At 52.3% G+C, this 42,174-nt stretch carries 34 protein-coding genes; 11 read left to right on the top strand and 23 right to left on the bottom strand.

Annotated elements, in window-relative coordinates:
• Positions 1 to 220 precede the first annotated feature (220 nt).
• Positions 221 to 718 (top strand): N-acetyltransferase, encoded by a 498-nt coding sequence (gene yhhY, locus VJY99_RS16630; RefSeq protein WP_324120445.1) that lies wholly within the window; start codon positions 221 to 223, stop codon positions 716 to 718.
• Between the two features lie 131 nt (positions 719 to 849).
• On the opposite strand, the gene ggt is transcribed toward yhhY, so the two are convergent.
• A complete protein-coding gene (gene ggt, locus VJY99_RS16625; RefSeq protein ID WP_414641606.1) occupies positions 850 to 2,616 on the bottom strand; it encodes a gamma-glutamyltransferase in 1,767 nt (588 codons plus the stop codon).
• Between the two features lie 252 nt (positions 2,617 to 2,868).
• Here ggt and VJY99_RS16620 point away from each other — a divergent pair, with 252 nt between their 5' ends.
• Positions 2,869 to 3,315, top strand: a complete 447-nt coding sequence (locus VJY99_RS16620; protein ID WP_324120442.1) for a DUF2756 family protein — start codon at positions 2,869 to 2,871, stop codon at positions 3,313 to 3,315.
• 91 nt (positions 3,316 to 3,406) lie between these two features.
• Here VJY99_RS16620 and ugpQ read toward each other — a convergent pair whose 3' ends face one another.
• The 10 genes from ugpQ to livK form a co-directional block, all read right to left on the bottom strand.
• On the bottom strand, positions 3,407 to 4,147 hold the full coding sequence (ugpQ, locus tag VJY99_RS16615) for a glycerophosphodiester phosphodiesterase (protein ID WP_324120440.1): 741 nt from the start codon (positions 4,145 to 4,147) through the stop codon (positions 3,407 to 3,409).
• A complete protein-coding gene (locus VJY99_RS16610) occupies positions 4,144 to 5,229 on the bottom strand; it encodes a sn-glycerol-3-phosphate import ATP-binding protein UgpC (protein ID WP_324120438.1) in 1,086 nt (361 codons plus the stop codon). The genes ugpQ and VJY99_RS16610 overlap by 4 nt, the downstream gene beginning before the upstream one ends.
• 3 nt (positions 5,230 to 5,232) lie before the next feature.
• Positions 5,233 to 6,078, bottom strand: coding sequence for a sn-glycerol-3-phosphate ABC transporter permease UgpE (gene ugpE / locus VJY99_RS16605; protein ID WP_324120436.1), 846 nt, complete (start codon positions 6,076 to 6,078; stop codon positions 5,233 to 5,235).
• Complete coding sequence (gene ugpA, locus VJY99_RS16600) at positions 6,075 to 6,962, bottom strand: sn-glycerol-3-phosphate ABC transporter permease UgpA (RefSeq protein WP_324120434.1); 888 nt, start codon at positions 6,960 to 6,962, stop codon at positions 6,075 to 6,077. The genes ugpE and ugpA overlap by 4 nt, the downstream gene beginning before the upstream one ends.
• 60 nt (positions 6,963 to 7,022) lie before the next feature.
• Entirely contained in the window at positions 7,023 to 8,342 is a 1,320-nt protein-coding gene (gene ugpB / locus VJY99_RS16595) for a sn-glycerol-3-phosphate ABC transporter substrate-binding protein UgpB (RefSeq protein WP_324120432.1), read from the bottom strand.
• A gap of 323 nt (positions 8,343 to 8,665) precedes the next feature.
• The gene (gene livF / locus VJY99_RS16590) at positions 8,666 to 9,379 is read right to left on the bottom strand and encodes a high-affinity branched-chain amino acid ABC transporter ATP-binding protein LivF (RefSeq protein WP_324120430.1); all 714 of its coding nucleotides are present in this window, start codon (positions 9,377 to 9,379) and stop codon (positions 8,666 to 8,668) included.
• Between the two features lie 17 nt (positions 9,380 to 9,396).
• The gene (gene livG / locus VJY99_RS16585) at positions 9,397 to 10,164 is read right to left on the bottom strand and encodes a high-affinity branched-chain amino acid ABC transporter ATP-binding protein LivG (protein ID WP_324120428.1); all 768 of its coding nucleotides are present in this window, start codon (positions 10,162 to 10,164) and stop codon (positions 9,397 to 9,399) included.
• A complete protein-coding gene (locus VJY99_RS16580) occupies positions 10,161 to 11,447 on the bottom strand; it encodes a high-affinity branched-chain amino acid ABC transporter permease LivM (RefSeq protein WP_324120426.1) in 1,287 nt (428 codons plus the stop codon). Before VJY99_RS16580 ends, livG begins: the two co-directional genes overlap by 4 nt.
• Entirely contained in the window at positions 11,444 to 12,370 is a 927-nt protein-coding gene (gene livH / locus VJY99_RS16575) for a high-affinity branched-chain amino acid ABC transporter permease LivH (RefSeq protein WP_324120424.1), read from the bottom strand. The genes VJY99_RS16580 and livH overlap by 4 nt, the downstream gene beginning before the upstream one ends.
• A gap of 196 nt (positions 12,371 to 12,566) precedes the next feature.
• Positions 12,567 to 13,676, bottom strand: coding sequence for a high-affinity branched-chain amino acid ABC transporter substrate-binding protein LivK (gene livK / locus VJY99_RS16570; RefSeq protein ID WP_324120422.1), 1,110 nt, complete (start codon positions 13,674 to 13,676; stop codon positions 12,567 to 12,569).
• A 419-nt stretch (positions 13,677 to 14,095) separates the two neighbouring features.
• On the opposite strand from livK, the gene panM reads away from it, so the two are divergent.
• Positions 14,096 to 14,497, top strand: coding sequence for an aspartate 1-decarboxylase autocleavage activator PanM (gene panM, locus VJY99_RS16565; RefSeq protein ID WP_324120420.1), 402 nt, complete (start codon positions 14,096 to 14,098; stop codon positions 14,495 to 14,497).
• A 217-nt stretch (positions 14,498 to 14,714) separates the two neighbouring features.
• On the opposite strand, the gene VJY99_RS16560 is transcribed toward panM, so the two are convergent.
• The 5 genes from VJY99_RS16560 to ftsY all read right to left on the bottom strand — a co-directional run bounded on the left by VJY99_RS16560 (position 14,715) and on the right by ftsY (position 20,602).
• Positions 14,715 to 15,818 carry a branched-chain amino acid ABC transporter substrate-binding protein gene (locus VJY99_RS16560; RefSeq protein ID WP_324120419.1) on the bottom strand — a complete coding sequence of 368 codons (1,104 nt, stop codon included), beginning with the start codon at positions 15,816 to 15,818 and terminating at the stop codon, positions 14,715 to 14,717.
• Positions 15,819 to 16,056: 238 nt separating this feature from the next.
• Positions 16,057 to 16,911, bottom strand: coding sequence for an RNA polymerase sigma factor RpoH (gene rpoH / locus VJY99_RS16555; RefSeq protein ID WP_324120417.1), 855 nt, complete (start codon positions 16,909 to 16,911; stop codon positions 16,057 to 16,059).
• 259 nt (positions 16,912 to 17,170) lie between these two features.
• Entirely contained in the window at positions 17,171 to 18,241 is a 1,071-nt protein-coding gene (gene ftsX / locus VJY99_RS16550; protein ID WP_414641604.1) for a permease-like cell division protein FtsX, read from the bottom strand.
• The gene (gene ftsE, locus VJY99_RS16545) at positions 18,219 to 18,887 is read right to left on the bottom strand and encodes a cell division ATP-binding protein FtsE (RefSeq protein ID WP_324120413.1); all 669 of its coding nucleotides are present in this window, start codon (positions 18,885 to 18,887) and stop codon (positions 18,219 to 18,221) included. Before ftsE ends, ftsX begins: the two co-directional genes overlap by 23 nt.
• 2 nt (positions 18,888 to 18,889) lie before the next feature.
• Positions 18,890 to 20,602, bottom strand: coding sequence for a signal recognition particle-docking protein FtsY (ftsY, locus tag VJY99_RS16540; RefSeq protein WP_324120411.1), 1,713 nt, complete (start codon positions 20,600 to 20,602; stop codon positions 18,890 to 18,892).
• Positions 20,603 to 20,753: 151 nt separating this feature from the next.
• On the opposite strand from ftsY, the gene rsmD reads away from it, so the two are divergent.
• Complete coding sequence (gene rsmD / locus VJY99_RS16535) at positions 20,754 to 21,347, top strand: 16S rRNA (guanine(966)-N(2))-methyltransferase (protein ID WP_324120409.1); 594 nt, start codon at positions 20,754 to 20,756, stop codon at positions 21,345 to 21,347.
• Positions 21,341 to 21,610 (top strand): DUF1145 family protein, encoded by a 270-nt coding sequence (locus tag VJY99_RS16530; RefSeq protein ID WP_324120407.1) that lies wholly within the window; start codon positions 21,341 to 21,343, stop codon positions 21,608 to 21,610. The genes rsmD and VJY99_RS16530 overlap by 7 nt, the downstream gene beginning before the upstream one ends.
• Before the next feature lie 74 nt (positions 21,611 to 21,684).
• On the opposite strand, the gene VJY99_RS16525 is transcribed toward VJY99_RS16530, so the two are convergent.
• The gene (locus VJY99_RS16525) at positions 21,685 to 22,047 is read right to left on the bottom strand and encodes a DUF2500 domain-containing protein (RefSeq protein WP_324120405.1); all 363 of its coding nucleotides are present in this window, start codon (positions 22,045 to 22,047) and stop codon (positions 21,685 to 21,687) included.
• Between the two features lie 264 nt (positions 22,048 to 22,311).
• On the opposite strand from VJY99_RS16525, the gene VJY99_RS16520 reads away from it, so the two are divergent.
• Positions 22,312 to 22,938 carry a lysoplasmalogenase gene (locus tag VJY99_RS16520; RefSeq protein ID WP_324120403.1) on the top strand — a complete coding sequence of 209 codons (627 nt, stop codon included), beginning with the start codon at positions 22,312 to 22,314 and terminating at the stop codon, positions 22,936 to 22,938.
• 76 nt (positions 22,939 to 23,014) lie between these two features.
• Positions 23,015 to 25,213, top strand: coding sequence for a Zn(II)/Cd(II)/Pb(II) translocating P-type ATPase ZntA (gene zntA, locus VJY99_RS16515; RefSeq protein WP_324120401.1), 2,199 nt, complete (start codon positions 23,015 to 23,017; stop codon positions 25,211 to 25,213).
• Between the two features lie 47 nt (positions 25,214 to 25,260).
• Here zntA and VJY99_RS16510 read toward each other — a convergent pair whose 3' ends face one another.
• The 4 genes from VJY99_RS16510 to tusA form a co-directional block, all read right to left on the bottom strand.
• A complete protein-coding gene (locus VJY99_RS16510; protein ID WP_324120398.1) occupies positions 25,261 to 26,547 on the bottom strand; it encodes a TRAP transporter large permease in 1,287 nt (428 codons plus the stop codon).
• 14 nt (positions 26,548 to 26,561) lie between these two features.
• Positions 26,562 to 27,071: a TRAP transporter small permease gene (locus VJY99_RS16505; RefSeq protein WP_324120396.1), complete on the bottom strand. Its 510-nt coding sequence runs from the start codon at positions 27,069 to 27,071 to the stop codon at positions 26,562 to 26,564.
• Positions 27,072 to 27,101: 30 nt separating this feature from the next.
• Positions 27,102 to 28,085 carry a TRAP transporter substrate-binding protein gene (locus VJY99_RS16500; protein WP_324120394.1) on the bottom strand — a complete coding sequence of 328 codons (984 nt, stop codon included), beginning with the start codon at positions 28,083 to 28,085 and terminating at the stop codon, positions 27,102 to 27,104.
• Between the two features lie 200 nt (positions 28,086 to 28,285).
• On the bottom strand, positions 28,286 to 28,531 hold the full coding sequence (tusA, locus tag VJY99_RS16495; RefSeq protein ID WP_324120392.1) for a sulfurtransferase TusA: 246 nt from the start codon (positions 28,529 to 28,531) through the stop codon (positions 28,286 to 28,288).
• A 203-nt stretch (positions 28,532 to 28,734) separates the two neighbouring features.
• Between tusA and VJY99_RS16490 the strand changes: the two genes are divergently transcribed.
• Positions 28,735 to 29,400, top strand: a complete 666-nt coding sequence (locus VJY99_RS16490; RefSeq protein WP_324120390.1) for a 7-cyano-7-deazaguanine/7-aminomethyl-7-deazaguanine transporter — start codon at positions 28,735 to 28,737, stop codon at positions 29,398 to 29,400.
• Between the two features lie 72 nt (positions 29,401 to 29,472).
• Positions 29,473 to 30,030, top strand: a complete 558-nt coding sequence (locus tag VJY99_RS16485; protein ID WP_324120388.1) for a DcrB family lipoprotein — start codon at positions 29,473 to 29,475, stop codon at positions 30,028 to 30,030.
• On the opposite strand, the gene VJY99_RS16480 is transcribed toward VJY99_RS16485, so the two are convergent.
• A complete protein-coding gene (locus VJY99_RS16480; RefSeq protein ID WP_324120386.1) occupies positions 30,031 to 31,254 on the bottom strand; it encodes an MFS transporter in 1,224 nt (407 codons plus the stop codon).
• A 142-nt stretch (positions 31,255 to 31,396) separates the two neighbouring features.
• Between VJY99_RS16480 and VJY99_RS16475 the strand changes: the two genes are divergently transcribed.
• Both VJY99_RS16475 and VJY99_RS16470 read left to right on the top strand, forming a co-directional pair.
• Positions 31,397 to 32,446 (top strand): AI-2E family transporter, encoded by a 1,050-nt coding sequence (locus VJY99_RS16475; protein WP_324120384.1) that lies wholly within the window; start codon positions 31,397 to 31,399, stop codon positions 32,444 to 32,446.
• Between the two features lie 66 nt (positions 32,447 to 32,512).
• Positions 32,513 to 33,895 (top strand): M24 family metallopeptidase, encoded by a 1,383-nt coding sequence (locus tag VJY99_RS16470; protein WP_324120382.1) that lies wholly within the window; start codon positions 32,513 to 32,515, stop codon positions 33,893 to 33,895.
• Positions 33,896 to 34,041: 146 nt separating this feature from the next.
• Here the strand turns inward: VJY99_RS16470 and VJY99_RS16465 are convergent, their stop codons facing one another.
• Entirely contained in the window at positions 34,042 to 42,066 is an 8,025-nt protein-coding gene (locus VJY99_RS16465) for an autotransporter outer membrane beta-barrel domain-containing protein (protein WP_324120381.1), read from the bottom strand.
• Between the last annotated feature and the right edge of the window lie 108 nt (positions 42,067 to 42,174).

Here is a 42,174-nt window from a genome sequence, read left to right as displayed (position 1 = left end):
AAAAAAAAGCCAGCGCAAGGCTGGCTAAGTAATACTGGAAGCAATGTGAGCAATGTCGTGCTTTCAGGTTATCTCCGTAAGAGTCTCCCCTGAACGCATGGCAATAATAATCATTATCATTCGCACTTGTCTACTATTTTTTAGAAAAAGTTAGCAGTTGACCAAAATAAAAAAATCAATAATGTTGAAAGGGTTACCTAACTATTTGAGGAGAAAAGGAATGAGCGAGATAGTGATACGCCACGCTGAATTAAGAGATCTGGATGCTTTACGGCAGATGAATGCCCAGCCAGAGGTTTATCACAACACGCTACAAGCTCCTCATCCTTCTCTAGAAATGTGGGAAGAACGAATGAAGCGCTCATCCCCAGGCCGTCGCCAACTTGTTGCCTGTATTGACGATGTGGTTACCGGGCATTTAGTTCTGGATATTGAGCAAAATCCACGCCGCAGCCATGTTGCGACTTTCGGGTTAAGTGTCTGCGGGCAACAGCGCAATCGCGGCGTCGCCAGCGCCTTGCTAAAAGCGATGACCGACCTGTGTGATAACTGGCTACGCATAGACCGCACCGAGTTGACCGTGTTCGTCGATAACGAATCAGCTGTCGCGGTGTATCGCAAATTCGGTTTTGAAATTGAAGGCACCGGCAAGAATTACGCTCTGCGCGAGGGTAAGTATGTGGATGCGTATTTTATGGCGCGGATTAAGCCAGAATAAATCGTCCTCACCCCGGCCCTCTCCCCCCAGGAGAGGGCGAAAATCTGTACTGAACCCCAGATTCTGGATTTTGTATCCAAAATCTGGAGGTTTACATCGAGTCCCCACCCCTCCAGGGAGAGGGGAAAAACTTAATACCCGGCGGTTAGATCATCCACAGAACGAGGATCAGATGCGCCATATAACATGCCATCTGTTCCTACCATTATGCTCTGCGTGCTGCCCATCACTTCTTTCACTTCGACTTTCTGCCCTTTATCTTTCAGTAGGTTGAGCGTATCCGGGCTAAAGCCTTTCTCGACTCTCAACGCATCAGGCAACCATTGATGATGGAAACGTGGTGCGTTAGTGGCTTCGGCAACGTTCATCCCATAATCGATAGTGTTCATCACCATTTGCAGCACCGTGGTGATGATACGGCTACCGCCAGGACTCCCGGTCACCAGCCAGGTTTTCCCATCTTTAACCACGATGGTTGGCGACATCGACGACAGCGGGCGTTTATGCGGCCCGACGGCGTTCGCATCGCCACCCACCAGCCCGTAGACATTCGGCACACCAGGTTTCGCCGAGAAGTCATCCATTTGGTTGTTCATCAGGATGCCGGTATTTCCCGCCACAATGCCACTGCCAAACACGGTATTCAGGGTGTATGTCACCGCCACGGCATTGCCGTCTTTATCCACCACCGAGAAATGCGTGGTCTGGTTACTTTCATACGGCGCAAGTGTCCCGGGTTTAATTTCACTCGACGGGCGAGCTTTGTTGATATCTATCTGTTCAGCCAGCGATTTTGCGTAGGCTTTGCTGGTCAGCGCCTGCCACGGCACTTTGACAAAGTCAGGGTCACCGAGATATTCCGAACGATCGGCATAGGCATATTTTTCAGCTTCTGCCGTTAACTGCATCGCATTGGCACTGCCAAAACCATATTTGGCGAGGTCGAAGTTCTCCAGGATATTGAGGATTTCCACAATGTGGATGCCGCCAGAAGACGGTGGTGGCATGGAGAATATCTGGTAGCCACGGTAATCACCGCTAATTGGCGTACGCTCAACCGCCTTGTAATTGGCCAGGTCAACCTTGCTAATCAGGCCGCCATTGTTTGCCATTTCCTCGGCAATCTGGTCAGCAATGGCCCCTTTATAGAATGCATCCGGGCCATTTTCGGCAATCATTTCGAGGCTTTTGGCGAGGTTGGTCTGCAGCAGTTTGTCGCCCTTTTGCAGGGGTGCACCGTCAGCTTTCCAGAAAATAGCTTTGCTGTTTGGGTGATTAGGAAGAACTTCTGCGCCGTAAATCTTCAGGTCTTCAGCCAGCGCATCGTTCACGGTAAAACCTTCCTGCGCAAGCTTAATAGCCGGTTGGATAACTTTGTTGAGCGGCAGTGTGCCGTATTTTTCCAGCGCCATGGAGAAGCCTGCCACGGTGCCTGGCGTGCCTGAAGCTAGATGAGATGTAAGGGATTTTTTACTGTCAGCATTGCCCTGCGCATCAAGGAACATATCGCGCGAGGCTTTTTCTGGTGCCATTTCGCGGAAATCAATAGCGGTAGTTTTCCCGTCTTTGGTGCGCAGCATCATGAAGCCGCCCCCGCCGATATTCCCCGCCTGTGGATGGGTGACGGCAAGTGCAAAACCAACCGCAACGGCAGCATCGACCGCATTTCCGCCCTGTTTCAGAATATCGACACCGACTTGCGTCGCCAGCGAATCTTGCGAGGCGACCATCCCGTTTTGCGCCTGTACCGGATGATGGATATCCGCTTCAACACCGTAGGATACAGGCGCTGCAACCGGTGGTGGTGCGGCACTAACAGAAAGGCACAGTCCTATCATTAGCGCGGGAATGGTTATCCAACGCAGAATTTCCAGACGAATTGTTTTCCACTGCTTCATCGTTGTTTTCTCCATGAATTTATAAACCCCTATGGATTTCATGGTGCAGGAAGGTGGCAAGCGAACAAATCCCGATGAGCTTAGTGGACTAAGTGATTCGGGTGAGTGAACGTAGCCAACGCATCTGCAACGTGAAAGACGACGGGTTTTAGAGTCAATAGCCCATAAAGCCTGGTCCATAATTCCTAAATAATCTTCGTAACTATGGAAAACGAGTAAACTTAATAAGTCCCCCTAATGGAGGAAGTGACGATGAAAAAAATATTACTCCTGGCGGCTTTGCTGCCATTTACCTGTTTGGCACAACCGATTAATACTCTGAATAATCCAAATCAACCGGATTACCAGATTCCAAGTCAGCAACGAATGAAGCAGCAAATGCAAACCCAGCAGATACAACAAAAAGGCATGTTGAATCAGCAGTTACAAACACAAACGCGTGTGCAACAGCAGCATCTGGAATCGCAGATAAATAACAATTCACAGCAGGATGTTTTTAAGGTGAAAAAAAATTATCCAAATGATCTGGATGTTGGCACACAGCAAGTTCTGCCGAATAACAATGGTGGAATGTTAAGCAGCACAAGCAGCAGCCAGGAGCACATGCTGCAACCGAAAACCAATGGCAGCATGCTTAATTCAAACGGTCAATCGGCTCCCCTACAGCCCAATATTCCGCTGAAAACGATTGGGCCGTAAGGAAAATGGGGGATGACGCTAACGCTTATCCACCCTGCAACACCAATACCGTCGGTCGGACAAGCTTGCGCCATCCCACATTGACCTTCGTTTAGTAGGTAAAGTCCGCGCCAATTTGGTCAATACGGTCGGTGCAGAGGGTGTCCACTCCCCAGCGCAGCAGCGTTGCTGCTCGTTGGGGAATATTCACCGTATAAACCAGAATATGTAATCCCGCCGCTTTGAGTTCTAGCACGCGCGTTTCATCCAGCAATTTATGATTCAAGTGAATGGAAACACAGCCCAGGCGGGTCGTCAGTTCACGCCAGTCATCACGCCATTCATCGAGCAATAACCCACGCGGTAATTCAGGAACGGCAAGCTGTGCAGCTGCCAGCGCTTCGATAGAAAACGACGATAGTAACGGTGCCGTTTGCCCCTGCCACAACTCTGCTGCCGCCAGCGCGATCACTTTTCCGGTTTGTGCATCGGTGCCAGTGGTCGGTTTGATTTCAATGTTTGCCATCATTGCGTGTTGCTGACAACGCGCCGCGACTTGCGAAAGCAGCGGTAACGGTTCGCCTTTAAATTCACCGCTAAACCAGCTTCCGGCATCGATTTTCAGCAGTTTATCCCAGGGTAAATCTCCCGCTACCCCCCAGCCGTTACTGGTGCGTTCCAGGGTGTCGTCGTGCAGCAGGAAAATTTGCCCATCTTGTGAAAGCTTGGCATCAAACTCAATCATGGTGTGGCCGTAACGCGCACCGACATCAATCGCCGCCAGTGTATTTTCCGGTGCCAGTTTGCCACCGCCACGATGTGCAGCGATTTTTGGGTAGGGCCAGTGACTCATAAACGTTGTCCATTTTCTTTATCAAAGCGGTCATTGTTAAAGTAATGCAGATGATTTTCAGGCAGATGTAGCCAAAGCGTGCTGCCGGGTTGTGGGCGTTCCTGATGGTTCAGACGCACCACCATTTTTTGCTCACCCCAACGCCCGTGCACCAGATTATCTGCACCGAGCATCTCCAGCGTTTCCACCTGAAAGGGCACGCCGCCTGCGGAGTGTGAGCTTAGCGCAATATGTTCCGGGCGGATACCCAGCGTCACGGCTCGCCCCTGAAGCCTGCTCTGCACGCCCCCCAACGGCAGCGCCATACCACCTGGCAGTTCAAAACGCGAGCCATCGGCGCTGATATTCCCTTCTAGCAGGTTCATGGCAGGCGAGCCGATAAAACTGGCCACAAAGCGGCTTGCCGGGCGTTCGTAAACCTCCACTGGCGTCCCGATTTGTTCGGCGACACCTTTATTCATCACCATCACACGCTGCGCCAGCGTCATCGCTTCAACCTGATCGTGGGTGACGTATAAGCTGGTCGTTTTCAGGCGGCGATGTAATTGCTGCAATTCCAGACGCATTTGCACGCGCAGTTTGGCATCAAGATTCGATAGCGGCTCATCGAACAAGAAAACCGCCGGGTCACGCACGATGGCGCGCCCCATTGCTACGCGCTGACGTTGGCCACCGGAAAGTTCACGCGGGCGACGTTTGAGCAAGCCATCGAGTTCAAGAATACGTGCCGCTTCCACCACTTTCTGCTGAATGTGCGCTTTGCCCATGCCGCGGATTTTCAGGCCCCACGCCATATTTTCTTCCACGCTCATATGCGGATAAAGCGCGTAGTTCTGGAACACCATCGCGATGCCGCGCTCTTTCGGTTCCATTTCAGTGACACGCTGACGGTCAATCCAGATATCGCCACTGGTGACGCGCTCAAGCCCGGCAACCATCCGCAGCAACGTAGATTTTCCACAGCCCGACGGGCCAACCATTACGATAAATTCGCCGTCTGCCACATCTAGCGTCAGGGGTTCAATCACCTGGGTTTTATTGTCCCAACTCTTGCTTACTGCCTGTAGTTTTAGTCCTGCCATGGATTACTTCTCACTATCAACAAGGCCACGCACAAAGGCACGCTGCATGGCTAAAACGATAATTACCGGGGGGATCAGGGTCAGCAGCATGGCCGCCATAACTTGATTCCACTGGGTCGTGCCTTCCCCGGAAGACATCATGCCTTTGATGCCTGCCACAGCGGTGCCGAGGTTGACGTCGCTGATAATCAGCAACGGCCACAGATACTGGTTCCAACCGTAGATAAAGGTGATGACGAACAGCGCCGCCAGATTGGTTTTTGAAAGCGGCAGCACAATGTCGCGGAAAAAACGCATTGGCGATGCGCCATCGATACGCGCGGCTTCCATCAGTTCATCGGGCAGCGTCATAAAGAACTGGCGGAACAAGAAGGTCGCGGTTGCCGACGCCATTAATGGCAGCGTCAGGCCGGTGTAGCTATCGAGCATTTTAAGATTGGCAATAACGTCAACCGTCGGGAAAATTCGTACCTCAACCGGTAACATTAGGGTGATAAAAATCATCCAGAAGAACAGGTTACGGAATGGAAAACGGAACCAAACAATCGCAAAGGCTGACAGCATTGAAACCGTGATTTTGCCGAGGGTAATGACCATGGCCATCACAAAGCTATTGAGCAACATCAGGCCAAATGGCGCACTGTTCGCCCCCACGCCATGCAGCCAAATGTAAGTCATGTTTTCCAGCAAATGCGTGCCTGGGATAAGCGTCATGGGCGTCTGAAAGACGGCCTCGTTATCCAGCGTCGCCGCGACAAACGCGACATACAGCGGGAACAAAATCACGATGATGCCCAGAATGAGCAGGGTGTGGCTGAAGATTGTCAGCCCACGGCGATTCTCAATCATTGGTAGCGCACCTTACGTTCCACAAAACGGAACTGAATGACCGTCAGGATGATGACCAGGAACATCAACACCACGGATTGCGCCGCTGACGCCGAGAGATCGAGTCCGGCAAAACCTTCGCGATAAATTTTGTAGATTAGCGTAGTGGTCGCCTGTACCGGGCCACCGCCTGTTGCGGCGTCGATAACCGGAAAAGTATCGAAAAACGCGTACACCAGATTAACCACCAGCAGGAAGAAGCTCACCGGCGCAATGAGCGGTAGCGACAGCTTGAAGAAACGACGCACGGGACCTGCCCCGTCAATGGAAGCGGCTTCAATTAACGAGCGCGGAATGGACTGAAGGGCGGCGAAGAAAAACAGGAAGTTATAGCTGATTTGCTTCCAGACTGAGGCAAACACCACAAGGAACATTGCCTGACCACTGTTTTGCGCATGGTTCCAGTGATATCCAAACTGTTCCAGCACGTGGGTTATCAGCCCACGACCTGGGTTAAACAGGAAAATCCACAGCACGGCGGCAATCGCCGGTGCCACCGCATAAGGCAGCAGCATTAATGTTTGATAAATACGGCTGCCGCGCACCACATAATCCGTGAGGGCGGCGAAAAAGAGCGACACCAGCAAGCCGCTACCTGCCACTAATCCACTGAAAATTAAGGTGGTGTAGAAAGAGTCGAGATAGTAGCTGTCGTGGAACAGCTGTTTGAAATTCTCCAGGCCAACAAACGTGCTCGAAAGACCAAACGGATCGACATTTTGCAGTGAATACCACAGCGCTTCGCCCGCAGGCCAAATGAAAAAGATAAGGGTAATAATCAGTTGCGGCAGCACTAGCGCATACGGTAGCCAGCCAGAACGGAATACCGGACGAGAAGATGACATAAGCGATTCTGTTCCTGAACAATGTCGGATAAGCGAAGCGCCATCCGACATCAACAAAACTTAAGACTTGGTTGACTGCTCAAAGCGGCGCAACAACTGATTACCACGCTCAACCGCTGAATCCAGGGCCTGCTGTGGCGTCTTTTTACCCGTCCAGACCGATTCCAGTTCTTCATCCACAATGGTACGAATCTGCGGCATGTTGCCCAGTCGCAAACCTTTGGTGAATGGCAACGGTGGCTTGTTCAACATCTGGCGCGTCGCAATGTCAGCACCTGGGTTTTTCTCATAGAAACCTTGCTCACGCGTCAGGTCGTAAGCCGCTTTGGTGATGGGCAGGTAACCGGTTTTTTGGTGCCATTCAGCAGCAATTTCTGGTTGGGTGAGGAACTGCATAAATTCAGCAACGCCTTTGTAAGTCGTGGCGTCTTTGCCCTGCATCACCCACAAACTTGCCCCACCAATGATGGCGTTTTGCGGCGCGTTCGGAATGGATGCATCGTAAGGCATCATGCCTACACCGTAGTTGAACTTGGCATATTGACGGATATCCGCCAGTGAGCCAGAAGAAGCGGTAGTGATCGCACACTCTCCGCTGTAGAACTTCTCGGTGGATTCGTCTTTGCGACCAAAGTAGCTGAAATCACCTTTCTTATTCAGCTCCTCGAGCATGGCGATGTGCTTCACCTGCTCAGGTTTGTTGAACTCCAGAACCGCGTCTGCGCCATCGAAGCCGTTGTTTTTCGTGGCAACCGGCAGGCCGTTCCAGGCGCTGAAGTTTTCAATCTGAATCCAGCCCTGCCAGCCGCTTGCGTAACCGCATTTCATGCCTGCCGCTTTAAGTTTGGCGGTGTACTCGGCTAAATCCTGCCAGGTTTTTGGTGGCTGGTCCGGGTTCAGTCCGGCTTTCTTAAAAGCGTCTTTGTTGTAATACAAAACCGGTGTGGAACTGTTAAACGGCTGGGAGAGCAAATGCCCCGTTTTTGAATCGGTGTAGTAACCGGAAACCGTCGGTACAAACTGGGATTCGTCGAACTTAATGCCCGCATCGTTAAAGACTTCATAGACCGGCTTGATCGCTTTCGAAGCCATCATCGTCGCCGTACCCACTTCATAAACTTGCAGGATTGCTGGGGCGTTACCCGAGCGGAAGGCAGCAATCCCTGCAGCCAGGTTTTGTTCATAGTTGCCCTTATAAACCGGGACAATCTGGTAGTCAGGGTGTGTCTGGTTAAAACGTTGTGCTAAAGAATCCACTTCTTTACCCAGTTCACCTTCCATCGAATGCCAGAAAGGAATCGAGGTGGCGGCGAAGGCGTTGCTGCTAACTACGCATCCAATCGCAAGGCAAAGTGCTGTACGTCGTAACGATGCAGTCATGTGTATATCCCTGGAGGTTGTCATTAGGTCACTGCGCGTAAATACGCGTTTTTGTTCGCATCAAAACATGACATGCGCGTATGACAGAAAAATAACCGGGAGGTGACAGGGTCGTTACGATGGGGAGAAGGAATGATGACCTGTGGCAAAATGCCATCAAAAAGGAGCCCAAAGGCTCCTTCATATTTAAGCGATATACCCAAGCGACTTCAAGATGCAGGTAGGCGGCAAACGAATCACTCCCGATGAGCTTACTCAAGTCAGTGATTGGGGTGAATGAGAGCGGCCAACAACCCTGCAACTTGAAGGGCGACGGGTATAAATTACCCGCCGAGATAGGCGCTACGTACCGCTTCGTTAGCTAACAGCGCGTCACCGGTATCTTCAAGCACGACGTGGCCGTTTTCCAGCACATAGCCTCGGTCGGCAAGCTTCAGCGCCTGGTTGGCGTTCTGCTCGACGAGGAAGATAGTCATGCCTTCGCTACGCAGTTGCTCGATGGTATCGAAAATCTGCTGAATGATGATGGGCGCAAGACCAAGCGAGGGTTCGTCGAGCAACAACAAGCGCGGTTGGCTCATTAACGCACGGCCAATCGCCAGCATCTGCTGTTCGCCACCGGACATGGTGCCAGCACGCTGAATACGGCGCTCCAGCAAGCGTGGGAACAGTTCGTAAACGCGTTGGATGCGTTCATGATACTGGTCGCGGTCAGCAAAGAAACCTCCCATCGCGAGGTTCTCTTCCACTGTCATACGCGAGAACACACGGCGGCCTTCCGGCACAATCGCTACCGCTTCACGCATGATGCGCGCGGTGTGCCAGTCGGTGATGTCTTTGCCATCAAAAGTGATTTTGCCATGGCTGGCACGCGGGTCACCGCACAACGTGCCGAGCAGCGTGGTTTTACCCGCGCCATTCGCGCCAATCAGGGTAACAATTTCGCCCTGTTTAATATGTAAACTGACTTCGTGAAGCGCCTGAATCTTGCCGTAATGGGCGCTCACCTGGTCAAATGACAACATGATATTTTCCATCTTTGCCTCGCCCATTTTTATGCTTCGCCCAAATAGGCGCGGATTACGTCAGGGTTATTACGGATTTGTTCCGGTGTGCCGTTCGCAAGCGGCGTCCCCTGGTTTACAACGTAGATCCGGTCAGAAATACCCATCACCAGTTTCATGTCATGCTCAATGAGCAGCACGGCGGTGTTGTGGTGGCTACGTATCTCCATGATCAATTCATCGAGCTCGTGCGTTTCTTTCGGGTTCAGGCCTGCAGCGGGTTCATCAAGCATCAGGATTTCTGGCAGCGTGACCATACAGCGCGCAATCTCCAGACGGCGCTGATCACCATACGCAAGGTTGCTTGCCTGGCGGTTAGCCTGCTCAAGCAGGCCAATACGGTCAAGCCAGGTGGCGGCGCGGTCCAGCGCTTCGTTTTGGGCGCGACGGAAACCAGGTGTTTTCAGCAAGCCTGAGAACACGCCGGTTTTCAGTTGCTGATGTTGAGCCACCAGCAAGTTTTCAATGACGGTCATTTCACGGAACAGACGCACGTGCTGGAAAGTACGCACCACGCCCATCCGTGCAATTTGCTGGCCTGGCAGTCCTTCAAGATGCTGGTCACGCAACATGATGGTGCCACCTGACGGCTTATAGAAACCGGTCAGACAGTTAAACACGGTGGTTTTACCGGCACCGTTTGGACCGATTAACGACACAATTTCGTGAGGATGCAGTTCCAAAGAAACATTGTTTACAGCGAGCAGGCCGCCGAAACGCATCATCAGGCCGTTTACGGATAACAATGGCTGGCTCATGCCTGCTCTCCTTTGACGTGTTCCACTTGTTCTTTCTTCAGTTTCAATTGCGGACGTGTCATTGGCAGCAAGCCTTGCGGACGCCAGATCATCATCAGCACCATCAGGCCACCGAGTACCAACATGCTGTATTCGTTCAAATCACGCATCAGCTCACGCGACACTACCAGCAGAACTGCGGCAAGGATAACGGCAAACTGCGAGCCCATCCCACCCAGCACGACAATAGCCAACACGAAGGCAGATTCGGCAAAGGTGAACGATTCTGGGCTAACAAAGCCCTGGCGTGCAGCAAACAGCGTACCGGCAAAGCCTGCAAACGCGGCGCTGATGGTAAATGCCGTCAGCTTAATGCGCGTTGGGTTCAGGCCCAGTGAACGGCAAGCGATTTCATCTTCACGCAACGCTTCCCACGCACGACCCAGCGGCATCCGCAGCAGACGGTTAATCACAAACAGCGACAACACAACCAGCAGGAGTGCGACGAGGTAGAGGAAGATAATACGGTCGCCAGTGTTATAGGCGACATTGAAGAAGTTGCTGAAGGTATCCCAACCCCCTTCACGCGCAGTACGGCTGAACTCCAGACCAAACAGCGTTGGTTTTGGAATCTGGCTGATGCCGTTCGGGCCACCGGTTATTTCGGTGTTATTGAGCAGCAGAATACGGACGATTTCACCGAAACCGAGCGTCACAATCGCCAAATAGTCACCGCGCAGGCGCAGAACCGGGAAGCCAAGCAGGAAACCGGCTGCGGCAGACACCAGACCCGCCAGGGGTAAACATGTCCAGAATCCCAGACCGTAATAGTGGTTGAGCAATGCAAAGGTATAGGCACCGATGGCGTAGAAGCCGCCGTAACCCAGCACCAGCAGGCCAGACAAACCCACGACCACGTTCAAGCCCAGACCGAGGATAATGTAGATCATCGTCAGTGTTGCGATATCTACCGTACCGCGTGAAACCACAAACGGCCAGGCGACAGCCAGCACCAACAATGCCAGCAAGAACAGTTTCTGTTTTGGTGTTGAGCCGTCTAACGCCGGCAGCACAAACTTCGGTCCAGAGACTTTTTTCATGCTTTTCTGGAATGCAGGGCGCAACAACTGGAAGACGAAGACAATCGCCGTACCAATCAAAACCCATTCCCAGCGCACAGACTCAGCGCTGTTGACCACAAGCTTGGTGCCGTCGAGGCTAAGCTGAACGCCCATAAAGACGCCAGCCAGAACGAAGAAGATAGCCGCCGACAGGAGAGCTAAAACAACATGCATCGGTTTCATACTTTTTCGACCTCCGGACGGCCCAGGATACCGGTAGGCATCACCAGCAGGACGACAATCAGCAGAGCAAAGGAAACCACATCTTTATATTCAGTGCTCAGATACGCCGAGGTCAGCGCTTCCGCCACACCTAAAATCAGGCCACCAATCATCGCACCAGGAATGCTGCCGATACCGCCAAGAACGGCGGCGGTGAAGGCTTTCATACCCGCCATAAAGCCGATGTACGGGCTGATTACGCCATAGAACTGGCCGAGCAACACGCCAGCAACAGCCGCCATTGCCGCGCCAATCACAAAGGTCAGAGAGATAACGCGGTCGGTGTTAATACCGAGCAAACTCGCCATTTTCAAATCTTCTGCACACGCACGGCAAGCACGGCCCATACGCGAGTAACGGATAAACAGCGTCAATGCCAGCATCGCAATGAACGTCACCACCCAAATAACCAACTGCATGGTGGTGATTGTCGCGGTGAAGCTCTCGCTCGCCCCGATGACCCACTGGCCGTTAAACAGGTTTGGCAGGGCGATGTCGCGCGAACCTTCCGTCAGGCTGACGTAGTTTTGTAGGAAGATGGACATACCGATGGCAGAGATAAGTGCAATCAGACGCTTAGAGTTACGCACGGGTTTATACGCAACGCGTTCGATGCTCCAGCCGTAAGCACTGGCGATGACAATGGCACCAATGAAGCCAGCACCAACCAACATCCAGCCCGCATCAATGCCCATCATCATCAGTGCTGCGATGATCATAAACGAGACATAGCTGCCAATCATGTAGACCTCGCCATGGGCGAAGTTGATCATGCCAATGATGCCGTAAACCATGGTGTAACCGATGGCTATCAGCGCGTAGGTGCTGCCCAGCGTGACGCCGTTAAACATCTGCTGTAGGAAGTAGAGAAACTGCTCGGACATACAATAACCTTATTTATTACCTCTCGGGACATGGCCGTCAGAGAGGTAGAATGACCCAGAATGACTGGTCCATACTCAATGGATTTCACGTTGCACAAAGGCGGCAAGAGAACGATTCCCGATGAGCTTAGTCAACTCAGTGATTCGGGTCAGTGAACGTAGCCAACGCATCTGCAACTTGAAAGACGACGGGTATTTATTTCGCCACAGAAGACGAACCGTCGGCATGCCACTGGAAGACACCAAATTCAAATCCCTTCAGATCGCCTTTCTCATCCCAGTTCAGCGGCCCAATCACGGTTTTCGCACCGTTTGCTTTCAAGTCTTTAATTAAATCTGCAGGTTCTTCGCTACCTGTACGCTCAAGTGCTGTCGCCAGGGACTGCACCGCAGCGTACGTGATCCACACATACGGGCCGCTTGGGTCTTTCTTCCCGGCTTTCAGCTCATCTACGATAACTTTGTTGCTTGGGTCCTGGTCATAGCGTTTTGGCATGGTGACTAACATGCCTTCACCCGCCGCACCCGCGATGTTGGACAGCGATGCGTTACCCACACCCTCTGGTCCCATAAACTGAGTTTTCAGGCCAACCGCACGAGCCTGACGCAGGATCTGACCCATTTCCGGGTAATAGCCGCCGTAGTAGACGAAGTCGACATTTTCTTTTTGCAGGCGAGCAACCAGTGTGGAGAAGTCTTTATCACCCGCGGTGATGCCGTCGAAGAAAGCAATGTTCGCGCCGCCTTTCTTCAGACCGTCTTGTACAGAACGCGCCAGACCTTCGCCGTATTGCTGTTTGTCATGAATGATAGCGATATGCTGCGGTTTCACTGTTTCAAGAATGTATTTAGACGCGGTCGGGCCCTGAGAAGAATCCAGGCCTGCGGTGCGCATAATCATTTTGTAGCCGCGGCTTGTCAGCTCTGGGTTAGTCGCACCCGGGGTAATCATCAGGATGCCTTCGTCTTCATAGATATCTGACGCTGGCTGAGTTGAAGAGGAGCAAAGGTGGCCGATAACATAACGCACACCGTCGTTCACGATTTTGTTGGCAACCGCAACGGCTTGTTTAGGATCACAAGCGTCATCGTATTCAACCGCAACAAGTTTGTCGCCTTTGATGCCGCCCTTGGCATTAATGTCTTTGATAGCCTGGCGCGCGCCATTGAACTCCATGTCGCCCCACTGCGCAACCGGCCCTGACATTGCACCAACAACCGCAACTTTAATGTCTGCTGCAGTTGCCGCGTGAGACACCGCCAATGCAACAAACCCGGCGAGTAATGTCTTCGCGTGTACCTTCATTCTATAAATCCCCATTTATCGTGATTTTGTGGTTTTATTATGGTCAAAAAGCATACTGTGCGCTTTTGAAGCTTTAACCATTTTTATGAGCGCCGTTAAGGGCTTAGCGCTAAAATTGACAATTCTTAAGGCTAAAAGCTCTATTTTTCAGGCTATTAAGCAAAGATATTATTCTGTATTTGCTTATAGTTAAACAAAAAAAAGCACCATTTTCAGCATAAAATAGCGATACAAAGAGCGGAATAAAACACTAGGTTTTAGGGTTTTATACTGACCATTTTTCAATCCACCACTTATCAAACTGGCATATGTTTGAGGGAAAAACTAATCGTCTGGTATAGAGCAGATAAAAGATAAAGCGTCTGAGGCAAATAAATTGGTTACACTCGGGGTTTTCCCGCTTTTTGGTTAGCTCGCTTATGAAACTCACCATCATTCGTCTGTTTGAGTGTAGTGCTCAGGATGAGATCGATCTGGCAAAGATCTGGCCCGAATATTCCAGCGCCTCACTGACTCTTAGTGATACCCACCGTATTTACGCGGCAAAATTTAACGACAGGTTGCTGGGCGCAGTTCGCGTCACGCTTGCTGATACTGAAGGTGCTTTAGATTCGCTGCGGGTACGAGAAATTACCCGTCGTCGTGGCGTTGGGCAGTATTTAGTGGAAGAGGTGATTCGCGATAATCCTGGCATCACCAGATGGTGGATGAACGACATCGGCGTTGAGGACCGCAGCGTTATGGCGGCGTTTATGCAGACAGTCGGTTTTACCGTTCAGGATGGTGGTTGGGGTAAGTCAGTTTTGGATGGCGGTTGTTGAATGAGTATCGGATGGCGCTGCGCTTATCCGGCCTACGAATGCGAGGTACAAAAAAATAGGGGAATGATAACTTGTTGGTTATCACTCCCCATTTTTCGAAGCATTTCGTGTTGCAGAAAGGCGGCAAGCCATGACCCCCCCGGGAGCTTACATCAGTAAGTGACCGGGGTTGAAGAGCACAACCAACGCATCTGCAACGCGAAAGGCGCCCGATAAATTACTTAGCGTCGGTCGCTGTACCGTTGGCATGCCAGGTAAATACGCCGAACTCAAAGCCTTTCAGATCGCCTTTCTCATCCCAGCTCAACGGCCCCATTACGGTTTCAACAGAGCTGCCTTTCAGATATGTAGCGATTTCAGCAGGATCTTCTGCCTTGTTCAGACCCGCAGCCAGAGATTGCACTGCCGCGTAGGTGGTCCATACGAAAGCACCACTTGGATCTTGTTTCTTCGCTTTAATAGCATCTACGATCGGTTTGTTCGCAGGGATCTGGTCGTAGTTCTTCGGTTTGGTCACTAACATGCCTTCAGCAGAATCACCGGCAATGTTAGACAGAGAAACGTTCGCGACACCTTCTGGACCCATGAACTTGGTTTTCAGGCCGGCCGCGCGCGACTGACGCAGGATCTGACCCATTTCTGGATGGTAGCCACCGTAGTACACGAAATCGATGTTCTCTTTCTTCAGACGCGCAACCAGCGTGGAGAAGTCTTTCTCACCTGCGGTGATACCGTCAAAGAACACGACGTTTGCGCCGCCTTTTTTCAGGCTATCTTGAACTGAGCGAGCCAGACCTTCGCCGTACTGTTGTTTGTCATGAATGACCGCGATGTTTTTCGGTTTTACATGCTCAAGAATATATTTTGATGCCGTTGGGCCCTGATCAGAGTCCAGACCGGTGGTACGCATTGTCAGTTTATAACCACGCGCAGTCAGCTCTGGAGCCGTTGCCGCAGGGGTAATCATCAGAATACCTTCGTCTTCGTAAATGTCAGACGCAGGCTGGGTGGAAGAAGAACACAGGTGGCCGATAACGTATTTGATGCCATCGTTAACCACTTTGTTGGCGACCGCGACCGCTTGTTTCGGGTCACACGCATCGTCGTATTTGGTGATAACCAGTTTGTCGCCTTTGATACCGCCTTTGGCATTAATATCAGCAACCGCTTGTTCTGCACCGGTAAATTCCTGATCGCCATATTGAGCAACTGGGCCAGACATCGCCCCAACTACTGCTACTTTAATGTCCTTCGCAAATGCCGCGTTGCTCATCGCAAGTGCAATACAACCAGCCAGTAACGCTTTGCCCTTCATGTTCATCCTGAAAATCCCCATTCTTGTTGTGATTGGTATTTGTTGTGATTGGTATTTGTTGTGTTTTTTAGCATGGTTAATTTTATGTAGAGAGATGACCGCGCATGCCTTCGCCGCACTCCGTGGTAAAAACATACCCGAATTTGCGGTTTTTGGAATAATAATTTTTCACAAGACGACCAGGAAAGTGACAGGCATAAAAAAACCGCCGTGAAAGGCGGTTTTTTTGGGCTTTCTTAAGAACTTACGCTTCGATGGCCATACGCAGTTTTTTCATGGCGTTCTTTTCAAGCTGGCGCACACGCTCAGCGGAAACGCCGTAGCGGTCAGCCAGTTCTTGCAGCGTGCTCTTGTTGTCTTCATCAAGCCAACGTGCACGGATAATATCCTGACTACGCTCATCCAGGCCCAGCATCGCATCGCTGAGTTTGTCGGCCGCGTGAGAATCCCAGTTATCGTCTTCGATGCCATCGGCAAAGTTAGAAGACTTATCCTGCAAGAACAGCACTGGAGCCATTGGCGCGCTGTCTGAGTCGTCGTCATTACCCATGTCAAAAGTCATGTCCTGCGCCGCCATGCGAGATTCCATCTCACGGACATCTTTGCTGGAAACACCCAGCTCGTTGGCGACCATTTCGACTTCATCCTGGTTGAACCAACCCAGACGCTGTTTCGCTTTACGCAGGTTAAAGAACAACTTACGTTGTGCTTTAGTGGTTGCCACTTTCACAATACGCCAGTTACGCAGAACGTATTCGTGAATTTCAGCTTTGATCCAGTGCACAGCAAACGACACCAGACGTACACCCACTTCAGGGTTAAAGCGGCGCACAGCCTTCATCAGGCCGATGTTACCTTCCTGAATCAAGTCAGCCTGCGGCAAGCCATAGCCCGAATAATTACGAGCGATATGAACAACAAAGCGCAGGTGAGACAGGATCAGCCTTTTCGCTGCTTCCAAATCGCCTTGGTAATGCAGCTTTTCAGCCAGCTCCTTCTCTTCCTCAGCCGTCAACATCGGCCAAGAGTTAGCGGCCCGGATATAAGATTCCAGGTTACCAACAGGGGCTAGTGCTAAATTTTGCATTTCTTTGGTCATTCAAACCCTCTCTAATAAAGACTAACGTACAGGTTGCTACATCTTGCTGCACCTGACTTTACGCCAAGCGCCAAACCCTACCACTCACAGTAACCTCAGACAGTGATGTTAACCACAAGTTCACTGTAAAGCTGTTCACATATTACACACAAAATGTGACAGAGCTATGAAATTTGGCAGGAGAAACACATACCGAGGTGGGAAGATGTCCCCTGCTGACGGGTACTTCGTAGCAGGGGACAAGTATACCAAAAAAATTTTACTCTGGGGTAAAACGACGTAAATGTTGCACGGTTGCAATCCAGGCTGCCAACCAGCCGCTCATGGATGCAACTAACAACAGCAGCAGGCATTCGTCGAAACCTAAGCCTGTGAGATCAAACTTAGTGCCAAACACTTGCGCGACTTCGGTTACCGCAGACGACAAACGTAATACCAGAATTTCGGACAGGATAAGCGACAAAAACGCGCCGCTAAACCCTAACAGCGCACCACCGTACAGGAACGGGCGCAGGATAAATCCATCGGTGGCACCAATCAGTTTCTGCACGTTGATGGTATCGCGACGAGCAAAGATGCTCAGGCGCACGCTGTTACCAATCACCAGGAATACCGCCGCAACCATCAGCACACCAATCATTGCGGCAACGCGCCCCACAAGACCTGTCAACGAGGCAAGACGGGAGAACCAGCTGTCATCCATACGGACTTCATCAACACCGTTAATCCGCGCCACACGGTCGCGCAAGGTATTCAGATGGTCGGTCGTCTGGAAGTCGAGTTTTGGGTTCACCACCGCGACGGCTGGCAGCGGGTTTTCTTCCAGCATATCCAGCGCACCACCAAAGCCTGACCAGTTACGGAACTCGCCAAGCGCTTCGTCACGCGAGAGATAGTTAACTTTATCGACGCCCTCTTCCGCCTGAATCGCGCCGACGACTTGCTGCGCTGCATTGTCATCAAGCGCTTTATCGAGATAAACCGTGATTTGCGGGGAAGGATAATACTGTGTGGCGGCCTGATTGACGTTTTTGTAAACGATGTAGCACACGCTAGGTAACGTCAGGGAGATGGCGATGACCATGACCGTCAGGAAGGTGGCTAAAGGCTTGCTGCGTAAATCCTGCAAAGCGCCCTGCCAGGCGTAGCGGAACTGCTCATTCACGCCGCCCTTCAGCGATTTGCTTTTCGATTGAGGAGTTTTGCCGCTTTTTTTCACCGAGCGGCCTAAATCCCCTAACTTATTCAGCGAGTTGATTTTATCCAGCTTGTTGCTGAAGCGCTTAATGTGATTGAGCGCGCTGCGTTTATTCACCTGCCAGGCCTCCATGCAAATGGCCGTCACTTAAGGTCAACATGCGATAGTTACGGCGGGAAATCAGCCCGATATCGTGCGTCGCCATCAGAACCGTTACACCCACGCGGTTAAACTCCTCGAACAGACGTAAAATCCCTTCAGAGAGCGCATCATCAAGGTTACCGGTCGGTTCATCTGCCAACAGTACCGCAGGCTTATTCACTACCGCTCGGGCAATACCCACGCGCTGTTGTTCACCACCGGAGAGTTGAATCGGGAGATTCTTTGCTTTATCGAGCAGGCCGACTTTATCCAGTGCCGCGCTAACACGGCGGCGAATGTCTTCACCGCTAGCACCCGCGATAAACAGCGGGATAGCGACGTTGTCATACACCGTTCTGTCCATCAACAAATGGTGATCCTGGAAGATCATACCAATCTGGCGACGGAGGAATGGCACTTCGCGGCTCTTGAGGCGGCTAATATCATGACCGCCAAAAGAGATCTTCCCGGCACTTGGCCGCTCAATACCGCAGATAAGCTTGAGCAGGGTACTTTTCCCGGCTCCTGAGTGACCGGTCAGAAAAGCCATCTCGCCAGGTTGCATATGGAAGGTCACTCCCTGCAACGCTTGTCTCCCACCGAGATAGGCCTTACTAACGTGTTCAAAGCGAATCATGGTTAATCCTCTCGGGCAAAAAGTGCCTCAATAAAATCGCCCGCATTAAACGGACGCAAGTCCTCAATACGCTCACCGACGCCAATGTAGCGAATCGGAATACCAAACTGATCGGCAATGGAGAAAATCACGCCGCCTTTGGCTGTACCATCCAGTTTGGTTAGCGTAATGCCTGTCAATCCTACGGCTTCATGGAACAATTTAGCCTGGCTAATCGCATTCTGACCAGTGCTGGCATCGAGAGTGAGCATAATTTCATGCGGTGCGTCTTCGTCGAGTTTTTTCATCACTCGGACGATTTTCTTCAGCTCTTCCATCAAGTGCGCTTTGTTCTGCAAACGCCCTGCGGTATCAGCCAATAGGACATCAACGTTGCGCGCTTTCGCCGCCTGAATCGCATCGAAAATCACGGATGCGGAATCGGCTCCAGAGTGCTGAGCGATAACCGGAATATTGTTACGCTGCCCCCAGACCTGGAGCTGCTCAACCGCGGCGGCACGGAAGGTGTCGCCCGCAGCCAGCATTACAGATTTACCTTCTTGCTGGAATTGACGCGCCAATTTGCCGATGGTCGTGGTTTTACCCACCCCGTTGACGCCCACCATTAAGATAACAAACGGGGTTTTGCCTTCAACGTTCAGCGGCTCATCGACTTTCGCGAGGATTTCGCCCATCTCTTCTTTCAGTAGGCCGTATAAAGCTTCGGCGTCACGCAAGTCTTTGCGGCTCGCACCTTCTGTCAGATTAGTGATGATTTTACGCGTGGTTTCAACACCGACATCGGCGATAAGCAACTGCTCTTCCAGCTCTTCAAACAGATCATCGTCGATTTTTTTGCCACGGAATAGACTGATAAATCCGGAACCGAGGTTTTGTTTAGTCTTTATTAAGCTGCGTTTGAGACGCGCAAAGAAACCTTCTTTGGTTGGGCGCTCTTGTTCTTGCTGAGGTTCTTCTTGCTGAGGTTCTTCTTGTTGGAATTCTTCTGCTGGAGTTTCTTCCGGTTCTTCAACAATAACCGCAGTGGCTGGGATTTCTTCAATCAGCTCTTCTTCAGCAGCGATTTCTTTGAGGCGAACATCTTCAACAACATCTTCAACAACATCTTCAACAACGTCTTCAACAATAACGTCTTCAACAACAGCATCTACTTCAATAACCGCTGCCACGACTTCTTCGGTTTCAACAACCGTTTGAGCTTCAATTTCTGCGACGACGGGTTCTTGTTCTGGCTGCCACTCTTCTGCCTGCACAATCTCAGGTGCGACATCCTCTGGAACCGGTAATTCTTCGTGCTCAATGACAACTGCCGCCGTGACTGCCGGCTCTGGGATAATTTCTGGCTCTGGCTCTGGGATAATTTCTGGCTCAGCCACCTGCACTTCGCTCTCAACGAGCTTTTCCGTAACGTCGACTATCTCTGCTGCGAAAGCTTCTGGTTCTTCGTGCTTATCAAGCACAACGGGTTCAACTTCAGTCAGAGTTTCTGGCTGAATTTCTGGTTGAACCTCTGCATGGATTTCTGGTTTAGCGTCTTCTGGCTGTGCAGTTTCTTCCGCCGCTTGCGGTTGTTCAGCCTCAGTGACCTGTTCAACAACTTCTTCTGCAACCGGTTGTTCGTCAACTACTTTTTGTTCTGATTCTGGTTCAGAAGCCTGCTCTTTCTGGCCAAAGCCTAGCCATGAAAAAAAGCCACGTTTTTTCTCTTTCGCCATTTGCGAACACACTCCTCGCTGTTAATTCATGGCACAGGCCCGATTGAGCATGCCACGGGCACAGAAAATATTAATACGTTAGTCTATCACTTTCCCCGACTTACACACACCGTTACACTAGACGGCAAGAAATTGCATCGCAGTGAGTCTCATGAAAAAACCGCAATCTACTGGCACCGGCCAGATCCGTATTATTGGTGGCCAATGGCGTGGCCGTAAACTGCCCGTCCCAGACAGCCCAGGCCTGCGTCCGACTACAGACAGGGTGCGGGAAACTCTGTTTAACTGGCTGGCTCCGTCGATGGTTGACGCCACCGTGCTGGATTGCTTTGCTGGAAGCGGTGCGCTGGGGCTTGAAGCCTTGTCACGCTACGCCACCCGCGCCACGTTGCTGGAAATGGACCGCAATGTTTCGCAACAGCTGCAAAAAAACCTCGTTACACTCAAAGCCGCCAATGGAAAAGTGGTGAACACCAATACGCTCAATTTCCTGGCACAGTCTGGCGAACCCCACACTATCGTGTTTGTTGATCCGCCCTTCCGCAAAGGGTTGCTGGACGAGACGCTCGCGCTGTTAGAAAGCAATGGCTGGCTGGCAGATGAAGCACTGATTTACGTTGAAAGCGAAGTTGAAAACGGTATGCCCGCGGTGCCAGCAAGCTGGTCGCTGCATCGTGAAAAAGTCGCAGGCCAGGTCGCTTACCGTTTATTTAGTCGTGAAATTAAAGGAACGATAACATGTTGATTAATATAGGCCGCTTGCTGATGCTGGGCGTCTGGGGATTTTTGGTATTTAATATTTTCCATCCCTTCCCGCGGCCACTGAATATCTTTGTTAACGTCGCGCTGATCTTCACCGTGTTGATGCACGGTATGCAACTGGCATTGCTGAAATCAACCCAACCGAAAGATAGCCCGCCGCTGAGCCGTGCAGAACAAATTAAGATTTTCATCTTTGGGGTATTTGAACTGCTGATTTGGCAGAAAAAACTCCGCAAGGGTAAGTAGCAGTTCTAATGGGCGTTATTGTTGCAGCCGGTTTGGACACGGACAGCACGAAGGAACCGGAGCGTACAACTCGCCTACTCTGACTCGGGGACGAAACCTTCAAAACGCGTCCCTTTATACTGCAACATCCCTTTGTCGCCCACGCTCATCGAGTGATATTGTTCTGCCGTCACCCGCATTTTCAATTCTAAGCCACCGCTTTGCGGGCGAAACCAAATCTCATAGCGCATCGTATCTTCAACCGGCGTCACCTGGCGTTGTCTGGAGCGTCTTTCATTGGTGGGTATTTCACGTTTTGTCGCAACCAACACGCTTCGTTGCATCACTGGAGCTGCATCATTTTCCGCATTCTGGCGGCGTTGCTGCACAAAGCGAAAAGACGCTGCAACGACGATGACCGCCACCACAGCAATGAAGAAAAGTGGCATTTTACTCATAGATTTATCTCGAATTGTCAGGCACTTTTAAGAATACCCTGCACGCCATGACATTGTCATCAACCGACATTGGCCACTAGACTGACAGGTAACACCGTGCTTTTTGTACGATACATTAAATTTAATGCCCTTTAGCATTCGAGTTGCAGCCAGGCGGCAAGTGAGCCAATCCCCAGGAGCTTACTTAAGTAAGTGACTGGGGTTGGTGAGTGAAGCCAACACCGCTGCAACTTGAAGGATGAAGGGCAGAAAAGGAACAATGCCATGCTTTGGTCTTTCATCGCCGTATTCTTTTCCGGATGGCTGTACGTTGATGCCTCCTATCGTGGGCCAACCTGGCAACGTTGGGTCTTTAAGCCCGTCACCCTGCTGCTTTTATTGCTGCTGGCCTGGCAAGCGCCGATGTTTAACGCGACAGGATATTTAATTGTTGCCGGCCTGTTGGCAACGCTACTTGGCGACGCGCTAACGTTGCTGCCCACTCAACGCTTGCTGTACGCAATTGGGGCATTTTTCCTCTCGCACTTGCTCTATACCCTCTATTTTGCCAGCCAGATGACCTTTGGTTTGTTCTGGCCTTTGCCGCTGATTTTGTTAGTGGTTGGGGCATTATTGGTGGCGGTGATTTGGACGCGCCTTGAAACGTTCCGCTGGCCGATTCTGACGTTTATCGGTATGACGCTGGTGATGGTGTGGCTCGCGGGTGAATTGTATTTCTACCGGCCAACGAGCCCAAGTTTCTCGGCCTTTATCGGCGCGACTCTGCTGCTTTTAGGTAACATTGTTTGGTTAGGCAGCCATTACCGTCGCCGTTTTACGGGTGACAACGCCATCGCCGCTGCTTGCTATTTTGCTGGGCACTTTATGATTGTCCGCGCGTTGTATATTTGAATTCCCTCTTGACTCTGGAGTCAACTCCAGAGAGTAACATGGGTAATGAGAACATTATCATTACCCAGGAGGGCCCATGCTCAACTCCCCAAAACCACCGCAATTTGCTAAGGCAAAGTTAAGCCCGTTGCCCGCGCAAACGTCCTCCTGTTGTAACAACGATACCTGCACCGTAACGCCGGAAACAGAAGCCGTTCCTGATACCGGCGAGCGTTATAGCTGGCTGGTTGATGGTATGGATTGCGCAGCCTGCGCCCGCAAGGTTGAGAATGCGGTGAAACAGATCGCGAGTGTTCAACGCGTTCAGGTGCTGTTCTCCACTCAAAAATTGCTGGTGACCGCTGAAAGCGACATCCGTGCGCAAGTTGAGAAAGCCGTTAAAGCCGCAGGATACAACCTGAGAAACAGCACAGCACCTGCCCCACAAACCTCTCCCCTGCGCGAGAACTTACCGCTCATTTTGCTGATAGCGATGATGGCGTTGAGCTGGGGTCTTGAACAATTTCACCCTCCGTTTGGCCAGTTCGCGTTTATCGCCACCACGCTGGTTGGTTTGTGGCCGATAGCCCGACAGGCAGTGCGCCTGATGCGTAGCGGCAACTGGTTTGCCATTGAAACGTTGATGAGCGTCGCCGCCATAGGTGCGCTGTTTATCGGCGCAACAGCCGAAGCCGCGATGGTGCTGCTGTTGTTCATCATTGGCGAACGCCTGGAGTCTTACGCAGCCAGCCGCGCGCGCCGTGGCGTCAGTGCGCTCATGGCGCTGAAACCCGAAGTGGCCACCCGTATTCGCCATGGCGAGCGCGAAACCATTGCCCTGGAGGAATTACGTCCTGGTGATGTCATTGAAGTGGCGGCGGGCGGGCGTTTACCCGCAGATGGCCGGCTGTTAACGCCATTTGCCAGCTTCGATGAAAGCGCGCTAACCGGAGAATCCATCCCCGTCGAGCGCCAACAGGACGAGAAAGTGCCTGCGGGTAGCACCAGTGTCGACAGGCTCGTGCAGCTCGAAGTGATTTCAGAACCGGGCGACAGCGCAATCGACCGCATCCTGCGTTTAATTGAAGAAGCGGATGAACGTCGTGCGCCGATAGAGCGCTTTATCGACCGTTTCAGCCGGATATACACGCCGATTATTATGGCGATTGCGCTACTTGCCGCCGTCGTCCCGCCTGTGTTTTTCGGGCAAAGCTGGGATGAGTGGATTTACAAAGGGCTGGCGTTGTTACTGATTGGTTGCCCGTGTGCGTTGGTGATTTCCACCCCTGCGGCGATTACCTCCGGACTTGCCGCCGCCGCACGACGCGGTGCGTTAATCAAAGGGGGTGCAGCACTCGAACGCCTCGGTAAAATTCAGCATATCGCTTTCGATAAAACCGGCACGCTGACGGCAGGTAAACCGCAGGTCACAGCCATTGAAATGCAGGGTGATCTCAGCGAAAACGCCTTGCTGGCTCTGGCGGCGGCCGCAGAACTGGGTTCGTCGCATCCGTTAGCGCAAGCCATTGTGCGTGAAGCACAAAGCCGCGAGCTGACATTGCCCGCGACCAGCGCCAACCGTGCGCTGGCAGGAATTGGCATGGAAGCCTCCATTAACGGCGAAACACTGCTACTGAGCGCACCGGCTAAACTCGCAGTAAACGTTCTCGACGCCACCTGGCAGCAGCGAATTACCCAACTTGAAGCCCAAGGCCAAACGGTGATTGCCGTGGTACAGCACAATCGCTTACTCGGCGTGATTGCACTACGCGATACCCTGCGCCCTGATGCCAAACAGGCCATCGCTGACTTGCAAAAAATCGGCGTTCAGAGCGTGATGTTAACGGGCGATAACCCGCGCGCGGCGGCGGCCATTGCCGAGGAATTAGGTATGGATTATCGCGCCAGCCTGCTGCCTGCCGATAAAGTCAGCGTGGTGAATGAACTCAACGCCCGTTCATGTCTTGCGATGGTGGGTGATGGCATCAACGATGCGCCAGCGATGAAAGCGGCAACCATCGGTATCGCCATGGGCAGCGGCACAGATGTCGCGCTCGAAACCGCAGATGCAGCCCTTACGCACAACCGCCTGACCGAATTGGCCGGAATGATTAATCTGGCGCGAGCGACACATAACAATATTCGCCAGAATATTACGATTGCATTGGGATTGAAGGGGGTTTTCCTGGTAACTACATTGCTGGGGGTAACCGGTTTGTGGCTTGCGGTGTTGGCTGATTCGGGCGCCACAGCACTGGTGACGGCGAATGCTTTGCGTTTACTGAGAAAACGTTAAATGCTAATTCAGGAGCCCCTCGCCAAAAGCAAGGAGCTCCTGCCTGATTAGTTCATTCCCAATATATGCGGTAACCACAACGAAACTGCCGGGATGTAAGTCACCATCCCCAGCACCGCCACCAACACGACGTAGAACGGTAGCATTGCGCGCACCACCACTTCGATTTTCTGTTTACTCACCGCACTGGCAACAAACAGCACCGAACCCACTGGCGGGGTAATCAAACCAATGCCAAGGTTCACCATCATAATCATGCCGAAATGCACAGGATCGATACCCAGCGAGTTGGTCACCGGCAGTAATACAGGTGTCAGGATCAGGATAATCGGTGCCATATCCATCAAGGTGCCAATCAGCAGCAACATGATGTTGATGTACATCAGGATGACGTATTTGTTGTCAGACAGCGAGGTGAAGAACTCGGTGATGCGTGAAGGCAACTGCATGAAAGTCATGACTGCGCCAAACGCTGCCGCGAAACCAATCAAAATCATCACGATAGAGACAGTTTTTACCGTGCGGAACATGAGCTTTGGCAACTCGTTCCACTTGTAGTCACGGTAGATAAACATGGTCACGAAGAACGCCCACACGCAGGCCACTGCCGCCGATTCTGTGGCAGTAAATACCCCGGTCAAGATCCCACCGAGAATAATGACCACCGTCATCAACCCCCACAACGCGTCGAAGAAAATCTTCACCGCTTGTTTGAAGGGGATGCGTTCGCCTTTCGGGTAACCGCGTTTATGGGCAAAGAACAGGCACATCACCATCAAGGAGAAACCTAGCAAAAGCCCAGGCATTATACCGGCAATAAAGAGGGTTGCGATGGAAACGGTCCCTCCTGCTGCCAGTGAATAAATCACCGAGTTGTGACTTGGCGGGATCAAAATCGCCTGCACCGATCCACTCGCCGTTACCGCCGCTGCATACTCGCGCGGATAACCCTTTTTCTCCATTTCCGGGATCATCACGCTGCCGATGGATGCCGTATCCGCCACTGATGAACCTGAAATCGCCCCGAAGAATGTAGAGGCGACGATATTCACCAGCGACAAACCGCCACGAATAAATCCAACGAAGATGTAGGCAAAGTTAACCAGGCGACGGGCAATACCCCCTTCGGCCATGATTGCCCCCGCAAGGATAAAGAACGGAATCGCCAACAGGGTAAATTTGTTCACCCCACTGGTGATTTGAATCATGATCGCTTCCAGCGGTAAATCTATCCACAACGCGCCCACAATGGCACTTAGCCCAACGGCAAAGGCCACAGGCATTCCCACTGCAAGCAACACCGCGAGTGTCGCTAATAAAATAAATGCGTCCATGTTATCCCCTGGTCTTAACCGTGATTACCCAGCATCACGATTGGGCGGTTCTCTTGAGTGCCATATAGCAAGCGCTCGACAACAAACAGAATCAGCAAAATCGCCCCTACGGGTAGCGGGAGGTAGGTTTGGCCGGAAGTGAGTAGCGGGAATTCGGCAACAGGTTGTTCCCATAAATCAGCGCACAGGTAGAAGCTGTAATAGAACATCACCAGCGAAATGATCAGCATCAGCACATCGACAATACGTGCACACACCGTCTGCCACGCGAGTGGCAAACGGTCTGTCATCATATTCACAGCAATGTGTGAACCGGCGCGGTAACTGACCGCCGCGCCGAGGAACGTGAAGGTCACCATGCAGATTATTGCCACTGGCTCAGGCCAGGACTCCCCACGGTTCAGAACGTAGCGGGAGAAAATCCCTATTGGAATAATGATGGTCATCACCAACAGAGACAGCCCCGAAACGAACATCGCCAGCAAATAAATTTTATCCATCAAATCTGAATAGCGTTGGGACATATGCCCTCCACACAAGCGTTAGCGACAAAATTACTTAACTTCAGCAATGGCTTTCATCAATTCCTGATGCTTTTCGCCATACTCTTTACGAACAGGCTCTGTGGCTTTCACAAAATAAGCTTTGTCGATTTCATGGAACTGAACGCCACCGGCTTTCATTTTTTCCAGTGCTTGTTTGTTGTAGGCATTCCACAGTTCACGCTGTTCCATTTGCGCAGCACGCGCCAGGGTGAGGATTTTTTGCTGTTGCTCAGGGGTTAATTTGTCCCACTTCACTTTGGAATAGAGCAGCATTTCAGGGGTGGTAAAGTGGCCACTCAGCGTATAGTGTTTGGCGACTGGCATATAGTTGTGGGCAATAAACGTTGGCGGGTTGTTTTCCGCGCCGTCGATAACCCCGGTTTGCATCCCGCTATACACTTCGCTCACGCCCATAGCCACTGAGTTTGCACCCATGCTTTTAAGGGTTGCCAGTGCGACTGGGCTGCCCTGAACGCGGATTTTCATCCCTTTCAGATCTTCCGGTTTCACGATTGGATTTTTAGTAATCAGGTTACGCGTGCCAGAGTCCATCCAGCCGAGGAACACCAGGCGGGATTTCGGGTTATTGGTCAGCTTGTCACCGATTTGTTTACCCAGATCGCCATCGATCACTTTGTGCATATGATCTTCATCGCGGAACACATACGGCAGGGTAAAGACTTCAACATCAGGTAGGATCGCAGCCACCGGCGCCATCGATACACGAATGATGTCGATTGCCCCCATCTGCGCTTGTTCAATCATCTGTTTTTCATCGCCCAGCACACCACTTGGGAAAACTTTGATCTCTAATTCACCGTTGGTTTCTTTCTTAAGTGTTTCACCCATGTGCTGCACCGCAATCACGTTCGGATAACCTTCCGGATGAACGTCGGCAGCTTTAATCACTTGTGCGATAGCAGATTGTGCAAACAGAATTGACGCGGTAGACAGACATAGGCCAGCAAAAGCAGGCAGAAAGGTCTTTTTCATTGTTGTGTCGCTCCAGCAGAGGTAGAAATTTAAGATAAGAAGTAAAACAATGTTTTATTTTGTCTTCTTGAAATTAGACTACGTGGGAAAAAGCGCAGGTGAAGCACTTCACAAAAGCGACAAATAATGAAATTGGAGTTCAAAGAACGTGCAAAAAGGATTCAGAAGCCCAGAGCAGGGAGCAAAGGGCTGAAGCGGTTTTATTGCCCCTTACGCAGCAAATAGCGATAAGGCAATGATTCCACTTGTTTAGCAATAAGCTCGTGTTCCATGAATACACAAAACCCGGGGATGTCACGCGTGGTTGCGGGATCATCAGCAATAATGAGCAATGTTTCACCTGTCTGCATATTGCGTACGGTTTTACGTACCATCATGACAGGTTCCGGGCAGCGCAGGCCCAAAGCATCGAGAGTGTGGTCAGGATTGGCAAAAAGATCGGTCATGAGCGGTCTCAAAAGTAACAAACCGCGCTAGTTTACCCCCGGTAGATTATCGTGCAAGTGACGTGAACGATTGCGTTAAAATTAACCATTGCAATGCGGGAGTAACGCAGTATCATCCTTCCCGCTTTAAGAATCACCAGGTGAACAATTTCGTCTGGAAGTTTTATGGGTTCCCTCACCCCACTTACTAAAAAGGCTACAAAATGATGCAGTTCAATTCTATTCAGCGCACTAAAGCGCTGTTCTGGCTATCGCTATTCCATTTGCTGGTGATCACTTCCAGCAACTATCTGGTGCAATTACCGGTGTCGGTGTTGGGTTTCCACACCACCTGGGGTGCATTTAGTTTTCCTTTTATCTTCCTCGCGACTGACCTAACGGTACGCATTTTTGGCGCGCCTCTCGCACGACGCACTATTTTTGCCGTGATGCTTCCCGCGCTGGTGATTTCCTACGGTATCTCTGCGCTCTTTTATATGGGAACCTGGCAAGGGTTTGAAGCGTTGCTGCACTTCAACCTGTTTGTCGCCCGTATCGCGGTCGCCAGTTTTATGGCTTATGCGCTGGGGCAGATTCTGGATGTGCACGTGTTTAACCGCCTGCGACAGAGCCGCTACTGGTGGCTTGCGCCGACGGCATCGACACTATTGGGTAACATCAGTGACACACTCTCATTCTTCTTTATCGCATTCTGGCGCAGCCCAGATGCGTTTATGGCGCAGCATTGGGTTGAAATCGCTATTGTGGATTACTGCTTCAAAGTTTTAATCAGCATCGTATTCTTCCTGCCGATGTATGGCGTATTGCTGAATATGTTGCTGAAACGGCTCGCAGACAAATCTGAAAATTCGGCGTTGCAGCCGGGTTGACGGTGGTTGAATTATCTTGTGATAAGATGCTGATATCAGCCGCAAAGGCTTGCTAACGTAAAGGAAGAAGTCATGGGTAACCTGGTAAAATATGTCGGTATCGGCCTGCTGGTATTAGGCCTTGCTGCTTGCGATAACAGCGACAGCAAGACAGCGAAGACGAGTGAAGCGGCAGAAAGCAGCGCAGCTGGCCAGTCGGTGAGTTTGCTGGATGGGAAAATCAGCTTTGCACTCCCTGCCCAGATGACCGACCAGAGCGGTAAACTGGGCACTCAGGCAAATAACATGCACGTCTATTCTGACGCATCCGGTCAGAAAGCAGTGATCGTCATTGTGGGTGAAAACACGCCTGACGACCTGGCGGCATTGGCTAAACGTCTTGAAGATCAACAACGTGCTCGTGACCCGCAGTTACAAGTGGTGACCAATAAATCCATCGAGATTAAAGGCCACACACTGCAACAGTTAGACAGCATTATCTCGGCAAAAGGCCAGACGGCTTACTCGTCAGTTATCTTGGGTAAAGTTGATAACAAACTGTTAACTATGCAGATAACGCTGCCGGCGGATAATCAGCAACTGGCGCAAACCGCCGCTGAAAACATCATAAATACCATCACCATCAAATAATTATTGTTTAGATGATGACACGGCCTCCGGTTGCGCAATCGGGGGCCGTTTTTTTAACTGCCACGCCATCAGCAATGCGATACACACCAGTGCTGCTGCAACCAGGTAAATCACCGACACACCCGCGTAAGCCATCATGATCCCTGCCAGCGGCCCGGTAATCCCCAGCGATAAGTCCATAAACACGGTGTAAGTCGCCAGCGCGCTACCCTGATTTTGCTGTGGCACCATTTTGACCGCCACCACGCCGAGTGCTGGGAACACCAGCGAGAACCCAGCCCCCGTCAAAAATGTACCGGCTTTTGCCATCCACGGCTCTACGGCAAAACCGACCAACAACAATCCGACTATCTCGACCGAGAAGCAAATCATCGCCACATTCAAACCACCAAGCCGGTTAATCCCATTCGGGAAAAGTAAGCGAGTCCCCACAAATGCACAACTAAACAGCGTTAAAGCGAAGGCTGCACCGTCCCAACCTTTGGCGTCATAAAACAGGGTGATAAACGTGGCGATAACGCCAAAGCCCGCTGATGCTAACGCGAGCGCCATGCCATAAGGCCAAACGCGCCCAAGTACGGCACGAAACGGTAGTGGCTTGCCTTTACTGGCTTTTACCCCTGGACGAGGAAGTGCTAACAGCCCCGCGATAAGCGCCACCGCCATAATAATTCCCGCCAGCAACTCAAGGCCACCAAGGTGATAGAACAATACCCCCAGCGGAGCACCCATCGCCATCGCGCCATAGGTCACAATGCCATTCCAGGAGATAACGCGCCCGATGTGTAATGAACCGACCACGCCGACGCCCCAAAGCGTTGACCCGGTGCCCGCAAAACTTTGTCCAATCCCCAAAATCACGCGGCCCAAACAGAGCAAAATCAGGCTAACGAGTGGCCATGCGCTGCCAAACGCCGCCAGCATGTAGCTCGCACCACTGAGGAAACAGCCGCACAAACCGAAGATAACGATTTTTTTCGGGCCAAGAATATCGGCATATTTCCCGGCATAGGGGCGGCTCAGTAAGGTCGCGAAATACTGCAGACTGATAACCAATCCTGCCCAAAACGCGCTATATCCCATCACGTCATGAACGTAACCCGGTAGCACCGCGAGCGGTAAACCTATCGTCATGTAGCTTGCGAAATTGAACATCACTACAGAGACAATCTGTAGATTAAGACGGAAACTGCTTACTGCGGGGGCGGGGGTGAGATCAGGCATGGTCATTCACTTTTAAAACTGCGTTCCCCAGTATAACCACTTCAGCTTTCACATTTCAGCTACTGACTTTCAGACTCACCCTGCACGTGAGAAATAAACGAGACGCTACACTTAGAGCATCCCACGTACACAGGATCTTTTCATGCCCTCTCCAGAAACCGATAAAGCCGGGCTACACATTCTGCTAAAACTTGCCGCACTGGTGGTTATTCTCGCCGGGATTCATGCGGCGGCAGATATCATCGTCCAGCTGTTATTGGCACTTTTCTTTGCCATTGTACTTAACCCGTTGGTCACCTGGTTTCTTCGTCGAGGAGTGAGCCGCCCGCTGGCAATTTCGATTGTCGTGTTTGTGATGCTGATTGTGCTGACAATATTGATAGGTGTGCTGGCGGCGTCGCTGAACGAATTCATCGAGATGCTGCCCAAATACAACAAGATGCTGACGCAAAAGGTACACGAGATCGAAAAGATGCTCCCGTTTATGCATCTCAGATTATCCCCCGAACGCATGTTGCAGCGTATGGACTCCGAGAAAGTGATGTCTTTTGCCACGGCGATGATGACCACTCTTTCGGGCGCGATGGCCAGCATTCTGCTGCTGGTGATGACCGTGGTGTTTATGCTATTTGAAGTGCGTCATGTTCCCTACAAACTGCGCTATGCCCTTTCCAATCCGAAACCTCATATCGCCAGCCTGCACCGCGCGCTTAAAGGTGTGACGCATTACCTGGCGCTCAAAACGCTGATCAGTTTATGGACTGGATTAATCATCTGGCTTGGGCTGGAGTTGATGGGTGTGCAGTTTGCGCTGATGTGGGGGGTGTTGGGCTTCTTATTGAATTACATCCCTAATATTGGCTCCGCCATTTCTGCCATTCCGCCCATGATTCAGGCCTTTTTGTTTAACGGAACGTACGAAATGGTTCTGGTGGGTGCACTGTTCCTCGCGGTGCATATGGTTCTGGGGAATATCATCGAACCGCGCATGATGGGCCGCGGCCTCGGGATGTCGACCTTCGTGGTGTTCCTGTCATTGCTGTTCTGGGGCTGGCTGCTCGGCCCAATTGGGATGTTACTTTCCGTCCCACTCACCAGCGTGTGTAAAATTTTGATGGAAACCTCTCACGGCGGCGGCAAACTGGCGGTTTTACTTGGCCCAGGGCGGCCAAAGACACGGTTGCCGGGATAGGCGAAAAATTATCCGGGTGGTAAGTTAAGGCACATTCAGGGGATGCGAAAAAGGAGTGACACGCCCATGCCAATCATACTTGCCACAATTAAACAGCCAGAGATTTACCTCAACGTTCCGAGCGTTGTACTCAACGAACAGACTATTGGGCAGCGCCGCAGCAAAATCTTGCAGGGAATGGCGCAGCACAATTTGGATTCATTAATCGTTTATGCCGACAAAGAGCATGGCGGGAATTTTGAGTATCTGACCGGTTTCATCCCACGCTTTGAAGAAGGTTTGTTGGTGTTACACAAAAGCGGCGAAGCGGTGCTGGTGCTCGGCAATGAAAACCTTAAACTCGCCCAGCACTCTCGAGTGGCCGCCAGGGTGGTCCATGCACCGTGGTTTTCTCTGCCCAACCAGCCGATGGACACCACACTTTCACTGAGCGAAGTGTTGCAACAGGCAGGGCTAAAGGGGCAACAACGCGTCGGTATTGCGGGCTGGAAGCTTTTCACTGGCAGCAACCAAAACAACACCTCACTGTTTGATATCCCCACTTTTATTTTCCAGGCACTTCAAACCGCCCTCACTTCCACATGTGAGCTGCTGAATGCCACAGGTCTGTTTATTTCGCCACGCGATGGTGCTCGTATCACCAATAATGCTAACGAGATTGCCCATTATGAATACGGCGCAAATCTCGCATCAAGCGCCGCGCTTACTGCCCTGAATGCGGTTGAGCTGGGCAAAACCGAAAAATCGATTGCCGCATTGCTGGCCGCTGAAGGGCAAGCCAATAATGTTGTGACCATCGCCGCCACAGGTGATCGCTTTAAAAATGCGAACCTGTATCCATCGGACAAACAGATTCAGCGAGGCGATAAATTCTCGCTAACCGTCAGCTACAAGGGCGGCTTAACCAGCCGCGCGGCGTATGTCGTGAACGATGCCAGCGAACTTCATCATGAAGCCAGTGATTATCTCGATGTCGTCGCTATTCCTTATTATCGCGCGGTCGTGAACTGGCTTGAGCATCTGCACGTTGGCGTGAAAGGCCACGAAGTTTATCAACTGATTGAGTGCGTATTACCCAAGGCTGAATACCACTGGCACCTGAACCCCGGCCATTTGGTCGCTGATGAAGAATGGTTGTGCTCACCGATTTATCCGGCGTCAGATATTGCGTTATCCAGCGGAATGTTGCTGCAAATCGATATTATCCCATCGCGAAAAGGCTACGCGGGAGCCAGCATCGAAGACACCGTTGCGCTTGCCGATGAGACTTTGCGTCTGCAATTAGCCACGCTGTATCCGGAGCTGTGGCTGCGTATTTGCGCACGCCGGAATTACCTCCGTGAGGTGCTGAACATTCAATTGCATGAAGATGTGCTGCCACTCTCCAACACCGTTGGATATTTACGCCCCTATTTGTTGAACAAGAATTTAGCTCTCATTTGCCAATAGCTGTTTCCAGTAGATGCCGATGGAGAAATAGTTGTATCTTCATGATTAATTGCTCAATTAAGCCAATTTGATTGCGTTTTAATTTAATAAAAAAAACCAGCAACACACGTTGCTGGTTTCTCTGGTCGAATAATACCCATCTTTGGTTAGAAGCTGTATTTCACCCCAATCATAGCGGATGTATCGCTGTAGCCTTTATCCCCAACCTGTACGCCCACATTGCCCCACACATTGAGTCGTGAGTTAAGCTGCCCTTCAACACCCGTTTTAATTTCCCCGATGTTTTTGGCTCCGTTCTGGCTCATGCTGACGCCATCCATGCGCGTCCCGAAGTTTTCGGTATTGTGTATCCAATTCACTTCGACAAACGGCTGGAAGGTGCGATTTTTGCCGTCATCTATTTTGTTGTGCCCTTTCAGGTATGTGCGAACACCCAGACGAGTTTGAACGTTGCCGTCACCTTCACCACCCACGTTTGTGCCATTACTTTCACGGTGGTCGTCTGCTTTAACACCCATCCAGATAGCCTGCGCCTGAGGTTGGATAAACCATTCATTTAGTGACCCTTGGCTACCGGGAAACTCACCTAATTTATGTGTGTAGCCCAGTTCAAGCGAAGCCGTTATCCCGCTTGATTTGTAGGACTCAGGTTGAATATCTTCGCCCTTCACATCATTGTTAAACCAGCCGTACTGGGCCCAGCTATCCACATAAACGCCCTGTCGTGTCTCATCATTTTCATACCAGGTGGCATACATCCCGACGCTGTACCCATCAACAGAACCTTCAGCACGGTATCCGGTCACGTTGGAATGGCTATTACTGTCGTTAAAACCGTAACCCGCCATCACCCCAAGGTGCAGGCGTTGCAAGCCATCCGAGCTCCACTGGGCTATATCCCCGCCCAGCTGTGTGACGTAACGGTTGCTTTGGGTTTCAGTTTGCCCGCTGCTGTCTTTCCAGCGGTTTTGGCCGCCGACCTGACGCAACCACATACTGGTGACTTTCTGCTCACCGGTAAGCACATCGGTGTACTGGGTTTCCCCCAGACGGTCGTGCAAACGGGTGACAAACATCGTGTTAGCCGCCGCCAGATTCGCGGTATAGCTAGCACCTTCAGGACGAAGCGTTGGATTGCCGTTATCCCCCGGCCCTGGCGATGGTGTCGGGGTCGGCGTTGGAGTCGGCGTTGGTGTGCCAGGTTGAACCGCTGTATCCAGGCTTGTGAGGAACCAGTCGGCGCCTTTTTTCACCAGATTGTAATCATAAGCCCCGGCAACAATACGCCCTGACTTGGTGAATGTGCCGTCAGATTGACCGTTAACGTCCACAACCTGGATACCTTCTACCGTCCTGGCTCCCTGGCCGCCCACATTGTTGACCTTCATGAAGGTGTTCCCGCTGGTATCACCATTAACCAGCAGTTTATCCGTTACCGAAGTGTCATCCCCCAGCACCGTGTTCAGCTCGAGAGTACCGCCCTGGCCATTCCAGTTATTCACCGTCAGCGTACGGCCGGCTGTCATTGGCGAGGTACCCGGAGGCACATAACGCAGCGTACCTGCGAGGTTGACATCATCGACCACAGAATCCGCCGTCATGTTCCAGGTACTGGCGGGGTCAATGTTCACATCCGTTGGGTCAATCCAGCCGGTCAGCGTTGCCCCGTTACGCAAAGACAACACTGTGTTGTCTTGGCCGATGACGTTACTGACCAGTTGGGCACCGCCCTGCGAACCATCCAGCGTCAGTTCACCCTCATCAATCAGGGTATGACCTGTCCAGTCAGTCTTGCCCGTTAATATCGCCTCACCTTCACCGCGCTTCACCAACTCGCCTGTTCCCTGAATGGTGTTGTCCATGGTTCCGGTGGCACCATCCAGCACCAGCTTACCCATAGTGGTAATTTCACTGCTGCCTAAGCCATCGACAAAGTTGATATTAACGCTCGCACCTGCGGCGATATGGGTTGCCGCACTGAACCAGATATTCGCGCCCTGCACATCCAGCGTTCCGCCGTTGACGTTCAACTGACCTGCACCGGTCAGTGTGCCTACCGAGGTGCCGCCATGACTGAGATTCAGGGTGCCGTTGTTAATGTTCAGCGTCGAACCGGCTCCACCGTTCAGTGCGCCAATGGTTTGCGTTTTGCCATTGAGATCAAAGGCCGTCGCATCCGCGAGGTTTAGCTGGCGGGTCAGGCCGAGTGCGTTATCGCGGCCGGCCTGCAATGTCCCCGTGGTCACGCTGGTTTCACCGGTATAGTCGTTGGTGGCGTTAGTCAAAGAGACAACATCGCTACGCGCATCAATGGCCAGATTACCGGTGCCGGTTATTTTGGCGGACATATCCGCTGAAGCACCGCTCGCGCCAGTATCCTGGGCAAGCGTCAGCGTCTCGCCTGCCTGCAGATCCAGTTGTTTCAGGCCGTAGTTCACATACAAACCATCGTTCTGTGTGCCGGAAGTCAGTCGGTAGTCGTAAGTCCCCTTCGCCACAGTACTACCCTTCTGGCTGATGTCGACCAGGCGAGCCGCCGTGATGGCCTGGCCATTCTGATCCACCAGTTGGAGTGCACTACCATTGCCGGTGACAGCACCAGAGCTCACTAACTGTACGCCCGCATTTCCCTCATCTTCCATCAACAAGTTGGTGGTATTCGCGGTGTCCGGTGGGCTCGGAGTGAACGGCGCCGGCACATTCAGGCGCACAGTACCGGCATGATTAATGTCCAGCGTACCCGCGGTGATAAAGCTGGTTGCCGTTATCTGATCCGGTGCCTGGGCGTTGAACTGCATGGTGCCGTTATTAATCGACAACCCGCCGATCTGCTGATTGCCATCACCGACGGTAGTCACGTTGCTGTTGCCCACTTCCAGTGTCGCATTAGCCAGTGCCGTGGTGTTGTTACCCGCCAGAGCAAAGGTGTTGTCAGTCAGATTCACCGTGCCGCCAAAGTTAGCGCCCACTCCGCTACCAAAGTTGAAGGCCTGCCCACTACTGGAGGCATTCAGCGTGCCAGCGCCGGTCAACACGTTGTCAAAGTTGAACGCACCGCTAGTGTGAGCATTGACGATACCGCCTGCGGCAATATCTACCGCACCTGCCCCCAGATGGGTGGTACTGCTGCTCGCCGAATGAGCGACCGCCAGCGTGCCACTTTCCGTCACATTCCAGTTGCCGGTGTAAGCGGAATTATCCGCCGTGATGGTAGCTTGTGCGCCACTCACGGTGGCGGTTCCGGCACCTGTCAGTTGGTTATCAAAGACGCTGGCAGAAGTCAGTGCCAACTCAAGACCCGCGGCTGGGTCGATATTGACCACACCAGAGCCTGCACCATCGACATTCGTCAGTTTCAGGTCTCCGCCCAAAATAGTGGTAGGGCCGGTATAGTTGTTGGCCTGTTCAATGGTCAGCGTGCCTGTGCCATTCTTGTTCACAGCACCAGCACCATTGAGCGCATTGACCAGCGTCCAGTCGGTGGCGGTATCAACATTAAAGGTCCCGGCATTGTTGATTGCCGCTGTTCCGAGGTTTTCCGCCTGAGTCGCCGTCAGACGGGTGTCTGCTGCTGTGTTCCAGCTCCCCGACAACGCGTTAGTCCCTGCCAGCGTCACATTCGCGGCGTTAGTCAGTTGCACCGCACCCGCGCCGTTGATGACGTTGTCCAGCGTACCGCTGGCACCGTTCACCACAAGCGTACCGGCTGCGGTAATCTCACCGCGGCCCAGACTGTCGACATTATTAATATTAACGGTCGCCCCACTGGCAATCACCGTCGCAGCCGTCAGGTCGTTATTCGCGCCCTGCACAAACAGCGTCCCGCCGTTAACGTTCAGCTGACCTGAACCGGTCAGTGCGCCTGCCGAGGTGCCGCCATTGCTGAGATTGAGCGTGCCGCTCTTGATGTTCAGCGTGGTATTTAACGCACTGTTTAGCACGCCAATGGTCTGCGTTTTGCCATTGAGATCAAAGGCTGTCGCATCCGCGAGGTTTAGCTGGCGGGTCTGGCCGAGTGCGTTATCGCTGCCAGCCTGCAATGTCCCCGAATTAACACGGGTTTCGCCGGTGTAGTTGTTGGTGACGTTAGACAACGACACAAGTCCGCTGCCGGCGTTAATCGCCAGGTTACCGCTACCGATTATTTTGGCAGACATATCCGCTGAAGCACCGCTCGCGCCAGTATCCTCAGCAAGCGTTAGTGTCTCACCTGCCTGCAGATCCAATTGTTTCAGGCCGTAGTTCACATACAGGCCATCGTTGAGTGAACTGGATGTCAGGCGGTAGTCGTACGTCGCCTGCGCCACAGTATTGCCATTCTGGCTGATGTCGAGCTGGCGCTCCGCCGTGATGACTCGTCGGTTCTGGTCGGTCAATACTATTGCGCCACCGCTACCGGTTACCGAGCTGGCACCGACCAGTTTTACGCCGACGTTTGCCTCATCCTGCATCAGCAGGTTGGTGGTGTTGGGTGTATCCGGTGGGCTTGGAGTAAACGGTTGCGGCAGATTCAGGCGCACAGTACCGGTATGGTTGATTTCCAGCCTACCCACCGTAATCAGGCTATCCGCAATAATCTGCTCCGGTACGGTGGCATTGAATTGCATGGAGCCGTTATTAAGCGTGAGTCCGCCAATTTGTTGGTTACCATTACCCACGGTGGTTACGTTGCCGCTGCTCACTTCCAGTGTCGCATGAGTCAGTGCCGTGGTGTTGTTACCAGAAAGAGCAAAGGTGTTGTTCGTCAGATTGACCGTGCCGACAAAATCGGTCCCCACGCCGTTGCCGAAGTTAAATGCCTGCCCACTGCTGTCTGCATTCAGCGTGCCGCTTCCCGTAAGCGCGTTGTCAAAGCTGAACGCACCGCTAGTTTGGGCATTGACGATACCGCCCACGGCGATGTCCACGCTGCCACTTCCCAGATGAGTGGTACTGTTGCTCGCCGAATTAGCGACCGCCAGCGTGCCACTCTCCGTCACATTCCAGTTGCCGGTGTAAGCGGAATTGTCCGCCGTGATGGTAGCTTGTGCGCCACTCACGGTGGTGGTTCCGGCACCTGTCAGTTGGTTATCAAAGATGCTGGCAGAAGTCAGTGCCAGTTCAAGACCTATGGTGGTGCTGCCCGCAGTCGTGTCGACATTGACCACACCAGAGCCTGCACCATCGGCATTTGTCAGTTGCAGGACTCCGTCCGAAATGGTGGTAGGCCCGCTGTAGCTGTTGGCGCGTGCGATGGTCAGCGTGCCCGTGCCGTTCTTGGTCACTGTACCCGCGCCATTGATTGCGTTGTCCAGCGTCCAGTCTGTGGCGGTATCGACATTAAAGGTCCCGGCATTGTTGATTGCCGCCGTTCCTAGGTTCACCGCCTGAGTCGCCGTCAAACGGGTGTCTGCTGCTGTGTTCCAGCTGCCCGACAACGCGTTAGTCCCCGCCAGCGTCACATCAGCCAGGTTAGTCAGTTGCACCGCACCCGCGCCATTGATGACGTTGTCCAGCGTACCAACGGCACTGTTCACCACCAGCGTACCGGCTGCCGTAATCACACCGCGGCCCAGACTGTCGACATTATTAATATTAACGGCCGCCCCACTGGCAATCGCCGTCGCAGCCGTCAGGTCGTTATTCGCGCCCTGCACAAACAGCGTTCCGCCATTAACGTTCAGCTGACCAGAACCGGTCAGTGCACCTGCCGAGGTGCCGCCATTGCTGAGATTGAGCGTGCCGCTCTTGATGTTCAGCGTCGAATTTAACGCGCTGTTCAGCACGCCAATGGTCTGGGTTTTGCCATTGAGATCAAACACCGCTGTATTCGTGAGGTTCAACTGGCGGGTCTGGCCGAGTGCATTATCACTGCCTGCCAGCAATGTCCCTGTGGTCACACTGGTTTGGCCGGTGTAGTCGTTGGTGGTGTTAGTCAGCGACACCGGGCCGTTCGCGCCGTTAATGGCGAGATTGCCGCTACCGGTTAAGTAAGCAGACATATCGGCAGAAACGCCGGTTGCACCGCTATTATTCGCCAGTGTCAGGGTCTGGGCCGCTTGCAAATCGAGTTGGCTCAAATGGTAGCTGGCGTATAAGCCATCTACGGTGCTGCTGCCTACGGCACGGGTTGCCAGGCCAAATGTATAAGTGCCGACTGCTACAGTAGCCCCACCCTGTACGATGTTTGAGGTGCCTGATGTCAGTGCATTGCCTGACAAGTCTTTCAATACCAGATTGTCCTCAGAACCATTCACCGAAGTGGCTGAAACCAACTGCTGGGTGGTCCCTTCATCCTGCACCAGTAAATTGCCGGAAGTGCCTGCGTTTTGCGGATCAAGTTCAACATCGCCCGATGTTAACGTCAGTGCGTGAGTTGCCACGACACCGGTCGGCAGATTGGAGAACACCAGCGTACCGCTATTGAATGTCAGGTTGCCGATAGTCTGGGTACCTGCGCCCACGGTCGTGAAGTTGCTTGAGCCTAGATTCAGCGTGGCGTCAGTCAACGCGGTGGTGTTATCACCCGCAAGATCAAAGATGTTGTTCGTCAGATTCACAGTACCGGCAAAGTCTGCGCCAACACCGCTGCCGAAGTTGAACGCCTGCCCGCCACTGGAGGCATTCAGCGTGCCGCCTCCCGTAAGCGCGTTGTTAAAGCTGAAGGCACTGTTAGTGAGCGCATTGACGGTACCACCTGTGGCGATGTCCACGGTCCCCGTCCCCAGATTGGTAGTACTGCTGTCTGAAGAGCTAGAGACATCCATCGTGCGACTACCCGTCACACGCCAGTTACCGGTGTAAGCGGCATTGCTCCCGGTTATCGTGGTTTGTTCACCGTTCACGGTGGTGGTTCCGGCACCCGCCAGTTGGTTATCAAAAGTGCCTGGAGTGGTCAGTGCTAGCTCAAGACCTGTGGTGCTGCTGCCCGCAGTCGTGTCGACATTGACCACACCAGAGCCTGCACCATCGGCATTTGTCAGTTGCAGGACTCCGCCCGAAATGGTGGTAGGCCCGCTGTAGCTGTTGGCGCGTGCGATGGTCAGTGTGCCCGTGCCGTTCTTGGTCACCGTACCCGCGCCGTTGATTGCATTGTCCAGCGTCCAGTCGGTGGCGGTATCGACATTAAAGGTCCCGGCATTGTTGATTGCCGCTGTTCCGAGGTTTTCCGCTTCCGTCGCCGTCAGACGGGTGTCTGCTGCTGTGTTCCAGCTCCCCGACAACGCGTTAGTCCCCGCCAGTGTCACATCAGCCAGGTTAGTCAGTTGCACTGCACCCGCGCCATTGATGACGTTGTCCAGCGTACCAACGGCACTGTTCACCACCAGCGTACCGGCTGCGGTAATGATACCGAGGCCCAGACTGTCGACATTATTAATATTAACGGCCGCCCCACTGGCAATCGCCGTCGCAGCCGTCAGGTCGTTATTCGCGCCCTGCACAAACAGCGTCCCACCGTTGACGTTCAACTGACCTGAACCGGTCAGTGCACCTGCCGAGGTGCCGCCACTGCTGAGATTGAGCGTGCCGCTCTTGATGTTCAGCGTCGTATTTAACGCGCCGTTTAGTGCGCCAATGGTCTGCGTTTTACCATTGAGATCAAACCCAGACCTATTCCCCTCGCCCGTATTCTCCACGAGGTTTAACTGGCTGGTCTGGCCGAGTGCATGGTCGCTATCTACCCGTAACGTCCCCGAGTTCACAGTGGTTTGGCCGGTGTAGTCGTTAACGGCGTTAGACAGCGAAACCAGGCCGCTCACGGCGTTAATGGCGAGGCTACCGGAGCCGGTTATTTTGGAGGACATATCAGCTGAAGCACCGAGCGCGCCGAAATTCTCAGCAAGCGTCAACGTCTGGCCTGGCAGCAAATCCAGTAGTTTCAGGCCGTAGTTGACATACAGACCATCGATATTGGGGCCAGAAGTCAGGCGGTAATCGTACGTCGCCTGCGCCACATTATTGCCCCCCTCCTCGAGAGTGAGCACGCGCTGTGCCGAGATGACCGTGCCATTCTGATCAACCAGTTGAAGTGCGCCACCGCTACCCGTTACATGACTTGCGTTAACCAGCTGTACGCCGACGTTCGCCTCATCCTGCATCAGTAAGTTGAGAGCGTTAGGGGTATCTGGTGGGGTCGGGTTGAACGGGTCTGGTACATTCACGCGCACCGTACCGGCATGATTGATGTCCAACTCGCCTGTCGTGATATAGCTGGTTGGCGTAGCATCCCCAGGGAGGGTGACGTTGAACTGTACTTTGCCACCATTAATCGTCAGACCGCCGATCTGCTGATTGCCATC

Origin of the sequence: Buttiauxella sp., from assembly GCF_035271705.1 — a bacterium.
Classification (GTDB): Bacteria; Pseudomonadota; Gammaproteobacteria; order Enterobacterales; family Enterobacteriaceae; genus Buttiauxella.
This window is presented reverse-complemented; position numbering and strand designations above follow the sequence as displayed.

Bases quoted from the DNA above. Each gene is read 5' to 3' on its own strand.
- yhhY (WP_324120445.1), top strand. From the start codon at position 221: ATGAGCGAGATAGTGATACGCCACGCTGAATTAAGAGATCTGGATGCT.
- ggt (WP_414641606.1), bottom strand. From the start codon at position 2,616: ATGAAGCAGTGGAAAACAATTCGTCTGGAAATTCTGCGTTGGATAACC.
- VJY99_RS16620 (WP_324120442.1), top strand. From the start codon at position 2,869: ATGAAAAAAATATTACTCCTGGCGGCTTTGCTGCCATTTACCTGTTTG.
- ugpQ (WP_324120440.1), bottom strand. From the start codon at position 4,147: ATGAGTCACTGGCCCTACCCAAAAATCGCTGCACATCGTGGCGGTGGC.
- VJY99_RS16610 (WP_324120438.1), bottom strand. From the start codon at position 5,229: ATGGCAGGACTAAAACTACAGGCAGTAAGCAAGAGTTGGGACAATAAA.
- ugpE (WP_324120436.1), bottom strand. From the start codon at position 6,078: ATGATTGAGAATCGCCGTGGGCTGACAATCTTCAGCCACACCCTGCTC.
- ugpA (WP_324120434.1), bottom strand. From the start codon at position 6,962: ATGTCATCTTCTCGTCCGGTATTCCGTTCTGGCTGGCTACCGTATGCG.
- ugpB (WP_324120432.1), bottom strand. From the start codon at position 8,342: ATGACTGCATCGTTACGACGTACAGCACTTTGCCTTGCGATTGGATGC.
- livF (WP_324120430.1), bottom strand. From the start codon at position 9,379: ATGGAAAATATCATGTTGTCATTTGACCAGGTGAGCGCCCATTACGGC.
- livG (WP_324120428.1), bottom strand. From the start codon at position 10,164: ATGAGCCAGCCATTGTTATCCGTAAACGGCCTGATGATGCGTTTCGGC.
- VJY99_RS16580 (WP_324120426.1), bottom strand. From the start codon at position 11,447: ATGAAACCGATGCATGTTGTTTTAGCTCTCCTGTCGGCGGCTATCTTC.
- livH (WP_324120424.1), bottom strand. From the start codon at position 12,370: ATGTCCGAGCAGTTTCTCTACTTCCTACAGCAGATGTTTAACGGCGTC.
- livK (WP_324120422.1), bottom strand. From the start codon at position 13,676: ATGAAGGTACACGCGAAGACATTACTCGCCGGGTTTGTTGCATTGGCG.
- panM (WP_324120420.1), top strand. From the start codon at position 14,096: ATGAAACTCACCATCATTCGTCTGTTTGAGTGTAGTGCTCAGGATGAG.
- VJY99_RS16560 (WP_324120419.1), bottom strand. From the start codon at position 15,818: ATGAACATGAAGGGCAAAGCGTTACTGGCTGGTTGTATTGCACTTGCG.
- rpoH (WP_324120417.1), bottom strand. From the start codon at position 16,911: ATGACCAAAGAAATGCAAAATTTAGCACTAGCCCCTGTTGGTAACCTG.
- ftsX (WP_414641604.1), bottom strand. From the start codon at position 18,241: ATGGAGGCCTGGCAGGTGAATAAACGCAGCGCGCTCAATCACATTAAG.
- ftsE (WP_324120413.1), bottom strand. From the start codon at position 18,887: ATGATTCGCTTTGAACACGTTAGTAAGGCCTATCTCGGTGGGAGACAA.
- ftsY (WP_324120411.1), bottom strand. From the start codon at position 20,602: ATGGCGAAAGAGAAAAAACGTGGCTTTTTTTCATGGCTAGGCTTTGGC.
- rsmD (WP_324120409.1), top strand. From the start codon at position 20,754: ATGAAAAAACCGCAATCTACTGGCACCGGCCAGATCCGTATTATTGGT.
- VJY99_RS16530 (WP_324120407.1), top strand. From the start codon at position 21,341: ATGTTGATTAATATAGGCCGCTTGCTGATGCTGGGCGTCTGGGGATTT.
- VJY99_RS16525 (WP_324120405.1), bottom strand. From the start codon at position 22,047: ATGAGTAAAATGCCACTTTTCTTCATTGCTGTGGTGGCGGTCATCGTC.
- VJY99_RS16520 (WP_324120403.1), top strand. From the start codon at position 22,312: ATGCTTTGGTCTTTCATCGCCGTATTCTTTTCCGGATGGCTGTACGTT.
- zntA (WP_324120401.1), top strand. From the start codon at position 23,015: ATGCTCAACTCCCCAAAACCACCGCAATTTGCTAAGGCAAAGTTAAGC.
- VJY99_RS16510 (WP_324120398.1), bottom strand. From the start codon at position 26,547: ATGGACGCATTTATTTTATTAGCGACACTCGCGGTGTTGCTTGCAGTG.
- VJY99_RS16505 (WP_324120396.1), bottom strand. From the start codon at position 27,071: ATGTCCCAACGCTATTCAGATTTGATGGATAAAATTTATTTGCTGGCG.
- VJY99_RS16500 (WP_324120394.1), bottom strand. From the start codon at position 28,085: ATGAAAAAGACCTTTCTGCCTGCTTTTGCTGGCCTATGTCTGTCTACC.
- tusA (WP_324120392.1), bottom strand. From the start codon at position 28,531: ATGACCGATCTTTTTGCCAATCCTGACCACACTCTCGATGCTTTGGGC.
- VJY99_RS16490 (WP_324120390.1), top strand. From the start codon at position 28,735: ATGATGCAGTTCAATTCTATTCAGCGCACTAAAGCGCTGTTCTGGCTA.
- VJY99_RS16485 (WP_324120388.1), top strand. From the start codon at position 29,473: ATGGGTAACCTGGTAAAATATGTCGGTATCGGCCTGCTGGTATTAGGC.
- VJY99_RS16480 (WP_324120386.1), bottom strand. From the start codon at position 31,254: ATGCCTGATCTCACCCCCGCCCCCGCAGTAAGCAGTTTCCGTCTTAAT.
- VJY99_RS16475 (WP_324120384.1), top strand. From the start codon at position 31,397: ATGCCCTCTCCAGAAACCGATAAAGCCGGGCTACACATTCTGCTAAAA.
- VJY99_RS16470 (WP_324120382.1), top strand. From the start codon at position 32,513: ATGCCAATCATACTTGCCACAATTAAACAGCCAGAGATTTACCTCAAC.